The organism is Paractinoplanes polyasparticus, assembly GCF_019710575.1.
Taxonomy (GTDB): domain Bacteria; phylum Actinomycetota; class Actinomycetes; order Mycobacteriales; family Micromonosporaceae; genus Actinoplanes; species Actinoplanes polyasparticus.
This window is the reverse complement of the sequence record NZ_JAHWFK010000044.1, coordinates 55762-107643: the sequence shown is the minus strand read 5'-3', so window position 1 is coordinate 107643 and position 51882 is coordinate 55762. Positions and strand designations below refer to the sequence as shown.

The 51882-nt window shown below is 69.0% G+C and carries 40 protein-coding genes, 2 tRNA genes and 2 pseudogenes (1 of these 44 only partly in view); 29 read left to right on the top strand and 15 right to left on the bottom strand.

Annotated features, from left to right (window positions below):
- Nucleotides 1-3357 precede the first annotated feature (3357 nt).
- The 8 genes from KXC43_RS37365 to rpmH all read right to left on the bottom strand — a co-directional run bounded on the left by KXC43_RS37365 (nt 3358) and on the right by rpmH (nt 9650).
- Nucleotides 3358-4404 (bottom strand): ParB/RepB/Spo0J family partition protein, encoded by a 1047-nt coding sequence (locus tag KXC43_RS37365; RefSeq protein WP_221380945.1) that lies wholly within the window; start codon nt 4402-4404, stop codon nt 3358-3360.
- Nucleotides 4401-5429, bottom strand: a complete 1029-nt coding sequence (locus KXC43_RS37360; protein WP_438870938.1) for a ParA family protein — start codon at nt 5427-5429, stop codon at nt 4401-4403. The genes KXC43_RS37365 and KXC43_RS37360 overlap by 4 nt, the downstream gene beginning before the upstream one ends.
- A gap of 708 nt (nt 5430-6137) precedes the next feature.
- Entirely contained in the window at nt 6138-6836 is a 699-nt protein-coding gene (gene rsmG / locus KXC43_RS37355; protein ID WP_308129427.1) for a 16S rRNA (guanine(527)-N(7))-methyltransferase RsmG, read from the bottom strand.
- A 289-nt stretch (nt 6837-7125) separates the two neighbouring features.
- Entirely contained in the window at nt 7126-7692 is a 567-nt protein-coding gene (locus KXC43_RS37350; protein WP_221380943.1) for a Jag family protein, read from the bottom strand.
- Between the two features lie 139 nt (nt 7693-7831).
- Complete coding sequence (yidC, locus tag KXC43_RS37345; protein ID WP_221380942.1) at nt 7832-8866, bottom strand: membrane protein insertase YidC; 1035 nt, start codon at nt 8864-8866, stop codon at nt 7832-7834.
- The gene (yidD, locus tag KXC43_RS37340; RefSeq protein ID WP_215795203.1) at nt 8867-9124 is read right to left on the bottom strand and encodes a membrane protein insertion efficiency factor YidD; all 258 of its coding nucleotides are present in this window, start codon (nt 9122-9124) and stop codon (nt 8867-8869) included.
- The gene (gene rnpA / locus KXC43_RS37335; RefSeq protein WP_221380941.1) at nt 9121-9477 is read right to left on the bottom strand and encodes a ribonuclease P protein component; all 357 of its coding nucleotides are present in this window, start codon (nt 9475-9477) and stop codon (nt 9121-9123) included. Before rnpA ends, yidD begins: the two co-directional genes overlap by 4 nt.
- A gap of 35 nt (nt 9478-9512) precedes the next feature.
- Nucleotides 9513-9650 carry a 50S ribosomal protein L34 gene (gene rpmH / locus KXC43_RS37330; RefSeq protein ID WP_221380940.1) on the bottom strand — a complete coding sequence of 46 codons (138 nt, stop codon included), beginning with the start codon at nt 9648-9650 and terminating at the stop codon, nt 9513-9515.
- Between the two features lie 593 nt (nt 9651-10243).
- On the opposite strand from rpmH, the gene dnaA reads away from it, so the two are divergent.
- The 5 genes from dnaA to KXC43_RS37305 all read left to right on the top strand — a co-directional run bounded on the left by dnaA (nt 10244) and on the right by KXC43_RS37305 (nt 17734).
- Complete coding sequence (gene dnaA, locus KXC43_RS37325) at nt 10244-11986, top strand: chromosomal replication initiator protein DnaA (protein ID WP_221380939.1); 1743 nt, start codon at nt 10244-10246, stop codon at nt 11984-11986.
- Between the two features lie 1430 nt (nt 11987-13416).
- Nucleotides 13417-14550 carry a DNA polymerase III subunit beta gene (dnaN, locus tag KXC43_RS37320; protein WP_221380938.1) on the top strand — a complete coding sequence of 378 codons (1134 nt, stop codon included), beginning with the start codon at nt 13417-13419 and terminating at the stop codon, nt 14548-14550.
- 71 nt (nt 14551-14621) lie between these two features.
- Nucleotides 14622-15545: a phosphogluconate dehydrogenase (NAD(+)-dependent, decarboxylating) gene (gene gnd, locus KXC43_RS37315; RefSeq protein WP_255645508.1), complete on the top strand. Its 924-nt coding sequence runs from the start codon at nt 14622-14624 to the stop codon at nt 15543-15545.
- A gap of 7 nt (nt 15546-15552) precedes the next feature.
- The gene (gene recF, locus KXC43_RS37310) at nt 15553-16683 is read left to right on the top strand and encodes a DNA replication/repair protein RecF (RefSeq protein ID WP_221380936.1); all 1131 of its coding nucleotides are present in this window, start codon (nt 15553-15555) and stop codon (nt 16681-16683) included.
- 439 nt (nt 16684-17122) lie between these two features.
- Entirely contained in the window at nt 17123-17734 is a 612-nt protein-coding gene (locus tag KXC43_RS37305; RefSeq protein WP_221380953.1) for a DciA family protein, read from the top strand.
- A gap of 163 nt (nt 17735-17897) precedes the next feature.
- On the opposite strand, the gene KXC43_RS37300 is transcribed toward KXC43_RS37305, so the two are convergent.
- Nucleotides 17898-18461 (bottom strand): hypothetical protein, encoded by a 564-nt coding sequence (locus KXC43_RS37300; RefSeq protein WP_221380935.1) that lies wholly within the window; start codon nt 18459-18461, stop codon nt 17898-17900.
- A 554-nt stretch (nt 18462-19015) separates the two neighbouring features.
- Here KXC43_RS37300 and gyrB point away from each other — a divergent pair.
- The 10 genes from gyrB (at nt 19016) to KXC43_RS37250 (ending at nt 28576) form a co-directional block, all read left to right on the top strand.
- Nucleotides 19016-20968, top strand: a complete 1953-nt coding sequence (gene gyrB / locus KXC43_RS37295) for a DNA topoisomerase (ATP-hydrolyzing) subunit B (RefSeq protein WP_308129426.1) — start codon at nt 19016-19018, stop codon at nt 20966-20968.
- A gap of 116 nt (nt 20969-21084) precedes the next feature.
- Nucleotides 21085-23592, top strand: coding sequence for a DNA gyrase subunit A (gene gyrA / locus KXC43_RS37290; protein ID WP_221380933.1), 2508 nt, complete (start codon nt 21085-21087; stop codon nt 23590-23592).
- A 3-nt stretch (nt 23593-23595) separates the two neighbouring features.
- The gene (locus KXC43_RS37285; protein WP_221380932.1) at nt 23596-24459 is read left to right on the top strand and encodes a DUF3566 domain-containing protein; all 864 of its coding nucleotides are present in this window, start codon (nt 23596-23598) and stop codon (nt 24457-24459) included.
- Nucleotides 24460-24540: 81 nt separating this feature from the next.
- A tRNA-Ile gene (locus KXC43_RS37280) sits at nt 24541-24614 on the top strand.
- A 388-nt stretch (nt 24615-25002) separates the two neighbouring features.
- Nucleotides 25003-25131 carry a DLW-39 family protein gene (locus KXC43_RS37275; protein WP_221380931.1) on the top strand — a complete coding sequence of 43 codons (129 nt, stop codon included), beginning with the start codon at nt 25003-25005 and terminating at the stop codon, nt 25129-25131.
- A 12-nt stretch (nt 25132-25143) separates the two neighbouring features.
- Nucleotides 25144-25216, top strand: a tRNA-Ala gene (locus tag KXC43_RS37270).
- Nucleotides 25217-25484: 268 nt separating this feature from the next.
- On the top strand, nt 25485-26045 hold the full coding sequence (locus KXC43_RS37265) for a DUF6461 domain-containing protein (RefSeq protein WP_308129429.1): 561 nt from the start codon (nt 25485-25487) through the stop codon (nt 26043-26045).
- Nucleotides 26046-26103: 58 nt separating this feature from the next.
- Entirely contained in the window at nt 26104-26646 is a 543-nt protein-coding gene (locus KXC43_RS37260) for a helix-turn-helix domain-containing protein (RefSeq protein ID WP_221380929.1), read from the top strand.
- Nucleotides 26647-26754: 108 nt separating this feature from the next.
- Entirely contained in the window at nt 26755-28047 is a 1293-nt protein-coding gene (locus tag KXC43_RS37255; RefSeq protein WP_221380928.1) for a class I SAM-dependent methyltransferase, read from the top strand.
- 130 nt (nt 28048-28177) lie between these two features.
- Nucleotides 28178-28576, top strand: coding sequence for an NUDIX domain-containing protein (locus tag KXC43_RS37250; RefSeq protein WP_221380927.1), 399 nt, complete (start codon nt 28178-28180; stop codon nt 28574-28576).
- Here KXC43_RS37250 and KXC43_RS37245 read toward each other — a convergent pair.
- On the bottom strand, nt 28554-29048 hold the full coding sequence (locus KXC43_RS37245; protein ID WP_221380926.1) for a hypothetical protein: 495 nt from the start codon (nt 29046-29048) through the stop codon (nt 28554-28556). The genes KXC43_RS37250 and KXC43_RS37245 overlap by 23 nt on opposite strands.
- 67 nt (nt 29049-29115) lie before the next feature.
- Between KXC43_RS37245 and KXC43_RS37240 the strand changes: the two genes are divergently transcribed.
- On the top strand, nt 29116-29667 hold the full coding sequence (locus KXC43_RS37240; RefSeq protein ID WP_221380952.1) for a YbaK/EbsC family protein: 552 nt from the start codon (nt 29116-29118) through the stop codon (nt 29665-29667).
- 16 nt (nt 29668-29683) lie between these two features.
- Here the strand turns inward: KXC43_RS37240 and KXC43_RS37235 are convergent.
- The 4 genes and pseudogenes from KXC43_RS37235 to KXC43_RS37220 all read right to left on the bottom strand — a co-directional run bounded on the left by KXC43_RS37235 (nt 29684) and on the right by KXC43_RS37220 (nt 32933).
- A pseudogene (locus KXC43_RS37235) lies at nt 29684-30326 on the bottom strand (DsbA family oxidoreductase).
- A gap of 2 nt (nt 30327-30328) precedes the next feature.
- Nucleotides 30329-30757, bottom strand: coding sequence for a SufE family protein (locus KXC43_RS37230; RefSeq protein WP_221380925.1), 429 nt, complete (start codon nt 30755-30757; stop codon nt 30329-30331).
- A gap of 23 nt (nt 30758-30780) precedes the next feature.
- The gene (locus KXC43_RS37225; RefSeq protein WP_221380924.1) at nt 30781-31173 is read right to left on the bottom strand and encodes a CBS domain-containing protein; all 393 of its coding nucleotides are present in this window, start codon (nt 31171-31173) and stop codon (nt 30781-30783) included.
- A 26-nt stretch (nt 31174-31199) separates the two neighbouring features.
- Nucleotides 31200-32933, bottom strand: a complete 1734-nt coding sequence (locus KXC43_RS37220; protein WP_221380923.1) for a proline--tRNA ligase — start codon at nt 32931-32933, stop codon at nt 31200-31202.
- A gap of 136 nt (nt 32934-33069) precedes the next feature.
- Between KXC43_RS37220 and KXC43_RS37215 the strand changes: the two genes are divergently transcribed.
- The 12 genes and pseudogenes from KXC43_RS37215 (at nt 33070) to KXC43_RS37160 (ending at nt 50859) form a co-directional block, all read left to right on the top strand.
- On the top strand, nt 33070-33837 hold the full coding sequence (locus KXC43_RS37215; protein WP_221380922.1) for an SGNH/GDSL hydrolase family protein: 768 nt from the start codon (nt 33070-33072) through the stop codon (nt 33835-33837).
- A gap of 18 nt (nt 33838-33855) precedes the next feature.
- Complete coding sequence (locus KXC43_RS37210) at nt 33856-34755, top strand: sulfurtransferase (RefSeq protein ID WP_221380921.1); 900 nt, start codon at nt 33856-33858, stop codon at nt 34753-34755.
- 89 nt (nt 34756-34844) lie between these two features.
- A pseudogene (locus tag KXC43_RS37205) lies at nt 34845-36574 on the top strand (HSP90 family protein).
- Complete coding sequence (locus KXC43_RS37200; RefSeq protein WP_221380920.1) at nt 36571-39411, top strand: tetratricopeptide repeat protein; 2841 nt, start codon at nt 36571-36573, stop codon at nt 39409-39411. Before KXC43_RS37205 ends, KXC43_RS37200 begins: the two are co-directional and overlap by 4 nt.
- 44 nt (nt 39412-39455) lie before the next feature.
- Nucleotides 39456-40061 carry a TetR/AcrR family transcriptional regulator gene (locus KXC43_RS37195; protein WP_221380919.1) on the top strand — a complete coding sequence of 202 codons (606 nt, stop codon included), beginning with the start codon at nt 39456-39458 and terminating at the stop codon, nt 40059-40061.
- A 301-nt stretch (nt 40062-40362) separates the two neighbouring features.
- Entirely contained in the window at nt 40363-41697 is a 1335-nt protein-coding gene (locus KXC43_RS37190) for an acetyl-CoA carboxylase biotin carboxylase subunit (protein WP_221380918.1), read from the top strand.
- 7 nt (nt 41698-41704) lie between these two features.
- Nucleotides 41705-42583 (top strand): hydroxymethylglutaryl-CoA lyase, encoded by an 879-nt coding sequence (locus KXC43_RS37185; RefSeq protein WP_221380917.1) that lies wholly within the window; start codon nt 41705-41707, stop codon nt 42581-42583.
- A gap of 147 nt (nt 42584-42730) precedes the next feature.
- On the top strand, nt 42731-43765 hold the full coding sequence (locus tag KXC43_RS37180) for a hypothetical protein (RefSeq protein WP_221380916.1): 1035 nt from the start codon (nt 42731-42733) through the stop codon (nt 43763-43765).
- A gap of 288 nt (nt 43766-44053) precedes the next feature.
- Nucleotides 44054-45391 (top strand): chaplin family protein, encoded by a 1338-nt coding sequence (locus KXC43_RS37175; RefSeq protein ID WP_221380915.1) that lies wholly within the window; start codon nt 44054-44056, stop codon nt 45389-45391.
- Between the two features lie 267 nt (nt 45392-45658).
- Complete coding sequence (locus tag KXC43_RS37170) at nt 45659-47146, top strand: acyl-CoA carboxylase subunit beta (protein ID WP_221380951.1); 1488 nt, start codon at nt 45659-45661, stop codon at nt 47144-47146.
- Between the two features lie 18 nt (nt 47147-47164).
- Nucleotides 47165-48322: an acyl-CoA dehydrogenase family protein gene (locus KXC43_RS37165; RefSeq protein ID WP_221380914.1), complete on the top strand. Its 1158-nt coding sequence runs from the start codon at nt 47165-47167 to the stop codon at nt 48320-48322.
- Nucleotides 48323-48420: 98 nt separating this feature from the next.
- Nucleotides 48421-50859, top strand: coding sequence for an ATP-binding protein (locus KXC43_RS37160; RefSeq protein WP_221380913.1), 2439 nt, complete (start codon nt 48421-48423; stop codon nt 50857-50859).
- Between the two features lie 346 nt (nt 50860-51205).
- Here KXC43_RS37160 and KXC43_RS37155 read toward each other — a convergent pair whose 3' ends face one another.
- Complete coding sequence (locus KXC43_RS37155) at nt 51206-51691, bottom strand: MarR family winged helix-turn-helix transcriptional regulator (RefSeq protein WP_221380912.1); 486 nt, start codon at nt 51689-51691, stop codon at nt 51206-51208.
- Between the two features lie 103 nt (nt 51692-51794).
- Between KXC43_RS37155 and KXC43_RS37150 the strand changes: the two genes are divergently transcribed.
- Nucleotides 51795-51882: the start of a YceI family protein gene (locus KXC43_RS37150; protein ID WP_221380911.1), read on the top strand. 491 nt of this gene lie beyond the right edge of the window; the window shows 88 of its 579 coding nt (coding positions 1-88); it begins with the start codon at nt 51795-51797; the stop codon falls past the right edge of the window.

Genomic DNA, 51882 nt, shown 5'->3' with positions numbered 1-51882 from the left:
CGGCTCCCGGCTCCCGGCTCCCGGCTCCCGGCTCCCGGCTCCCGGCTCCCGGCTCCCGGCTCCCGGCTCCCGGCTCCCGGCTCCCGGCTCCCGGCTCCCGGCTCCCGGCTCCGAAGGATTCTGGACCATGCCCGTTTCACGTGAAACCGGCGCATGACCCAAGGTGCGTTTTAGTTCCCAAGTAGCAGGGGCGGCCGGTCGCACTTCTGGGCGGATCGGCCTGAGTATTCGTGCGCCCTGCGACTCCAAAGATCGTGCTCGGCCGGTTGGTGCCGAGGACAGCGGAGTGACGGCCTGCCTTGCCCTGAACCTACAGAGCCACACGGAATTGGCCGGTCGCTGCCAACGCGTGGCACGGCATCGAGCTGAGCCTGCCTACTTCTCGACGCTGAAGTGCCCGCTCGAACGACGGGCTGGCCCCTCCTCTTGAAATTGGCTACCTGGCGGCTGGAGGTGAGCTTGGACAAGCAGAGGCGGCTGGATACAACTCACAGACAGCCCTAACCGCAATGTTTCACGTGGAACGCGTCGACTGACCCTTGTAGTGGGTTCGAGCCGGCACCTCTCAGCTTGATTGACGATGCCGCGCCGGCCTAGGAAGTCGCGGCTAGCGGGTAGCCCGGACTACCTGGCGGCTTGACGCGGAGAGGCGGGACGCGGAGGCGGGACGCGGAGAGGCGGGACGCGGAGGCGTGGAGCCCTGTCTCTGACGAACAGTTGATCATGGCAACTTTGGATCGTTTTAGGACATCGCCACTTCGGTGGACCACGTTCCGACGGCTCGAGTATCTAGGGATCTGTTGCTTATTAGTACGCTGCGGGACACAGCTTGAGCTCCTTGAGGGTCGCCGTGGCCGTAAGGCGTCACTGGAGTCGAGGAAGCGCGAGTAGTACTTCGCCTGCGCTGGCTACCGTCCTAACCCGCTCCTACTGGCAGGGACCAAATTTCGCATTCCCGTTCCGGAGGGAACCGGACACTTGCTGGGAGCCCTCCGACATTTGAGTGCTTGTGGTTTCACGTGAAACAGAGGCGAGCCGCTGCAGCTACGACCGACCCCGGGTGGCGGGTAGCGTCGCTGCGAGCAGCGCGAGAGTGAAACCCATCGCCCTGTGACTGTGTTTCACAGGCGTTCGAGTCGGCATCGGGTATGAGCTCAGCGGCTCTCCACTCGGATCGGCTCGGTCGCACCGTGATGCAATCGGGAACGGGCTCCGACATCAGCGCGGCCGCGTTGGGCTGGCTCCCGACCAGAAGCGGGATAGCCAGCTCTCCACGAATGCCAAGGCTGAACGGATACCCGGCCTTACAGGATTGCCAGCCCCGGGGGAGCACCAGCTCCACAGGATTGCTGGCCCGGAACGAGCACCAGCTCCACAGGACTACCGGCCCGGAATGAGCACCCAGCCCTCTAGGACTGCCGGCCCGGAGCGAGTATTAGGCCGGTACGAGTGCCAGCCCTAACCGAACTCCGTCCGGCAAGAGACTCTTTCGCTCGACCGCTTGCCTACCATCACTACACGACGCCGCACGACCGAGCCGGGGCATCCCGTCGACTCGAGACGGAAGCGGGGCCGCCTCATACGGCTGTATTCCATCGGTCGTGGCGAGCCGGGAACTGCCTGTTCAACGTCGAAGGCCCTGTGCCGCCATTGCCGAGTCCGGCATGTGGCACCAAGAGGCGAACAGATGCAGACCTACGCTGCGATCGCTGTCAACGCATTTGTGCCGGACGCGCCTGTCGGTCAACCTCTTGTTGCCGGCAATCGGCCCGGCGAAGTCCAATCCGATCGGCCCGGCGAAGTCCAATCCAGGAGATGGCCGGCGTAGGGGTTGATACGTCGAACGCAGTTCGATCGACACCCGAGGCACCCCAGCATGGCTGACGTGTACCAGGCGTCAACTCGCTAGTGCCGCTCGGCTCGGGGCTTCTCGGCGCACCCGAAGGAGCAGAGGCGGCTCTGCCCATGTCTACAACTGAACTCACGTGCTGCGCTCTGAGCCAGCTACCAGGGGAGGCGACTAACCGTGCTTCGCAGCAATGTTTCACGTGAAACAGCTCGGCTGTGCGGAGCACGGGCAGGAATAGACCAGGGGCAGGACCAGGAGCGCGATCTCCATGGCATCAATACTGGGAAAGCGACGCCATCAAGACCAGGCTCGCCGGCGCCGTCTAGTTAAAGCGCAAACCGCGTCGGCGACGGCTGAGCGCGAACGAGTTCAACGCCACGATCATGCGACGGCTCCGGTGGCCCCCGAGCTCTCCCTTCTCAGCTCCTGTCTCGAAAATCCGCCTCCAGCTCGTCGATGAACGCTCGACTCCCGTCTCTCTCGGCAGCGCCTGTACAGGCTCCATCGTCTGCAGGCCGACGGAAAGGCGAGATGCGGGCCCGACCCATGGTCGACATCAGGACGGGATGTCGCGGCAAGAAGGGCACTGCGACGGTGCGGCGGCAACGGCGAGATCTGACAGACGCGACACAAGCGTGGAGCACGAATTCACATCTCAGCTCCGACCGCTGACTGCTCCAAATCAGAGCTTCAAAGTGTCCCTTCTTGTGTCGGCACCGTTGGGCCATGAGAACACGAGGCCACCGCGGGTGGCTCACGCCACGTTGACCTACCAGACGCGGGGGACGTGCATCGGAGTCGCTCGGTTCAACCCGCCAAGGCCGCGCCGACCATCTAGGCCAAGAGGGCGGGCTTGCTCCGGAGATGCGGTCCGCGACAACCGTCGGCCTAGGCATGGTCGACTGCGTACACCCGAGCCCGAAAAGAGAGATCGATAGCACCAGTGTCACGCTTGAATCCTTGTCCCCAGGAGAGCGCCGGGCGAGCACAGCATCGAAAGCCGCTGCCGAGCCTCGCGTCCAGCACCTTCAGGGTCGCGCTCCTGTGGCCACGTCTAGCACTCGGTGGACTTGTCTGCAGAGCCCCAATGACGTCGACTTGCCGAAAGCCGCCATCAACTCAAACTCTGCCGCATCAATCACTCAACACCCCCACAGGACCCGGCAAAATGAGACGTAGGAACATTGAGCTTTAGGGACATTATGTCGCCGTCAAGAGGGCGGAGCTCACCCGACTCGCATCCAGATCATCGGTGCGATCTGGATCTTGCCTGAAAACCGGCGAAAGGGGCGTTGGGTTTGGGCAATCTGCCGGTAAGCCACTGGTCGCAAATCCCAGGAGAATGGCTCTGACAGAACCGGAAAAGCGTCTAACCGGCGGGGCTCCTCCGCATCAATGCGACCACTATCAATGCTTCGCCGACGCTTCAACGAATGGGCCAGGTCGACAGAAACAATCGGGGCACGCGACGAATCGCGTGCCCCGAGAGTGAGTGGTCGGACGGAGGACTACTCGTCGCCGCCGGTGTTGTTGGCGCCTTCTTCTTCTACGCCGATCATGCCTACTATGCGCTCGAGGTCATCGACCGTTGCGAACTCGATCGTGATCTTGCCCTTGTTGCGGCCGATGTCGACCTTCACTCGGGTGTCGAAGCGGTCGGACAGGCGCTCCGCCAGATCGTTGAGCGCGGGAGCATGCACCTTCGGCCGCCGGCTAGGCGCCGCCTTCTTGGCTGGGCCGTCCGCGATGGCCAGCGAGACCAGTTCCTCGGTTGCCCGTACGGAAAGGCCTTCCGCCACGATTCGCAGGGCGAGCTTCTCTTGGGCCTCGCTGTCGTCCAGGCCGAGCAGTGCCCGGGCGTGGCCGGCCGACAGAACACCGGCGGCGACCCGCCGCTGCACCGGCGCCGGCAGGTTCAGCAGACGAATGGTGTTGGAGATCTGCGGGCGGCTGCGGCCGATCCGCTTGGCCAGCTCTTCGTGCGTTGCCCCGAACTCCTCAAGCAGCTGCTGATAGGCGGCCGCCTCTTCGAGCGGGTTGAGGTTCGCACGGTGGATGTTCTCGAGCAGCGCGTCGCGGAGCATCGCGTCGTCGCGGGTTTCCCGCACGATCGCGGGAATCTTGTCGCGACCCACGGCTTGGGCGGCACGCCAGCGACGCTCACCCATGACCAGTTCGTAGCGACCCTCGCCGAGTTCACGGACGACGATCGGCTGGAGGAAGCCGACTTCCTGGATGGACGTCTTGAGTTCGTCGAGCGCTTCCTCGTCGAACACGTGCCGCGGCTGCTTCGAGTTCGGCTCGATCGCGGTGACGTCGATCTCGGCGAACCGGGCTCCCGGGACGGGCGCCAACTCTTCAGCGGGCGGTGCCGCCGGCTCCAGAGATTCGACAGGCGACGGTGCCGATGGAGCCGGCGCGGAAGGGGCAGGCGGGGAAGAGACAGGTGCTGCGGGCGCAGTGGCAGCCGGCGGCGGCGCCTCGGGGGCGGCCGGCGCCGTGGGGATCAAGGCACCGAGCCCACGACCCAGTCCGCCCCGGGGACGGTTCTTCATGCGGTGCCTCCCGTGTTGACCCCACGCATCGCGATCTCCAGGGCGGCCTCGAAGTAGCTGGTCGCGCCCCGTGAACCCGGATCGTAGGTCATCACGGACTGCCCATAGCTAGGAGCCTCCGAAACACGCACGTTTCGGGGGATGACGGCGTTAAGCACCTTGGTCCCGAAGTGGTTGCGCACGTCCTGTTCCACCGCGTCGGCCAGCCGCGTGCGGCGGTCGTACATGGTCAACAGGATCGTCGACACGTCCAGCGTCGGGTTCAGGTGCTGGCGTACGAGGTTGATGTTGTTGATCAGTTGGTTCAGGCCCTCCAGCGCGTAGTACTCGCACTGGATCGGAATCAGCACTTCCTGCGCCGCGCAGAGGGCATTGACCGTCAGCAGGCCGAGCGAGGGCGGACAGTCGATGAACACATAGTCGAACTGCTCGGGGTGAGCCGCGATGGCCCGGGCCAACCGCGACTCGCGGGCAACGACCGACACCAGCTCGATCTCGGCCCCCGCGAGGTCGATCGTCGCCGGCACGCACCAGAGATTCGGGATGCCCTCGACCGGCTGCGCCACCTCGGAGAGGGGAACGTTGTCGATCAAACAGTCGTAGACGTCCGGAACACCGGCGTGGTGAGGCACGTTGAGGCCGGTTGACGCGTTTCCCTGAGGGTCGAGGTCGACCACGAGGACGCGGTTACCGTGCAAGGCCAAGGCCACCGCCAGGTTCACGGTCGTGGTGGTCTTGCCCACGCCGCCCTTCTGATTCGCGACGCAGAGCACCCTCGGGTGGTCCGGACGCGGCATGGTGATCTCGCCGCTCGGGTTGAGGATCTGCACAGCTCGCAACGCTTCCATGGCTAGTGGCGGATCGTCTTCATCCCGTACCGGCGTTTCACGTGAAACATGCTCGTCCGGTCCCACTGGAGCATCAGCGGGGGACACCGGACTACCCGAAACGGGCGACGCGGAGACCGGGGTGGCCGAAACGGGTACGGGTGGCGGCGCCGACCGAGGTGCGGGGGCAGGGCGCACAGATTCTTCCGCACCCGGCTGCGGCGATGGCGATCCGTAGATCTGGCCTCCCGCGGGGTAGCGAGGCGCGGGCACGCCCTGATCACCGGTGTTCAATGCGCCACCAGGGCCACGATCGCGGTCGAGAGATGACTCGGTTTCACGTGAAACACCGTACTCATGCACCGTTTTATCCCTGTTAGTGAGGAACGGGTCGGTCGGCGACACCTGCGTTCCGGCGACAGAGGGCCGGTCCAGACTATCGACGCTCGGCCAGCCTACGGGGGCCGGGCGTGCGTCGCCATGGCCGACCGCCTGATAGGGCGGTTGCATCACAGACAGTTCCGCCTCATCGGCAATCTTGGGTGCCGTCGAGCCTGAATAGCCGTCCGCATCGGCGCACTCCGACGTGGTGGGAGCACCGGGAGACAAGGGGGAAGTACCGGGAGACACAGCGGGAGGCTCGACCAACGCGGCGTTCGTAACGGCGGGAACACCCGAACCAGGGGAGAAGGTAATCGTTACGCCGCCCGCAGCAGCCGGCCATGACGCTGAAGCCGAATCTGACGAAGCGTTCGGCCCTACCGTTGTGCCCACCGCAGACGTACGCAGTTCATCCGCTGACGATCCACTGGCGGGGCGGGACAGATCATGTACTGAGGATGGGGAGTTGCCCGGATCGGGGCGCCTCGCTTTTGCGTTCCGTTTGCGCGCGCCCCGCTTGGACATCTATCCCCTCCGCGAACTCTTCCGACCCGAGGACCGACCGCCGGATTTCCCACCCGCGTCGCGTCCCGGACCCGCCGCCCGGGTGGACGGCTTCGGCCTTGACTGCACGACAACCTCGATCACCGTCGTCGGCGGGTCGATCAGACCCTCCCCGCACAGCCGGATGACCGGTTCGCCGCCACCCAGGGCGGCCACCGCATCGCGGTGCTCCGCAGCCTCCTCGGCAGCCGTGGCGCCCTTGAGCGCCAGCAGCCTTCCACCGACCTTGGCCAGCGGCAGGCACCAACCGGCGAGCCGGTCGAGCGGGGCGACTGCCCGCGCTGTGACGACGTCGGCGCCGGCGGGGGGTCCGTCGACAACGTCCTCGGCGCGGCCGCGGACGACCGTGACGGTCGCATCGAGGCCCAGGGCGGTCACCGCTTCCGACAAGAACGCGGTGCGTCGTGCCAGTGGCTCGACCAAGGTCATTTGCAGATCCGGCCTAGCCACTGCCAGCACGATACCGGGCAAACCGGCACCAGACCCGACGTCAACCACCGAAGCGCCGATAGGGATGATCTCCGACAAAACCGCACAATTCACCAGGTGACGTTCCCAGATGCGGGGAGCCTCCCGCGGACCGATGAGCCCGCGGACGACGCCATCAGTCACTAACAGCCGGGCGTACTCCACGGCGAGCCCCAGCCGATCGCCGAACACCTCGGCCGCGACAGCAGCAATCTCCGAGGGTGGCTCAGCGTGGATGACAGCCGCCGGCTCAGCGCGAACGACAGCCGCCGGCGCATCAGGCCCCGATGCCGCAGCAACCGAGTCCGACGCACCAAGATCGGCCGATGAGGCGGAACGGCCCGACGAAGCGGATCGGCCCGGGAAAGCAATCGGCCGCCGAGCAGGCCGACGGGGGGAAATCCTGGCCGGGAAAGAATCCGGCCCGGGCGAATGCTCACCCGGGCCGGCGTCTCCCGCGCCGAAGCGAGGGTCAGTCATGTCAGTCGGCCACACGCACCACGATGCGGCGGCTGGGCTCCACGCCCTCCGACTCGCTCTGTACGCCGGAGATCGCGTTGACCACGTCGTGCACGCACTTGCGCTCGAACGCCGACATCGGCTCCAGGCGCACGGGGTCACCGTGCTCCTTGACCTTCTCGACCGCGTTACGCGCCACCGCGGCCAGCTCCTTGCGGCGCGACGCCCGGTAGCCACCGATGTCGAGCAGCAGGCGCGAGGGTGATCCGGTCGCCCGGAAGATCGCCAGCCGGGTGAGCTCCTGCAGGGCCTCCAGCGTGGCGCCGCGCTGGCCGACGAGCGGCTGAAGCCGGCCCCCGACCACCTCGACCATCGGCCGGCCCGCCGACACGAGCTCGTCGATGTCGCCGTCGTAGTCGAGGATGTCCAGCAGACCCTCGACGTAGTCGGCGGCGATCTCGCTCTGGCGGAACAGGTCGCCGTCGGAAGCGACGGTCTCCGATGTCTTGGTCTCCTCGGCCGTCACGGTCGAGGCTTCAGCCTCGGACGACGCGGAGACCGACGATTCGGGCGTGCTGGTGTCGGTCACGGTCTCATCTCCGTACTCAATCGGGCCGGACCTGCTCGGTCCGCTGTTCCCGCGGCAGCGCCGGCGGCGAGCCGGGCCGCGGGGAGGTATTCGGCAAGGGGAGCGCCCGGGCGTTCTCAGAAGAACACCCGGGCCGCGATCATCCCTTGGGTTTGCTCGCCGGTCGGGCGCCCTTCTTGGGATTCACCGGTTTGGCACCGGGCTTGGGCGCCAGGGCCTTGGTGTCCACAACGGGCGTCTGGGGCTCGGGCTGCGGCTTCTTGCCGAACAGGCCACCGCTGCGGCCGGGCTGCACCGGGCTCTTCGGCGCGGCGCCACCGGCCGGCTTCTTGACCGGCGGACCGGACGGACGGGCCGGGGCCGAGCCGGGCTTCTTGGCCATGGGCGGCGGCGGGAACTTGCGGAGCACCCACTGCTGCTGGCCCAGAGTGAAGAGGTTGTTCGTGACCCAGTAGATGATGACGCCGATCGGGAACAGCGCGCCGGAGACGAGCAGCGACAGCGGGATGCCGTAGAGCATCAGGCGCTGGATCATCTTCTGCTGCGGGTCCTCGGCCCAACCGGTCTTGAGGATCATCTGACGGCTGGTCAGGTACGTCGTCGACATCATGATCAGAACCAGGATGCCGGCGATGATCTTGACCGTGGTGCCGTTGGCCTGGAGGGCGGTGAGCTCCTCGGCCGTGGAGCCGAACTTGCCGGCCAGCGGCGCCGTGAAGAGTGAGGCGTGGGTCGCGCTCTCGAACTGCTCGACCGTCCAGCCGTACAGGGTCTTGCCCTGGTTGTCGGGGTTGAGCCGGCGAAGAACGTGGAACAGGCCGAGGAAGACGGGGATCTGCAAGAACATCGGAAGGCAGCCCATGAGCGGGTTCGCCTTCTCGGTCTTGTAGAGCTCCATCATTTCCTTCTGGAGCGTCTCCCGGTCACCCTTGTGCTTCTCCTGCAGCTCCTTGACCTTGGGCTGCAGCGCCTGCATGGCCCGCTGGCTCTTGATCTGCTTGACGAAGACGGGGAAGAGGATGACCCGGACGGTCACCACCAGGAACACGATCGCCAGCACCCACGACCAGTTCGAACCGAGGAACCGGCCTTCGGGGACCCCGATGAAGTCCCACAGGGAGTGCCAGCGCAGAAGGATCCACGAAATGGCGTAGTAGATCCAGTCGAGACTCATTCAGGCTCCAGTCACATCGGCAGGACGGTGACGGATCGGGTCAGGTACCGGGTCGTACCCGCCGGGGTGGAAGGGGTGGCAGCGCAGGAGCCGCCAGACCGCCAGACCCGTCCCTTTCACAGCACCGTGACGCGCCAGCGCTTCCTGGGCGTACGCGCTGCACGAGGGATAGAACCGACAGCGGGCCGGTAGCACCGGACTCACATAACGACGGTACGCGACCACCATCGCCGTCAGCACGCGGGCAAGCAGGCTCATCGCGGCCGCCTCGGTTTGCGCGCCGCCGCGAGTGCGGCGCTGAGATCGGTGCCGAGAGTCGCGTACGACGCCGCGGCGGCAGCCGGCAACGCGCGCACGACCAGCGTGGATCCGGCTGGAAGGTCGTCGAGCAGCGGACGCACCAGGTGCCGCAGACGGCGGCGGACCTTGTTACGGATCACCGCGTTGCCGACGGCTTTGGATACGACGAAGCCGGCGCGCGCCGCGTGGGCTTGCGCCGGCTCCTCGATAAGCAGATGTACGACAACCGTGCCCCGGCCGACGCGGCGACCACCGCGGATCGCTGCGGCGAAGTCGGCGCTACGCCGCAGTCGCTGCGTCGCGGCCAGCACGACTACCTGGGCATTCCGGCCCGACAGCCGTCGGCTCAGGCCGACAGCTTGTCGCGGCCCTTGGTGCGGCGCGAAGCGAGGATGGCACGCCCGGCCCGGGTGCGCATGCGCAGCCGGAAGCCGTGGGTCTTGGCACGCCGGCGGTTGTTCGGCTGGTAGGTGCGCTTGCTCACGTCAGAACTCCGTCTTCATACAACATCCAGGGGGCATCAAAGCTGCAAGACGCCACTTTAGCAGAGCGCGGCGGAGCAACCGCTCGACCCTACGCAGGGCGACCACGCCGGTCAACCATAGCCTGCTCCGGCACGCCGTCGCCCTTTCACCCGTATGGTGACCGGCTTGGTCTTTGTACACAGGTAGTGAATCTTTTCCCGCGGCCGGGCCCTTGCCGCCCGCGGGCAGAGTTGATGGTTCGTCGAGATCGCTGTTAGCGTGCCCGTTTGCTGGTCAGCGGCGACGCTGTCCGCGTACCACGACGAGTCGGCCAGAACCAGACAAGCAGGTGAATCGTTCGCCACGATGAGCCTGCCGCACCGCGCCGTACCAGGCTCCGGAAGTCTGCCGACCATCCGGCCGGGGAGCGTCCGCCGGGCGTGCACAGGTTGTGGATAACCTGTGGATAGCCGGTGGCGCCGAACGTCTTCAGCACGTTAAATGTGGTGCTGGGTCAGGGGGAACCGTCGAGCGCCCCGAAGGGCGCCGGCGGGCAAGGCGGTAGCCGGATTGATGTCCACCGGGGGTCGGTGGCGATGGGGGTGGCGCGGCGGTGGCCGATCAGGTCGACCTGAGCGGTGTGTGGAAGGCAACGCTGGATGAACTGGCCGACGAGATCTCGTCGCGTCAGCAGCGTGCCTATCTGCAGCTGACTCAGCTACGCGCCATAGTCGAGGACACTGCGCTGCTCGCTGTCCCCGACGCCTTCACCCGCGACGTCATCGAGTCCCGCCTGCGCCCCGCGATCACCGAGGCCCTGAGCCGCCGGTTGAACCGCCCGATCCAGGTCGCGGTCACGGTCAAGCCGTCCGAGGACGGTTCGGGCCTGCCCGGCACGGTCTATGGCACCCCGGTCGAGCCGGGCGCCGATCAGCCTGGCGAGCCGCAGCCGCGGCACTATGCCGATCCGCCGCGTCAAGCCGAGGCGCCGGCCTACGACGGCTATCCGACAGGGTCGGCCCAGCAGCCGTCCTATCCCCGTGGGGTCCCGACAGCTCGCGGCGGTCAAGAGGCGCTTTTCGGTGACCCGATGCCCGCGCAGCCGGCTCCGGTGGCGCGGATGGGCAATCCGGTGACGCACGTCACCGAAAATTCGATGACTGATTCTCCCCAGCTGCGGGACAACCAGCGCCGGCCGGACGACCGCTCGCCGATGATGGGCGGCAACGACCCTCGCGACGACACTGTGCAGATGCGCGGCGACAACGGTCCCGGCCGCTCGCCGCTCGACATCCGGCCGAGCAGCAACCCGCGGGGCACCAACGACGGCAATCGGCTCAACCCGAAGTACATGTTCGAGACCTTCGTCATCGGTTCGTCCAACCGCTTCGCGCACGCGGCCGCCGTCGCCGTCGCCGAGTCACCCGCCAAGGCGTACAACCCGCTGTTCATCTACGGCAGTTCCGGTCTGGGCAAGACCCATCTGCTACACGCGATCGGTCACTACGCGACCACTCTCGGCCATGCGCGAAGTGTCCGCTACGTCTCCACCGAGGAATTCACCAACGACTTCATCAACAGCCTGCGCGACGACAAGACGCAGGCTTTCCAGCGGCGCTACCGCGACGTCGACATCCTGCTGATCGACGACATCCAGTTCCTGGAGAACCGCGAGCGTACGCAGGAGGAGTTCTTCCACACCTTCAATACCCTGCACAACGCCAACAAGCAGATCGTCATCAGCTCCGACCGTTCGCCGCGCCAGCTGGCCACGCTGGAAGACCGCATGCGCACGCGTTTCGAGTGGGGCCTGCTCGCCGACATCCAGCCGCCCGACCTCGAGACGCGCATCGCGATCCTCCAGAAGAAGGCCGCGCAGGAAAGGATGTACGCGCCCGCCGACGTGCTCGAGTTCATCGCGTCGCGCGTCTCCAACTCGATCCGCGAGCTCGAGGGCGCTCTCATCCGGGTGACGGCGTTCGCCAGCCTGACCCGTTCCCCGGTGCAGCTCTCGCTGGCCGAAGAGGTGCTGCGCGACTTCATGCCCGACGGCGCCGGCCCCGAGATCACCGCCGACCAGATCATGGTGTCGACGGCCGACTACTTCGGTGTGTCGCTCGAGGACCTGCGTGGCCACTCCCGCTCCCGTGTTCTGGTCAACGCCCGTCAGGTCGCCATGTATCTGTGCCGCGAGCTGACCGAGCTCTCCCTCCCTCGCATCGGCCAGGCCTTCGGCGGACGCGACCACACCACGGTCATGCACGCCGACCGCAAGATCCGTCAGCACATGGCCGAGCGCCGGTCGCTCTACAACCAGATCGCCGAGCTGACCAACCGCATCAAACAGAACACCTGACCGGGACGTTTCTCGTTGCTGCTGCCGGCCCAAGCACGAGACGGCCGTCGGTAGCAGCTGGACCTGCCCAGCAGCGGGCCGGCGAACTGACCACCGCATCAAACCGAAGACCGAAGGCCATTTCCAGTACGCGGCTGTGAGGTCTTCGGTCGTGCCGGGTTCCCACACCCCGGGCCACCCGCCCCTCCAAGCCGCGGAGTGCGGGCGAGCAGCCTGACCCACCCTGTGGACAACCGTCGGCCATTCGCTGCCACCCCGGCCTCTCACAGTCATTTCCGCAGGTAGCTGAGGGTCGCCAGCCTGTTGTCCACAGGCTGCCCAGTACTCGACGGCAGCGGTAACCGGGTTCCTCCACAAGCCCGTCCCGCGACGACGCTCAGACCGGGGCGAGAAAGACGCGTCGCGCATCCACACCGCCGAAGTCCCCGGCTCTCGATCCCAATCCACACGGACCGGCGTCCCTCCGATGGGCGAATTCTCGGCATTCCTCCGTATTTGTCCACAGGTTGTGCACAGCACGGAGCGCTCCGGCCCTCGAGTTATCCACAGGACCGCGACTCGCATGACCCATGACACGGCATGAAGGACCCCACCGACGATCGCGGACGCCGCCCATCCCCACACGAGGTTGTCAACGCCGGGACGAAACCGTTTCGTGCCAACGTTGTCCACACTAATCCACAGCAATTCACAGGCCCTGTCCCCAGCGGTGGATAACTTCCGCCGGCCCGCTCCACAGATGTGGACGAGCCCTGGGGAAATCGATGTGGACAGACACGGAGAGTCACCCGGCTTTCCACCGCCTGTGGAAGCGTGTGGATTTCCTGTTGAAGAAACTGGGGACGACGGGCCGGAAGCGTCCCGACGTCGTCCACAGGTCGGGGGATAAAACCCGTGGATATCCGGTGGATAGCCGGTGGACAACGGTGGACAACCCTCGCCCGGCCCGGCGGCTGTGGACGCAGACCAGGGTTTGTACCCTGGTTTCCCACATGTGAATCACCGGTGGATAACCCGCTGGCCTGCGCAAACGTGAGTTCTCCACAGTGTGCACAGGACCGATGAAGACGACTAGTTATCTCTTCTATAGAGAACAAAAAGCAATCAACGGCGTTGTGGATGGTGTGGATCGGTCGCTGACGGCTCGCCGGCAGTCCCGCTCCACGAGAGCAAGAGCAAGACCGCACCGAGATCAGAAGCGGAGCCCGGACCCGACGGCAGGAACTCGGACGGTCGGAACCCCGGTGAGGTGTCGGCCGCACCGACGTACGAAAACTGGATCACCGGAGTCGGCACACCGAGGGGCAGCGAGGGCGGCTCGTCAGCCGTCACGATGGTGGACCACACTGATTAGGCCACTCTCGGCCCGACGAATAAGGTTCGTGGGGGTCGACGACGCCCCGACACGAGAAAGCGACGCGGAGGACAGCATGAAGTTCCGGGTGGAGCGAGACGCACTCGCCGACGCCGTGGCCTGGACGGCGAAGAGCCTGCCCAGCCGGCCGTCGGTTCCGGTTCTCGCCGGCGTCATGCTGCGCGTCACCGACAGCCGGCTGCAGGTCTCCGGCTTCGACTACGAGGTCTCGAGCCAGGTCACCGTCGAGGTGCAGGCCGACGCCGACGGCGCCGCCCTCGTCTCCGGCCGCCTGCTCGCCGAGATCACCAAGGCGCTGCCGGCCAAGCCGGTCGACATCGCCGCCGTCGGCGCCCACCTCGAACTGGTCTGCGGCAGCGCGCGGTTCACCCTGCCGACCATGCCGGTCGAGGACTACCCGAGCCTGCCCGAGATGCCGTCGAGCGCCGGCACGGTCGACGCGGCCGCCTTCGCCGCCGCCGTGGCCCAGGTGGCCATCGCCGCCGGTCGCGACGAGACCCTGCCGATGATGACCGGCGTGCGTATCGAGCTCAACGGCACGAGCATGGCCATGCTGGCCACCGACCGCTACCGCCTGGCCATGCGCGAGATGGAGTGGAACCCGGACGACCCCGAGATCAGCCTCAACGCGCTGGTGCCGGCCAAGACGCTGAACGACACCGCCAAGACCCTGGGCCCGCTCGGCGGCTCGGTGGTGCTCGCCCTGGCCCAGGGCAACGCGGGCGAGGGCATGATCGGTTTTGCCGGCGGCACCCGCCGCACGACCAGCCGCCTGCTCGATGGGGCCAACTACCCGCCGGTCCGGTCGCTCTTCCCGGCCAGCAGCAACGCGCAGGCCCAGATCGTCGTGTCCGCCCTCGTCGAGGTCGTCCGCCGCGTCGCCCTGGTCGCCGAGCGCACCACCCCGGTGCTGCTGAGCTTCAGTGAGGACGGTCTGGTGGTCGAGGCCGGTGGGACCGAGGAGGCGCGCGCCAGCGAGGCGATGGAGGCGTCGTTCACCGGGGAACCGCTGACGATCGGCTTCAACCCGCAGTACCTCATCGACGGTCTGCAGAACCTGGGCGCTCCGAACGCGATCTTCTCGTTCGTGGACGCATTCAAGCCCGCTGTGATCTCCCCCGCATCCGAAACCGGCGAAATCGTGCCCGGTTACCGCTATCTGATCATGCCGATCCGGGTAACCCGCTGATACTGAAGGTTATTCAGGGCCTGTCTTGACCGGCGGATCTGCCGCAGGTCGCCGCATAGGCCTCCAGCGCCCTGAATAATCTTCACCGGGCAGGAAAGCAACGCTCATCTAGGGGGAACACCATGCAGCTCGGCCTCATCGGTCTCGGCCGAATGGGTGGGAACATGCGCGACCGGATCCGCGCAGCCGGACACGAGGTGGTCGGCTACGACCACCACCCGGAGAACAGCGACGTCGCCAACCTGGCCGAAATGGTCTCGAAGCTCGCCGCTCCACGGGTCGTCTGGACCATGGTCCCGGCCGGCAAGATCACCGAGGACGCCATCAACGAGCTCGCCGGGCTGCTCGAGCCGGGCGACGTCATCATCGACGGCGGCAACTCGAAGTTCACCGACGACGGCCCGCGGGCCGAGCGTCTCAAGCCCAAGGGCATCAAGTACCTCGACGTCGGCGTGTCGGGTGGCATCTGGGGCAAGGAGAACGGGTACGCCCTGATGGTCGGCGGCGACGCGGAGGACGTGGCCAAGGCCCAGCCGATTTTCGACGCCCTCAAGCCGGCCGGCGAGTTCGGCTTCGCACACGCCGGCACGCACGGCGCCGGGCACTACGCCAAGATGATCCACAACGGCATCGAGTACGGCATGATGCAGGCGTACGGCGAGGGCTACGAGATCCTCATCGCCTCCGAGCTCGTCCACAACGTGCCGGCCGTCATCAAGAGCTGGCGCGAGGGCAGCGTCGTCAAGTCGTGGCTGCTCGACCTGCTCGACCGGGCGCTCGACGAGGACCCGACGCTCTCCGGCCTCAAGGGTTACGTCGACGACACCGGTGAGGGCCGCTGGACGGTCGACGAGGCCATCCGGCTCGCCGTGCCCGCCCACGTGCTGGCCGCCTCGATCTTCAACCGCTTCGAGTCACGCCAGGACGACTCGCCGGCGATGAAGGCGGTGGCGGCGCTCCGTCAGCAATTCGGCGGCCACGCCGTCAAGCGCTGAGGCACACGTGTACGTACGCCGGGTCGAGCTGACCGACTTCCGTTCCTACGAGCGAGTGGCGGTTGATCTCGATCCCGGCGTGTCCGTGCTGGTCGGCCAGAACGGCATGGGCAAGACCAACCTGATCGAGGCGCTGGGTTACGTGGCCACTCTGGACAGTCACCGGGTGGCCACCGACGCCCCACTGGTCCGGGCCGGCGCCGCCTCGGCGGTGATCCGCTGCGCGATCGTCCACGAGGGACGGGAGCTGCTGGTCGAACTCGAGATCGTGCCCGGCAAGGCCAACCGGGCGCGGCTCAACCGGTCGCCGGTGCGCCGGCCCCGTGAGGTGCTGGGCGCGCTGCGCATGGTGTTGTTCGCCCCCGAGGATCTCGAACTGGTCCGCGGTGACCCGTCGGAACGCCGTCGCTACCTCGACGATCTGCTCGTCGCCCGCCAGCCTCGTTTCGCCGGGGTGCGCTCCGACTACGACCGGGTCGTCAAGCAGCGCAACGCTCTGCTGCGGACGGCGTACCTGACCCGCAAGGTCGGCGGCACCCGCGGCCAGGATCTGTCCACTCTCGCCGTCTGGGATCAGCACCTCGCGCATCACGGCGCCGAGCTGCTCGCCGGCCGGCTGGAACTCACCGCTGCTCTCGGGCCGCATCTGACCAAGGCCTACGACGCGGTGGCGGCCGGTAGGACGTCGGCTTCGATCGCGTACGCGGCCAAGCTCGGCGACGGCCTCGTGCCGGACCGCCCGGCGCTCGAGCAGGCCCTGCTCGCTTCGCTGCAGGAGCGCCGGCCGGCCGAGATCGAGCGGGGCACCACCCTGGTCGGTCCGCACCGCGACGACCTGACGCTGGCGCTGGGCGACCTGCCGGCGAAGGGCTACGCGAGTCACGGCGAGTCGTGGTCGTTCGCGCTGGCCCTGCGCCTGGCCGCCTACGACCTGCTGCGCTCGGACGGGATCGAGCCGGTGCTCGTGCTCGACGACGTCTTCGCCGAACTGGACGGCGGTCGCCGCGAAAGGCTCGCGGCCCTGGTCTCCGACGCGGCGCAGCTGCTGGTGACGTGCGCCGTCCCCGAGGACGTGCCGGCTGCCCTGCGCGGGGTCCGGTTCGACGTTTCCACAGGTACGGTGACCCGTGCCGTCTGACGAGCAGCAGCCCCGCCCCGCCCCCGGCCGCGACCGCCGCGAGCTGCACGACGAGCTCGTCCGGGAACGCCACGAGGGCCTGGCCCGGGAGCGCCGCGCCGACCTGTTCCGCGGCGAACGCGACGACCTGGTCCGGGAACACCGCCCGCCGTCCACCGCCGAGCGCTTCTATCCACAGGCCGATCCACAGGGACTGGCCCGCCAGGAACTGGGCGACGTCGACGACGGCTGGTACTCCGCCGAGCCGCCGCTCTTCGAAGATCAAGCACCCGCCCGGCCGCGCTCCCAGTCCCGCGACGGCCGCCCAGCGGGTGCACGAGATCGCGGTGAGAGCCGCTCTGCGGACGCGTCGACTGTCGATCGTGGTCCTACCCCCGGAAGCGGCGATTCAGGGCCGCAGAGACGCGCTGAGGGCGATTCCGGCCCGCGGGAAAGTTCCGTGGCCGCCTCCGATTCGCGACGGGGCGTTCAAGGCGACGCCGAGGAGGCAGCCGGCACTCAGGGCAGCGCCGGGAGTGGCGCCGAGGCCGGGCCGGCCGACGAAGCGTCCGGGCCGGAACTCGCCCGCGCGGTTCTCGACGCGGCGCTGGCCAAGCGCCGTGACGCCGCGGCGAGATCTCCACGGCGGCGCCCCGGCGGTTCGGGCGAGGGCAGTGGCCGCCGCCCGCGGGGCTATTCGGGGCCCGGCCCCGACCCGCGCGACCCGCAGCTCTTCGGCGACATGCTGCAACGCTTGATGAAGGCCCGTGGCTGGGAACGCCCTAAGGCCGAGGCCACCGTGTTCGGGGCCTGGGAGAAGGTCGTCGGCCCGGAGATCGCCCAGCACTGTCGCCCGGTCAAGCTGGACGCCGGCGTCCTGACGGTCGAGGCGGAATCCACCGCGTGGGCGACCCAGCTGCGCATGCTCAACGCCAAGCTGCTCCGCAACATCGCCGGCGAGGTCGGCCACAACGTCGTCACGAAGATGAACATCCACGGCCCGGCCGCCCCGTCCTGGAACAAGGGCCCGCGCCGGGTGCAGGGCCGAGGACCGCGCGACACCTACGGCTGAGGGTCTGTGGAGCGCAAGCACTCACGCACGTCGCCTGGGTGGGGCGAGCGCCCTGGACGCGCCAGCGGCCAGCTCGCACCGGCCAGGCCCTCGGCGTGAGCAGCGGTCTGCACCACCGCCCCGCCACGACATCCAGATCTTGACGTTCCGCGTCTCGACAACGTCAGTAATCCGCAAAAACCGCAAACCCTCGTTCCGCGCAGCGGCGGTAGAAGCCCGCCAGCACCGCCAGTTCAGACCGCGCGAAGCTCCAGTGCGGCGGGTTTCCGGCTTCGTCCCGAAGAGCGGCCAACCGCTGATCGAGCCAGCGGAGTTGCTGCTCAGCGAGCCTCCCGGCGGCGATGGCATTCCGCATCACCTGCGCCACCGAATCGAAAGTGACCAGATCGCCACCCTCGTGCCCCTCGACGAAGCGCTCGAGGCCGCCGGCGATCCACGCGCAGCCGTCGGGGTCGATCACCGGGTCCTCGTCCTCGGCCGCCGCGTCGGTGGCGTAGAGCACGCCTTCCAGACCCAGCAGCAGATCGACGAGTTCCGTGTACGCCGTCGCCCGCACCGTGCCTGTCTTGGCGATGTGCAGCGCCAAGGCCCCGGTGGGCGCGGCGATCTCGGGCGCGTCGGCGATCGCCCCGAAGTCGACGAACTCGGCGGGAGCCACCGGGTCGTAGTACTGATTCGTCCGCGGCCAGTGCACCGCGACGTTGTCCAGCCCCTTGTCATGCGCCATGTGGGGGCCACCCCTCCTCGACCTGCGTCGCGGCCGTCCGGCCCTCACCGGCCCGCGCGGGCAGAGGTTACGACACGAACCTCTGTCGACGGGAGGCAGTGTCGCAGTGCGTGGCGATGACCGCCGGCAGGCGCGCGGCGGCAGGCGGCCGCCGAATCACTTGCCGTTGCGCGGGGCCCCCGCTCCGTGTAGGGGGAGACTTGGGAGCGGCCTCCGATCCGGCTACGGCAATCTGAGGTACCCGGAAGGGGTGCCGGACCCTCGCCAACTCGCTTCAGCGGAGTAGAATCGATGAAGACCGGGAAAACCTCTGCGCAACGGTTGCGGTTTGGCGTCCTCGTGGACGAAACGGACTGCTGTCGTCACGCTACGCGGTTTTTCCAGCCGATCACGATCCGCGGGCCTGCCGCGGCGACCGGCGAGCACGGTTCCACCGGTGGTCCGCTCCTTCCTCGCGGGTTGTCATCTGTGGCTCACCCTGCCTTCCGACCGCCGGCATGCCCGCCGTCCCCGTGCAGGGCCCTCCGGGGCCTGGCGCGAGAAAGTGGCCGAGGGTGGCAGAGAACAAGCAGGAGTACGGCGCCGAGTCGATTACCGTCCTGGAGGGGCTCGAGGCTGTCCGTAAGCGCCCGGGCATGTACATCGGCTCCACCGGCGAGCGGGGTCTGCACCACCTGGTCTGGGAGGTCGTCGACAACGCAGTCGACGAGGCCCTCGCCGGCTACTGCGACACGATCGACGTGGTGCTGCTGGCCGACGGCGGCGTGTCGGTCACCGACAACGGCCGTGGTTTCCCGGTCGACCTGCACCCCAAGCTCAAGAAGCCGGGCGTCGAGGTCGCGCTGACCGTGCTGCACGCGGGCGGCAAGTTCGACAACAAGGCGTACGCGGTCTCCGGTGGTCTGCACGGCGTCGGCGTGTCGGTCGTGAACGCGCTCTCCAGCAAGATGTTCGTGGAGATCAACAAGTCCGGCAACGTGTGGCGGCAGCACTACACCGCCTCCAAGCCGGGTCCGCTCGAGAAGGGCGAGACCACCGACAAGACCGGCTCCATGGTGCAGTTCTGGCCCGACCCGACGGTCTTCGAGACGGTCGAGTTCGACTGGCAGACGATCTACCGCCGCCTGCAGGAAATGGCCTTCCTCAACCGGGGTCTCACCATCAAGCTCACCGATCTGCGGGTCGAGCACGCCGACGAGAACGGCGAGCCGCGCACGGTCACCTTCATGTACGAGAACGGCATCGCCGACTTCGTGCGCCACCTCAACGCCACCAAGAATCCGATCCACAAGACGGTGGTCGAGTTCCAGGCCGAGGACAACGAGGCCCGCATGGCGGTCGAGATCGCCATGCAGTGGAACGAGTCGTACGGCGAGTCGGTCTACACCTTCGCCAACCGCATCAACACCCACGAGGGTGGCACCCACGAAGAGGGCTTCCGGGCTGCGCTGACCGGTGTCGTCAACCGCTACGGCAAAGACAAGAAGCTGCTCAAGGGCGATCAGAACCTCTCCGGTGAGGACATCCGCGAGGGTCTGGCCGCGATCATCTCGGTGACCCTGGCCAACCCGCAGTTCGAGGGCCAGACCAAGACGAAGCTCGGCAACACCGACATGAAGAGCTTCGTGCAGCGGGTCGCCAACGAGCAGTTGGCCGACTGGTTCGACCGCAACCCGGCCGAGGCCAAGCAGATCATCACCAAGGCCGACCAGGCCGCCCGGGCCCGCATCGCCGCGCAGCAGGCGCGCAAGCTGGCCCGGCGCAAGTCGCTGCTCGAGTCGGGCTCGATGCCGGGCAAGCTGGCCGACTGCCAGTCGACCGACCCGCGCGAGTCCGAGCTGTTCATCGTCGAGGGTGACTCCGCCGGCGGCTCGGCCAAGCAGGGTCGCAACAGCCGCATCCAGGCCATCCTGCCGATCCGCGGCAAGATCTTGAACGTCGAGAAGGCCCGGATCGACCGGGTGCTGAAGAACAACGAGGTCCAGGCGCTGATCACCGCGCTCGGCACCGGCATCCACGAGGACTTCGACGTGGCCAAGCTGCGCTATCACAAGATCGTGCTGATGGCCGACGCCGACGTCGACGGCCAGCACATCCAGACGCTGCTGCTCACCCTGCTGTTCCGCTTCATGCGGCCGCTGGTCGAGATGGGTCACGTCTACCTGGCCGCACCGCCGCTCTACAAGATCAAGTGGAACAAGCGGGGCGACGACGCGCAGTACGCCTACTCCGACCGGGAGCGGGACGGCCTGATCGCGCTGCGCCAGCAGAAGAAGGCGAACGCCAAGCCGGACGACATCCAGCGGTTCAAGGGTCTCGGCGAGATGAACTTCCAGGAACTGTGGGACACGACGATGGACCCGGCCACCCGGACGCTACGCCAGGTGACGCTCGACGACGCTGCCGTGGCCGACGAGCTCTTCAGCGTGCTGATGGGTGAGGACGTCGAGGCGCGGCGCTCGTTCATCCAGCGCAACGCCAAGGACGTGCGGTTCCTCGACATCTAGATGGCCGCCCGGGGGAGCTGTATCCACAGCGTCTCCGGGCTTTCCACAACGTTATCCACAGCAGGATGCGTATTTTCGCCGTACATGTCTGGTTTCACCTTGAGTAAGGGTTAACAGTGACTGACACTCCCGAGACGCCCGACGGCGACGAGGCTCCGGACACCGGCAGCGTGGCCCAGCGGGTCGAGCCCGTCGGCCTCGAGGTCGAGATGCAGCGCTCCTACCTCGACTACGCGATGAGCGTGATCGTGGGCCGTGCGCTGCCCGACGTCCGCGACGGCCTCAAGCCGGTGCACCGCAAGATCCTCTACGCGATGTACGACTCCGGCTTCCGTCCGGACCGCGGCTACGTCAAGTGCGCGCGCGTCGTCGGCGACGTGATGGGCAACTACCACCCGCACGGCGACTCGTCGATCTACGACGCCCTGGTGCGCATGGGCCAGCCGTGGTCGTTGCGCTACCGGCTCATCGACGGCAACGGCAACTTCGGCTCGCCCGGTAACGACCCGCCGGCCGCCATGCGGTACACCGAGTCGAAGCTCTCGCCTCTCGCCATGGAGATGCTGCGGGACATCGACGAGGACACCGTCGACATGCAGGACAACTACGACGGCCGTACCCAGGAGCCGACGATCCTGCCCGCCCGGTTCCCCAACCTGCTGGTCAACGGCTCCGAGGGCATCGCCGTCGGCATGGCCACCAAGATCCCGCCGCACAACCTGCGGGAGATCGCCGCCGCCGTGCAGTGGGTGCTCGACCACCCGGAGGCCGACGAGGCCACCGCCCTCGAGGCGCTGCTCGAGATCGTCAAGGGCCCGGATTTCCCGACCTACGGCCTGATCGTCGGTCAGCAGGCGATCCAGGACGCGTACCGCACGGGCCGGGGCTCGATCCGGATGCGGGCCGTGGTCGAGGTCGAGGAGGACGCTCGTGGGCGCCCCTGCCTCGTCGTCACCGAGCTGCCGTACCAGGTCAACCCGGACAACCTCGCCGAGCGGGTGGCCGAGCTGGTCAAGGAGGGCAAGCTCACCGGGATCGCCGACATCCGTGACGAGTCCTCCGGTCGTACCGGCATGCGGTTGATCCTCGTCCTCAAGCGGGACGCGGTCGCCAAGGTCGTGCTGAACAACCTCTACAAGCACACCCAGCTGCAGGAGACGTTCGGCGCCAACATGCTGGCGTTGGTCGACGGCGTGCCCCGCACGCTCAACCTGGCCCAGTTCATCCTCTACTACGTCGAGCACCAGATCGAGGTCATCCGCCGGCGGACCGCGTACCGCCTGCGCAAGGCTGAGGAGCGCGCGCACATCCTGCGCGGTCTGGTCAAGGCGCTCGACGCCCTCGACGAGGTCATCGCCCTGATCCGGCGCTCGCCCACGGTGGAGGACGCCCGCTCGGGCCTGATCCAGCTCCTCGACATCGACGAGGTGCAGGCCGGCGCGATCCTCGACATGCAGCTCCGTCGTCTGGCCGCCCTGGAACGGCAGAAGATCGTCGACGAGCTGGCGAAGATCGAGATTGAGATCGCCGACCTGAAGGACATCCTGGCCAAGCCGGAGCGGCAGCGGGCGATTGTCTCCGAGGAACTCGGCGAGATCGTGCAGAAGTTCGGCGACGACCGGCGCACCCAAATCATCCCGTTCGATGGCGAGGTCTCCATGGAGGACCTCATCACGCGCGAGGACGTTGTGGTGACGATCACACGAACTGGTTACGCGAAGCGCACCAAGGTCGATCTGTACCGCTCACAGCGGCGCGGCGGCAAGGGCGTCAGCGGCGCTACGCTGCGGCAGGACGACATCGTGTCGCACTTCTTCGTGATCTCCACCCATGACTGGATGCTGTTCTTCACCAACAAGGGCCGGGTCTACCGGGCCAAGGCGTACGAGCTGCCGGAAGCGGCCCGCGTGGCCAAGGGTCAGCACGTCGCGAACCTGCTGGCGTTCCAGCCCGACGAGCACATCGCCCAGGTCATCCAGATCCCGAATTACCAGGTCGCGCCGTACCTTGTGCTCGCCACCAAGAATGGTCTCGTGAAGAAGACCCGGCTCGAGGAATTTGACTCCAACCGCAGCGGTGGCATCATCGCCATCAACCTGCGGGAGGACGACGAGTTGGTGGGCGCTGCCCTGGTGGCACCGGAGAACGATCTTCTGATGGTCTCCAAGCACGCCCAGGCGATCCGATTCAACGCAACCGATGATGCGCTGCGTCCTATGGGTAGGGCCACCTCGGGCGTCATCGGCATGCGCTTCACCGGCGAAGACGAGCTCCTGGCCATGGAAGTGGTTCGGGAGGGTCTGGATGTGTTGGTCGCCACCAACGGCGGGTATGCGAAGCGGACGCCGATCGAGGAGTATCCCGTGCAGGGCCGGGGCGGCAAGGGCGTCCTCACCGCGAAGATCACGGAACGCCGTGGTGGACTGGTGGGGGCTCTCGTGATCGACCCGGAGGATGAACTATTTGCCATCACCAGCAATGGTGGTGTCATCCGGACTCCCGTGAAGCCTGTACGGCGCACACGGGATCGGAACACAATGGGGGTCAAGCTGATGGACCTCCCAGAAGGTGTAACCATCGTGGCGCTTGCTCGCAATGCCGACGAGCCTGACGAACAGGACTAGTTGATGCCGGAGACACAGGCGAAGTCGGGGGCCACGGGGAGCTCGTCGACTCCGAACGAGGCGGGCAAGAAAGACGGCGCCGCCCCGAACGGACGCGACGCAGCGGCCCGTGGTGCCGCCTCCGCCGAATCGCCGACCGGGCCCAAGTTCACCCGGGCGCCGGGCATGGCCCCGCCGCCCGGTGAGCCGGCCGCCGACCAGGACGGCGCCGACAAGCGCCCCGGCCCGGCGGTGAAGGGCTCGGCCAGCGTGCCGACCGTCACCAAGGGCAAGGGCGCCGCCCCCGGCAGCAGCTCGGGCCGGGTCAGCGTGCCACCGGCCGGCGGCAAGCCCGGCACCGGACCGCAGCAGCGGCCCGGCGGCACGCCCGGCGGCAGCGGCAACGCGAAGGGCGCAGCCCCGGCCAGCGGCTCGGCCGCGGTCGGCGCGGCCCGGGTGACCGAGGTCGTCCGCTCGGCGCGCTCCACGGTGTCGTCGGCGGCCGCCCGCGGCCCGCGGCGTGCCCGGCTCAACCTCAAGCGGATCGATCCCTGGTCCGTGATGAAGTTCTCGTTCGCTGTGTCTGTGGTGCTGTTCATCGTTGTGGTCGTGGCCACCTCGGTGCTCTACCTAGCCCTCGACGCCATGGGTGTCTGGGGCGAGGTCAACACCAGCCTCAAGGAGCTCGTGACCGCCACCGGCAACGAGAGCACGGGCTCCAGCGGTGGATTCCAGATCACCGCCTGGGGCGTCATCGGCACGTCGATGCTGATCGGCGCCGTCAACGTCGTGCTGTTCACCGCATTGGCCACGCTGGGCGCTTTCATCTACAACGTGTGCGCCGACCTGGTGGGCGGGGTCGAGCTGACCCTCGCCGAGCGGGACTGAGCAAGGAAGTAGGGGCGAAGGGAGCCACCCCCGTTTTGGTGGCTCCCAACCCGGTGCGGTAACCTTCGGTGTCGCACTTGAGGGGCTATAGCTCAGTCGGTTAGAGCGCAGAGCTGATAACTCTGAGGTCGCTGGTTCGATTCCAGCTAGCCCCACGGGAAACGGGGAACCCTGTCCGCAGAAAGCGCGGACCTTGGTTCCCCGTTATGCCTTCTCAGGGGGCCGAGCCCCCTGAAACCCCACGGTGCGGTGGGTGCGATTAGTGCCTGGTTGCGGTGGGGATGTACTACGCAGGGGTTAGCCCCTGAAACCCCATGGTGCGGTGGGTGCGATTAGTGCCTGGTTACTGTGGGGATGTACTACGCAGGGGGTTAGCCCCTGGACCTTGCGGTGCGGTGGGCGCTATCGGCGCTCCGGTTGCGGTGGGGATGTGTCACATAGGGGGTGAGCCCCCGAAACCCCGCGGTGCGGTGGGCACGCCGGCGTGGGCGGTCGGGCTCAGCGGTTGCGGTGGGGGCCGAACCGGGAAGCTTGGGGGTTGGCGTGATTAAGAAGCTTTTGGTTGTGGCTGCTGTTGTTGGCGCGGCTACTCTGGTGTTCAAGAAGGTCAAGGCCTCCAGCGATGAGCGGGCGCTTTGGCACGAGGCGACCACGGCGCCTGACCTTCGCTGAGGGTGGGTGTTGGGGGCCCTAGCTCAACTGGCAGAGCACCGCCTTTGCAAGGCGGGGGTTAGGGGTTCAAGTCCCCTGGGCTCCACAGCGAAAAATGAATCCCTCCGGCCGGAGCCGGGGGGATTTTTTGTGTTTCGGACGGGGCGTTTGATCTACTGGGCGCCGTGCGGCGTCGGGGGATGTTTGGGCTGGTGGTTGCGGGGCTCCTCGCGGGCTGTTCGCGGGCGGGGGAGCCTGCGGGTTCTGGGTTGCCGTCTGCATCGTCCGGTGCCTCTGCGCCGTTGGGTACGTCTTCGTCGTCGGGTGCGTCTGCTTCCAGCGGATCCTCGTTGGGTGCTGGTGGGCGTTTGGCTGTGGCGGGGGACTACGGCTGGTTTCGTTCCGTCGGTGACCTGGCCAAGGGGTTCTGTTTCGTCTGGGTGCGGGGGGTGCGGCCGGCTCAGGTTCTGAAGCGCATGGGGGCCGACGAGCTCGAGCGCATCGGGTGGCAGCAGATGGTGGGGGCGGGGAACGGCGAGCGCGTCAGCAGCGGGAAGCGGTACTTCGGGGTGTCTCGGCTCGATGACTCGTGGTCGTTGGTTGTCGAGGACAACGGGCAGCTGGGGACCGCGGACGAGTTGCTGCGGGCGTTGTCGGCGGGGACGACGGTGGTCTGCCTGTATCGGGCGGCCGACGGCAGCGGGCGGTTCCTCCTGCTGGATGACGAGGCCGTCCAACTCGAATTCGACCCGATGTCGGACGCGCCCGCGTCGGGCCGGCGAGCCGCTGAGCTGGCACCGCTGATCACGGCCGTCGGTGGTGGCGGCGTCGAGGCGGGGTTTGCGCTGGCTGAGCGGCTTACCGGGGTTCCGCTGGATCTGGCCGGGCTGCAGAAGCGCACCTATCTGTTCAGCACGGCGCCAACCGGTCAGTGAAAGAGTCAATGGCCGTTCGGTTGTTGCATGGCGCGGCGGGGCGGGCCAGCATCCACGTGTGACGATCCGCACGACCGATTTGCTCACCATCGGTGAGGCCGCGATCCTGCTCCGGTTCCCCCGGCGCCGGGTGCTCGATCTCTGTGCGCGCGGGCTTCTGCCGTACGTCAGCGTCGGCTCGCATCGGCGGGTGCGACGCGCTGATGTCGAGGCGCTGATCCACCCAGTGCTGACCCGGGCCGAGTTGGAGCAGTTGTGGCTGCACCAAGCGATCGCCGCCCGCTACACGGCCCAGCCGTCGGCGGTGCTGGCCATAGCCGAGATCAATCTGCGCCGGCTGCGCCGCCTCCACCCGGGCGGCGCGGAGTGGGAATGGCTGGAGCGGTGGGAGGTTCTGCTGGCCGGGGAGCCCGCAGCTGTGGTCGAGGCGCTGACGTCGCCCGCCCGATACGCGGTGCGACTGCGTTCCGCTTCGCCGTTCGCGGGCGTACTGTCCGAAAGGGAGCGCCGGGCTGTACTCGACGACTTCGCGGAAAGCCGTCGTGACCAGGCTCGACCCCTGCGTCTGACCAGTCTCGAGCGGGTCATGCGCGCAGTGTGAGTCCTCGATCACAAAACTATAAAATGGTCTTATGTAACTGGCCGCGTCGGGCGGATAGTGAATCGGTTCCATGATTCGGTTGCGCGATGCTGCGCCCGGGAGGTACCGATGCCGACCACCATCCCTCACCAGACCACCGCTTCGAAGCTTCAGAGCGTTCTCGAAGCACTCCTGCAGACCCCACTGCCCGTACGCATCCGGGCGTGGGACGGCTCGTCGGCCGGTCCGGCCGACGCGCCGGTGCTGGTCATCCGGCACCGCCGCGCCCTGCGCCGGCTGATGTGGCAGCCCAACCAGCTGGGCCTGGCCCGGGCGTACATCGCCGGCGAGGTCGACGTCGAGGGTGACCTCTACGACGCCCTCAACCGCCTGGCCGCGCTGCTCTGGCGGGCGCCTGACATCAGGGACGTCCCGATTCGGCACGTGGCGGGCGACCTCGTGCGCCTCGGCGTGCTGGGCACCCAGCCCAAGCCCCCACCGGAGGAGATGGTCGTCGCCGGCGCCCGGCACAGCAGGCGCCGTGACCGGCAGGCGATCAGCCACCACTACGACGTCGGCAACGATTTCTACCGTCTTGTTCTCGGCCCGAGCATGGTCTATTCGTGCGCCTACTGGCTGTCCGACGCTCCCGGCTACGGGCTGGCTGACGCTCAGCGCGACAAGCTCGACCTGATCTGCCGCAAGCTGGGTCTGAAGGCCGGCCAGCGGTTGCTCGACGTCGGCTGCGGCTGGGGCAGCCTGGCCATCCACGCCGCCCGCGAATACGGCGTTCAGGTCGTGGGCATCACCCTCTCGACCGAACAGGCCGAGTTCGCCCGCAAGCAGGTCGCCGAGGCGGGGCTCACCGGCCAGGTGGAGATCCGGGTCGAGGACTACCGCGACCTCGACGACGGCCCGTACGACGCCATCTCGAGTGTCGGCATGGCCGAGCATGTCGGCACGGAGCCCTACGCGGAGTACGCCGCGATCCTGTACGCCCAGCTCAAGCCGGGCGGTCGGCTGCTCAACCACCAGATCTCGCGCCTGCACCTGCCGCCGAAGCAGCCGCATCAGGCGCGCAGCTTCATCGACGCGTACGTCTTCCCGGACGGCGAACTGGCTCCGGCCGGCACGACGGTGACGCTGCTCGAGCAGGCCGGTTTCGAAGTGCGTGACGTCCACATGCTGCGCGAGCACTACGGTCGCACCCTGCGGGCCTGGGTCACGAACCTGGAAGCGAACTGGCCGGCGGCGGTGGAGCTGACGAGCCCGGGCCGGGCGCGGGTGTGGCGGCTCTACATGGCGGCGTCGGCCCTTGCGTTCGAACAGGCCCGCATCGGGGTCAATCAGATTCTTGCCGTGAAGGATCACCGTGACGGTGTGGCGAACATGCCGCCCACGCGTAGTGACTACGCCGTCTGATCGGTTTCGGTCATCGATTTGTCCTCATTGGTCAGTCCGGGAGCCCTTGCGAGGGCACGAATGCGGACGTTATCCACAGTGCCGGAAGGTGGCATGCGGAACCGGCGGGGAGCCGGTTAGCCTGCGTCACGTGAGCGAACGAAAACGGGCCGCCGCCGTGATCGTGCGGGACGGGCGTGTACTGATGGTGCATGAGCGCAGCCGACGGTCCGGTGGCGGTGAGTGGTGGACCTTGCCGGGCGGCGGCCTGCAACCCGGCGAGACCGCTGAGGAAGCCGTACGGCGGGAGGTGTTCGAAGAGACAGGCCTGGTGGTCAGCGACGCCCGCTACGTGCTCGAGATGCCGTACCCGTCCGGCATGACTTCGGTGTTCTCGGTGACCGTGGCCGACGGCGAGCCGCGCATCGGCCTCGACGACGGTTCCGGGCCTGAGATGCTGGGCCTCGACTGGCTGCCGGCGCCCGAGTTGCCGACCGAGACCAACGGTGGCGTCCCGGTGCCGCCGATCATCGTGGTCCTGCCGACCTGATCTCGTCCGTGGCCGCCAGCGGGGCCGATTCCACATGGCCGGGGTGGCGGTGGTGCGGCACAACGCCATCCGGTGAAGAAGCCTCAGCGGCCACCGTGGCAATCGCCCGGCGGCGCTCGGTGACGAAGTAGCCGCAGGCAGCCGCGTACGACGCGGCCAAGGCAAGGCCGACAGCGCGCGTGGGCACAGTGTCGAGCAGCAGGATGCTCACCGCCAGCGCCGACTCGGTCCAGAGGCCGAGAAGAACGGCGTTGGTCGTGTCCTTCCGGGTCCAGCCGGCTGAGGCGCGGCGGGCCTGACGCTTGATCTCCTCGATCAGGGAGTGGCCGAGAACCAGGGCAAGGACGCCCAGCAGCAGCGTCGCGGACAGCGACTGGTGTTCGCCGCCGACCGATGCCGCCATGGCCGTCCCGCCGGCCAGCAGCGCCAGCCCACTGACGGTCCCGACCCGTCCATCGCGTCTCTCCCTCACACCCTCTGACGGTCGGCAGCCGCGCCCGATTTCTGAGGAAGATGGACGTGACAGGATGGCGGGCGTGATGGGAAGTCTGAAACTTGAGCCCGCCCAGTCCCGCTCCGATCTGCTGGCCGACCCGGTGGCGAAGGCCCTCGCCGTCTGGCCCGAGGACGCGCCGATCGACGCCGACCAGGTTCTCGTGGCCCCGATCGACCCGGGGCTGGCCGACACGGCGGCGTTCTGCGAGGCGTACGACGTGGGCCTGGACGTCTCGGCCAACTGCGTGATCGTCGCCGGTAAACGGGGCGACGTCGTTCGGTACGCGGCCTGCATCGTGCTCGCCACGACCCGGGCCGACGTGAACGGCGTGGTCCGCAAGCGCCTGGACGTGCGCAAGTGCAGCTTCGCCCCGATTGACGAGGCGGTCCGCCTGACCGGCATGGAGTACGGCGGGATCACCCCGATCGGCCTGCCCGCCGATTGGCCGATCCTCGTCGATGCGCGAGTGGCGGCCACGCCCCACGTGATCGTCGGCTCGGGCGTGCGACACAGCAAGATCGCCATCGCCGGCCCAGCCCTGGGTGCGCTGCCGGGCGCCGAGGTGATCGAAGATCTGGCCCGGCTCGTCGATTGACGTTTCACGTGAAACGTCATAGACCGACGTCGACAGCCTCCCGCCGCGCGATCTCTTCGAAAGCCTCGACCAGAGTCGCGGCCTCCTGAGCGCCCTGAAGCGCGTACTTCCCGTCGGCCAGGAAGAACGGGACGCTGGAGATGCCCAGCTCGCGAGCCTCGGCCAGATCGGCCTCGACCGCGGTCGTGCCCGCCTCGGACCGCAGGTACGCCGCCGCCGCTGTCGCGTTCAGGCCGATCGCACCGGCCACCGACACGAGCACCGCGGGGGACCCGACGTCGAGGCCGTCGGTGAAGTGGGCCCGTTGAAGGGCGTCCAGCATCTCGGCCTGACGACCCTGGCCGGCGGCCCACGCGATCAACCGGTGACTGTCGAAGGTGTTCGCGGCGATCGCCCGGTCGTAGTCGAGACGCAGGCCCTCGCCGGCGGCGAGGGCGGTGACGTGCGCGAGCATCTGGTCGGTCCGGGCCGGATCGCCGAACTTGGCGGCCATCGCCTGCTTGATCGGCAGGCCGGGCGGCACGGGCGAAGGGTCGAGCTGGAAGGCCCGGTATGTCACGGTGACCTCGCCGGAGTACCGGGCGAGCGCCGCGTCGAGCCGTCGCCGGGCCGAGATAGCACCACGGGCAGACGACATCCGACCACACCTGAAGGTCCATGATCATGCCACCTGGGCCGCGACCTGGCGCTTCAGTCGCGCGAGGATCGCGGAGCCGCCGCGGATGCGCAGCGGGCTGATCGTCTGGGCCAGGCCCATCCGGGCGTAGAGATCGTCGGGCACGGCCAGGATCTCGGCGGTGGAGGCGCCCTCGAGGCCCTCAGCCAGGATGCCGGCGAAGGCTCGTGTCGTCGGCGCCTCGGGCGGGCAGTCGAAAAAAGTCTCGACCGTGTCGTCCGGTCGCACCACGGCCTTAAGGAAGAACTGCGTCTGACATTCCGGCACCTGCTCCATGCCGTCGTGCGCGGCCAGGTCGGCCGGGAGTGGCGGCATGGAGTCGGCGAACTCGAGCAGCATCTCGAGCACCAGCTCGCGCGGCGCCGAGGCGAACTCATCGACGATCTCGGCGAGATTCGGGGGCATGTCGGTCACGCCACCGACCCTAACGCGCGCGGTCAGGCGGCTGTGGACGTCGGCCGGAGCGCCACGTCGCTGAGGCTCAGGATGCCGACGACCTTGCGATCGGCATCACAGACCAGCAGCCGGCGGACACCCCGCTCGCGCATGGCCTGCACGGCCTCGTCGATGGTGGCCGACTGCTCCACCATGATGAGCTCGTGCGAGGTGATGTCGCCCAGGCTGGTCGAGGTCGGCGGCAGGTTCTCGGCGATGGCCCGGACCACGATGTCCCGGTCGGTGATCACCCCGACCATGGTCGGGCCCCGGGTCACCACGACGTCGCCGATGCCGCGGTCACGCATCACCTGCGCGGCCTCGTCGAGCATCGTCGCCTCGGGCAGGTAAACCACCTGCCGGGTCATCACCTCGGCGACTGCCGACCTGGACATGCGCTCACCTCCCGTTGGTACTGGCGTTACCCGAGTGAAGCAGTGATTACACCTGGTATGTCCGTGACGGGTACGTCGTTCCGTTCCCCGGTGCGGCGGTCGCGAATTTCGGCATATCCCTCGTTCAGCCGGCGCCCGAGGACGACGGACCGAGCGATGCCGATCAACTCGGCGTCGGTGAACTTGACGCCGGCCGAGACGTTCGGGCGGTCGTCGACGAGCACGCGCAGCCCGGCCGCGACCAGCTCGCCCGCGAGCACGAGGGCGGCCTCGACCTGACCGTCCTTGCCGGCCGCGACGATGTGCACGTCGGCCGGCGCCACCTCGTCCGGCCAGAGCAGGCCGCGCTCATCGTTGTGCTGTTCGGCGATCGCGGCCACTGCCCGGGACACCCCGATCCCGTACGAACCCATGGTCGGCCGTACCGGCTTGCCGTCCGCTCCCAGCACGTCGACCTTGAACGCGTCGGTGTAGCGGCGGCCCAACTGGAAGATGTGCCCGATCTCGATGCCCCGCCGCATGGTCAGCGTGCCGGCGCCGCAGGCCGGGCACGGATCGCCGGCCAGCACAACCGCTGCCTCGATCGTGCCGTCGGGCGTGAAGTCGCGACCGGCCACGACGTTGACCGCGTGCCGCCCCGGCTCGTTGGCGCCGGTCAGCCAGGACGTGCCGGGCGCGACCCGCGGGTCGGCCAGGTAGCGGGCCTTGCTGCCCTGCGGGCCGATGTAGCCCTTGACCAGATCGGGACGCCCGGCGAAGTCGTCGAAGAGGGTGGCCGTGGCCGGGGCCAAGGCGGCGTCGAGCCGCTTGAGGTCGACCTCGCGGTCGCCGGGCACGCCGATCACCAGCACCTCGTGGCCGGCGCCGGGGTGGTGCACGGTGACCACCACGTTCTTGAGCGTGTCGGCAGCCGTCCAGTCGGTGCGGCCACCGAGTGCGCGGGCGTTGGCCAGCTCGACCAGCGACGCGATGGTCGGGGTGTCGGGGGTGTCGTGCACCTCGAGCGGCGGCGCGGCGGTGGTCGTGGCCGGCGGGGCCGGCGTGACCACGGCCTCGGTGTTGGCGGCGTAGTCGCAGGACGTGCAGCCGACGAATGTGTCCTCGCCCACCTCGGCTGTGGCGAGGAACTCCTCGGACGCCGAACCGCCCATCGCGCCCGACATCGCCGAGACGATCGTGTGCGACAGCCCCAGCCGGGCGAAGGTGCGCTGGTAGGCGGCGCGGATCGACTCGTACGAGGCCACCAGCCCTTCGTCGGTCAGTGTGAACGAGTACGCGTCCTTCATCAGGAACTCGCGGCCGCGCAGCAGCCCGCCCCGCGGCCGGGCCTCGTCGCGGTACTTCGTCTGCACCTGGAACAGCACCAGCGGGAAGTCGCGGTACGAGGTGGTCATCTCCTGCACCAGCAGGGTGAACATCTCCTCGTGGGTGGGCGCGAGCAGGTAGTCGGAGCCGCGCCTGTCCTTGAGCGTGAAGATGTCGTCGCCGTACTCGGTCCAGCGGTTGCTGACGTCGTAGGGCTCCCGCGGCAGCAGCGCCGGGAACGACACCTCCTGCCCGCCGACGGCGAGCATCTCCGCCCGCACGATCGCGGTGACCCGGTCGAGGACGAGCTTGCCGAGCGGGAGCCACGTGTAGCCACCCGGTGCGGCGCGGCGGACATAACCGGCGCGCAGCAGCAGCCGATGGCTCGGCACCTCAGCGTCCGCCGGCTCCTCGCGCAGTGTCCGGAGCAGCAAGGTGGACATTCGCAGCAGCATGCGAAGCAGCGTAGGGAGGATCACTGCCGAAAGCAGTCCATTAACGGGGTGTCGCCATCATCACGCTACCGGTGACTTCCATTCGGTGCTTATGTGTCTTCACGAGCAAACTTGATCGCACGTTAAGGGGGCGACGATGGCTTGGCGCAGCTTCGTTGCTATGGGGGACAGCTTCACCGAGGGCCTGAACGACGCCTACCCGGACGGAACGTTCCGGGGCTGGGCCGATCTGGTCGCCACCCGGCTGGCCGTCGATTCGGGGCCGGATTTCGGGTACGCCAACCTGGCCGTCCGGGGCAAGGTGATGCACCAGATCGTGGACGAACAGTTGTCGCCGACGCTGGCCATGCGGCCCGACCTGGTCAGCATCGCCGCCGGGGGGAACGACGCCCTGCGCGTACGGGTGGACCCGCACGCCCTCGTCCGGGGGCTTGACGCAGTGGTGCGACGAGTGCGCGACACCGGCGCCGACGTGCTCCTCTTCCGGTTCGCCGACGTGACCGTGAACCTGCCGGCCATCCTCGGGCGGCGTGCGGCCGTGCTCAACGACGGCGCCCGCTCCATCGCCCGGCGCCACGGCTGCCACCTCGTCGACCTGTTCGCCGACGATGCCTTCCGCCACCCGCACATGTGGTCGGCCGACCGGCTGCATCTCTCGCCCGCGGGGCACCGCCGGGTCGCCGGCCAGGTGCTGAACGTGCTCGGCGTCGGCGTGACCGAGGACTGGATGCTGGTGCCGCCCGCGCCCGAGCCCACCCCGTGGTTGCTGGCCCGCAGCGCCGACCTGCGCTGGGCCCGCGAGCACCTGGCGCCCTGGGTGGGCCGTCATCTGCTGGGCCACTCGTCCGGCGAACTGGTGACCCCGAAGCGACCCGAGCTCATGCCGATCGGGATGACCGAATAAAGGGTTAGCGTGGCAGACATGTCTGTTGAGAATGATCCGGCGCCCGCACTGCAGGCGTACGCCCACCCCGACAAGCTCGTCACCACCGAGTGGCTCGCCGCCCATCTCGACACCCCGGGCCTGGTCGTGGTCGAGTCGGACGAGGACGTGCTTCTCTACGACACCGGGCACATCCCCGGCGCGGTCAAGGTCGACTGGCACCTCGAGCTCAACGACCAGCTCACCCGCGACTATCTCGACCCGACCGCCTTCGCCGCGTTGTGCGAGGCCAAGGGCATCGGCCGCGACGACACGATCGTCTTCTACGGCGACAATTTCAACTGGTGGGCCTCGTACGCCCTCTGGGTCTTCAGCCTCTTCGGCCACCGTGACGTGCGCCTGCTCGACGGCGGGCGGCAGAAGTGGGCGGCCGAGGGGCGGACGCTGACCCGCGAGCGCACCGAGCGGCCGGCCGCGAAATACCCCGTTCCGGTACGCAACGACGCCGAGATCCGGGCCTTCCGCGATCAGGTCATGGGGCACATCAGCAGTGGCCGCCCGCTGGTCGACGTCCGCTCCCCGCAGGAATACACGGGCGAGCTGACCCACATGGAGGCCTATCCCCAGGAGGGCGCGCTGCGTGGCGGTCACATCCCGGGCGCGGTCAGCAAGCCGTGGAAGTCGGCGGCCAACGAGGACGGCACGTTCAAGCCGGCCGACGAACTCGTCAAGATCTACCGCGACGAGCTGGGGCTGGAGTCGGGCGACGACATCATCGCCTACTGCCGGATCGGGGAGCGGTCGAGCCACACCTGGTTCGTGCTGCACCATTTGATGGGTTATCCCCAGGTGCGCAACTACGACGGCTCGTGGACGGAGTGGGGCAACCTCGTCCGGGCCCCGATCGCGAAGGGCTCCGAGCCCGGCGGCCTGAGCTGACGTAGCCCGAGCGAAGCGGGGCGGGTCTGATCCGGTGAAGATCAAGACCGGCCCCGTTTTTGTCGGTCGTTCGCGGTACCTTCTCCGCCGTGAGCAACACGTTCCAGGTCGATCTCCGTGGCATCGTCGATCTCCTGAGCCACCACCTCTACGCGAGCCCGCGGGTCTATGTCCGCGAGCTGCTGCAGAACGCGGTCGACGCGATCACCGCGGCCGAGGTGCGCGGCCTGGTCTCGATCACCACCGGCCCCGGCCGGCTGCGCGTCAGCGACAACGGCATCGGCCTGACCGAGGCGCAGGTGCACGAGCTGCTCGCCACCATCGGCCGCAGCTCCAAGCGCGACGAGCTGGGCTTCGCCCGCCACGAGTTCCTCGGCCAGTTCGGCATCGGCCTGCTCTCCTGCTTCCTGGTGGCTGACGAGATCCGGGTGCACACCCGCCGGGCCGGCGCCGAGCCCGTGCTGTGGCAGGGCTTCTCCGACGGCCGCTATTCGGTCGCCCCCGGCGACGATCGTGAGCCCGGCACGACGGTCACGCTGGTGGCGCGCCGCGGCGCCGAAGGTCTTCTGTCCGGCCCCACGGTGCGCGAGCTGGCCGAGCTGTACGGCTCGCTGCTTCCGGTGCGGGTCGAGGTCGACGACGTCGCCGTCACCACGGGTTCGTTGCCGTGGCCGGGTGGCGACCTCACGGCGTACGCGCAAGAGAGGTTTTCGGTTTCCGCCCGCTCGACGTGGTGCCGCTGGACGTGCCCGAGGCCGGCCTCACCGGGGTCGCGTTCGTGCTGCCGACGCCCGTCAACCCGGCCGCCCGCGGCGGTCACCGCGTCTATCTCAAGAGGATGCTGCTCGCTCAGAGCATCGAGGGTCTGCTGCCCGAGTGGGCGTTCTTCGCCCGCTGCGTGGTCGACAGCACCGAGCTGCGGCCGACCGCGAGTCGTGAGGCGCTCTACGACGACGGCCTGCTCGCCGACACCCGCGAGGCGATCGCCGATCAGCTGCGCGGCTGGCTGGTCCGGCTGGCCTCGACCGACCCGCGCCGCCTGGCCGAGTTCCTCTCCATCCACCATCTCGGCGTCAAGGCGCTGGCTCTGCACGACGACGAGATGCTGCGCCTGGTCGAGCAATGGGTGCCGCTCGAGACCAATCTGGGCCATCTCACCCTGGCCGAGTTCCGGGAAAGACACGGTGTTCTGCGCTACGCGGCCGGCGACGACGAGTTCCGCCAGCTGGCCTCGGTCGCTGCCGCCCAAGACCTCGGCGTGATCAACGGCGGCATCGTCTACAACGCCGATCTCGTCGAGCGGCTGGCCACAGTGGATTCCGAGGTGCGGGCCGAGCGGCTCGAGCCGGCCGACGTGGCGGCTCGCTTCTCGGCCGTCGACGCCGAGGCCGAGCTGCGGCTGCGCCCGTTCCTGGCCGTGGCCCAACGCCGCCTCGACCGGCTCGGCTGCGAGGTCGTGGTGCGCGGCTTCGACCCGGCGACCGTTCCGGCGCTCTATCTGGTGAGCCGCGCCGCCGCCTTCAACGAGCAGTTCACGGCCAGCCGCGACGCCGCCGACGACCTGTGGGGCGGCGTGCTCGACGCGCTGTCGCGCACGGTGCCGACCGACCGCCCGCAGCTGGTGCTCAACCACCGCAACGCCCTGGTCCGCCGGGTCACCGCGATCGCCGATCCCGATCTGGCCGGCCTGGCCGTCGAATCGCTCTACGGCCAGGCCCTCATGCTCGGCGGGCATCCGATCCGCCCGGCCGACGCCGCCCTGCTCACCAGCTCGTTCATGGGCCTGCTCGACCGGGCCGTCCCGGGGGAGGACAAATGAGAACCGCCGACGAGCTGTGGGAACTCTGCGAGCAGGCCCGCACGATGCCGCACGGCGCGGCCCAGATCGCTCTGGTCGAAGAGGTGATGCGGCACGCCGACACGGTCAACGACCCCCATCTCGCGTTCACGGTGCGGCTGCTGGCGACCAACGCCTACACCTACGGCGGCGAGCCGGCCAAGGCGTTCGTCACCTTCGCCTGGACCCTCAACGACTTCGACCGCAACCCCGGCCGGCATCACGAGCACGGCAAGCACACGCTGCTCTGGCACTTCAAGACCATGGTCAACGCGATGCTCAACTTCCCCGAGATCGCGCTCGACCGCACCCACGCCGTGCTCGACGACATGGAGCGGCGCTACCGGGAGGACGGCCACAGCCTGCAGGCCGTCTACAAGCACCGCTACCTGGTCGCCGACCACGTCGGTGACACCGCCGGGGCCGACGAGTGGTTCGCCCGCTGGCAGGCCGCGCCGCGCGACGACCTCTCCGACTGCATCGGCTGTGACCCGTCGTCGGTCGCCGCCTACTACAACGAGCGCGGCCGATGGTCCGACGTCGTGGCCACCGCCGAGCCCGTGCTGGCCGGCGAGCTGAGCTGCAGCGAGCAGCCGCAGGGCATCCTGCGCGAGCTGATGGTGGCCTACCTGCGCACCGGCCGGCCCGACGAGGCGGCCGACGCGCACCGCCGTTCCTACCGTCTCGAGCGGGGCAACCTGGCCGACCTGTGGAACCTCGGCACCCACCTGGCGTTCTGCGCGCGCACCGGCAACGAGCATCGCGGCCTCGAGATCCTCCAGCGCCACATCGACTGGCTCGACAAGGCGCCCTCCCCGGCCGCCGAGATGCATTTTTCGTCCGACGCCGCCATGCTGCTGCGCCGGCTCACCGAGCGGGGGCGCGGCGAATCGGTGATCCACCGCCGTGAGCACGGCGACATCGCCGCCGTCGAACTAGCCACCGAGCTGTCGGCCCGGGCCACCGAGCTGGCCCGGCGGTTCGACCAGCGCAACGGCAACGACCACCAGAGCCGGTCGATCGCGGCCAAGCTGAACGCCCAGCCGTACGAAACCGCCCTGACGCTCTCGCCGAGCGCACGTCGTCCGGCTCCGGCCTACGTGCCGGTTCCCGCGGCCGTTCCGGCGCCGCCCTCTGAGGTGCCGGCCGAGGCCGACGCCGCCCAGCTCCTCGATCTCGCCCAGCAGTACGACCGCGCCGACGACGACCCAGGATTGAACGCCGTCCTCGAGGCGCTGGACGTCCGCTTTCCCGAGCTGGCTAAACCGCAGCTGGCCGACCCGCAGCCGGCCGACGCGCAGCGTCATGGCCGGCGGCATTCTGATCCGCTGCTTGCGGCCCGGCGGGAACTGCTGCTCGGCAATCGGCTGCGGTCGGCCGGCGGCGAGAACGACCACTGGCCGCGGGCGCTCGAACTGTTCGCCCGGGCCGGCGCCGACGGCGAGGCCAGTGCCCTGCGCGCCCGCATGGCGATGGCGGCGGGCTACGTGGGCGGTGAGGTCGACGAAGAGCCGATCCGCGCCGACGTCACCTGGCAGCAGCAGCACGGCGGACCGCGCGAGCAGGCCTACGCCTGGGCCCGGCTGTCGATCCTGCACCTGATGAAAGACCGTCCGGACGAGGCGAACGAGGCGGGTGACCGCGGCGACGAGTGCGCTGTTCAGACCGGCGACGCCCGCCTGGTCGCCCTGCATGCGATGCTGCGCGCCCGCAGCCGCATGGCCTCGCACCGCCACGACGAGGCCTTGGCCGCTGCCCGCGAGGCCTGGCAGTTCTACCGTGCGAACGGCCCGGCCCGGCGCCTGGCCGAGGCGGGCATGATCTACGGCCACACCGTCGACGATCCGGCGGAGCAGGTCGAGGCGTTCAGCGCCGTGCTCGCCGACGGCGACGCCGACCGGTCGCTGCCGGCCCGGGTCGGGCGCGGCAACGCGCTGCTGCAGCTGGGCCGGCCCGGCGAGGCGATCACCGACCTGGCCGAGGCGGTGGCCCTCTGTGCCGAGGCGGGCAACGAAGCCGGCGGCGCCTACGCGCGCAGCGACCTCGCCAATGCCTACCGCCTGGCCGAGCGCCCGGTCGAGGGAGCCGAGGTCGCCGAGGAGGCGTTGGCCCTCTTCGAGAAGTCCGGCGACGACGACGCGGCCGACAACACCCGCTACCTGCTGGCCGGGCTCTACCAGGCGATCGGCGACAAGAACGGCGCCCTTGCGCTCTACCGCACTCTCGTCGAGCGGCTGGCCGACAATCCGGCGGGCCGGGGCCAGATCGCCGAGGAAGCTGCCGGCCTGCTCTTCGACCTGGACCGCGACGCCGAGGCGGCCGACACGTTCCGCGCCGCCGCCTCCGCCCTGCACGAGGCCGGTGACCTGATCGGTGAGCTGCGGGCCCTGCGCCGGGGCGTGGCCGCACTGCACTTCTCCGATCAGCCCGAGCGGGGTGAAGAGGCGCTGCGGCTGATCGCTGAGAGGTTCGACACGTTGCCCGCCGAACTGGCGGCCGAGCCCAACGCGATCTTCCAACGTTCGATGACCGCGTTCGAGGCCGGTAACCTGTTCATGTCCCGGGGCTGCTATGCCGAGGCGTTGCCACATCTGCGCGGCGCTCCCGAGCGGCTGCGGGCGATCGGCGCCACCGATCAGGCCGACCGCATCGAGGGCATGCTGGGCGAGGCGCTGTTCCGGGCCGGTCACGAGGCCGAGGCCGAGGCGTTGCTGCGGGCGCTGATCGAGCGCATGCCCGCCGATGCGCCGAGCCGCGAGGTCGCGGTCCGGGTTCACGACGAGGCGCGAGCCGCCCTGGAGGGTCGTTCCACATCCTGAACGCCCGTTAAGGCGAAGGCTTGACAGCGGGTTAGAGTGACGTCGTGACAACGGTTGATCAGCAGCATCGTCCGGGCCCGCCCGCGCCCCGGCGGCGGTCGCGTCGTGACGAGATTCTCGAGATCGCGGTGGGCCTGTTCGCGGCCCGTGGCTACCACGGCGTGTCGATGGACGACATCGGCTCGGCCGCGGGGGTGACCGGCCCGGCGCTCTATCACCACTTCGCCGGCAAAGAGGCGATGCTGGTGGCCGCCCTGATCCCGGTGAGCGAGAGCCTGCTGCACGGCGGTAAGACGCGCGTCGGTCAGCATCCGGCCGACGCGAGCGCCGCGCTGGCCGACCTGATCGACTTCCATGTCGAGTTCGCCCTGGCCAACCCGGCCGTCATCGCCCTGCATCTGCACGAACTCGACCGCCTGCCGGAAGAGCCGCGCCGCCAGATCCGCCGCCTCCAGCGCCTCTATGTCGAGGAATGGGTGGGGGTGCTGGCCACGCTGCGCCCCGAGCTCGACGCGGCCGAGGCGCGGGTGCTCGCCCACTCGGCGTTCGGCCTGATGAACTCCACTCCGTTCCTCGGTGGCGAGGTCGACCGCCGCCGCCGGGCCGCGCTGCTGCGCGAGGCCACCATGCACGCCCTCACCGGCCGCTGACCTTCCCGTCGGCCGCGGGCCAACCGGGACCCCGCCGCATCGCCTACGCCGCACGACCCGCCCCTTCCAGGCGGCGCACTACCTGCCCGTTTGGGGCGGCGCACCACCTGCCCCTTGCGGGCGGCGCACTACCTGCCCTTTGCGGGCGGCGCACTACCTGCCCTTTGCGGGCGGCGCACTACCTGCCCGTTTGGGGCGGCGTAACACCCCGCCCACACCCCCGGGCGAACGCCACAAACGCCCCATCGGGCTGACATTCACGACGCGCCCTACCGGGCGACGGAAGAAGAGAAGGTCAACGATGATCGACTCGCTGCTCATCGCCAACCGGGGTGAGATCGCCCGCCGGATCATCCGTACCGCCAAGCGGCTCGGCATCCGGACGGTCGCGGTGCACTCCGAGGCCGACGAGGGTATGCCCTTCGTTCTCGAAGCCGACGAAGCGGTCTGCGTCGGCCCGGCCAACCCGGCCGAGAGCTACCGCAACGCGGAAGCGATCCTGGCTGCCGCCAAGAACACCGGCGCCCAGGCCATCCACCCCGGCTACGGATTCCTGAGCGAGAACGCCGACTTCGCACGGATGGTCGAGGCCAATGGCCTGATCTGGGTCGGCCCCGGCGCCGACGCCATCGCCGCGATGGGCGACAAGATCAAGGCGCGCAATCTGATGGCCGCGGCCGGCGTTCCGGTCGCGCCCGGCACACAAGATCCGGTCGGCTCGGCGGACGAGGCGGTCGCGGCCGCTGCGACCATCGGCTACCCGGTGATGGTCAAGGCCGCGGCCGGCGGTGGCGGCATGGGCATGGCCGTCGCCGGCGACGAAGCCGCGCTGCGCACCGAGCTGGCCAAGGTGCGCGCATTCGCGGAACGGATGTTCGGCAGCGGCGACGTCCTGCTGGAGCGGTACTTCCCGCGCGTGCGCCACGTCGAGGTGCAGATCCTCGGCCTCGCCGACGGCCGGGTGATCGCCCTGTCCGAGCGTGAGTGCTCGGTCCAGCGGCGCAACCAGAAGCTGGTCGAGGAGGCGCCGAGCCCCGCCGTCGATCCCGAGCTGCGCGAACGCCTGCTGGCGGCTGCGGTCAAAGCCGGCGAGGCGGTCGGCTATCGCAACGCCGGCACCGTCGAGTGCCTGCTCGACCCGGCCACCGGCGACTTCTTCTTCCTCGAGATGAACACCCGTCTGCAGGTCGAGCACCCGATCACCGAGCTGATCCACGGCATCGACCTGGTCGAGGAGCAGTTGCGCATCGCCTCGGGCGAGGCGCCCACGTTCACCGGCGTACCGGAAACCAGTGGCCACGCCATCGAGCTGCGAATCAACGCCGAGGATCCGAAACGTTTCCTGCCGGGCCCGGGCAAGGTGACCACCTGGGTCGAGCCCGACGGCGAGGGCGTGCGGGTCGATTCCGGCTATGCCGAGGGCACCACGGTCGGCATGTCCTACGACTCCCTGATGGCCAAGCTGATCGTCGTCGGCGCCGACCGCGACGAGGCGGTGGCCCGGGCCCGCTCGGCCGTCGCCGGGTTCGCGATCGCCGGTCCCAAGAACAACCTGCCGTTCTTCGCCGAACTGCTCGACAACGCCGAGTTCCTGTCCGGCGATTACGACACCGCCATCGTCGCCCGGATGAGGTGACGGGCCGATGACAACCGTCAGCATCCGTGAGGTCGCCCCCCGCGACGGCCTGCAGAACGAGGAACCGATCCCGACCGACGCCAAGGTCCGCCTGATCGACGCGTTGAGCGGAACCGGCGTGCGGCGCATCGAGGCGGTCTCCTTCGTCCACCCGAGGGCGATCCCGCAGATGGCGGACGCCGACGAGGTGTGGGCGCGGGTCGACCGCCATCCCGAGATCCGGTATTCCGCGCTGATTCCCAACACCCGGGGCGCGCAACGGGCCCTGGCCGCGGGCTTTCGCGAGATCGAGGTCGTGGTGTCCGCTTCGGACACTCACAACCGGCGCAACCTGAATCGCTCGACCGACGAGTCGCTCGACGACATCGCCTCGCTCATCCCGCTCATCCACGACGCCGGCGCGACGGTCGAGGTGATCGTCGCGACCAGTTTCGGCTGCCCGTTCGAGGGCGACATCGACCCTGACCGGGTGGCGGCGATCGTCGCTCGGGTCCGGGCCGACGGAGCCGACCGGATCGCGTTCGGCGACACGACCGGGATGGCGACGCCTCGCCGGGTGCGGGATCTGCTGTCGGCCGTACGCCCCGACCTGCTCCACTTCCACAACACCAGGGGGACGGGGCTGGCCAACATCCTCACCGCGCTCGAACTCGGGATCACCGAGTTCGACGCGAGCGTCGGCGGGATCGGCGGCTGCCCCTACGCGCCGGGCGCCTCGGGCAACGTGGCGACCGAAGAGGTCGTCCACATGCTGCACGACATGGGCCTCGACACCGGAATCGACCTGGATCGCCTGATCAGCACGGCCGAAACGGCCGAGAAGCTGCTCGGCCGCACGCTCCCGTCGGGTGTCCTTCGAGCCGGACCGCGCACCAGATTGGTGTGATTTCGCCCGCCGAACCCGCGATCATTTTTCCCATTTGTCCGCGTGACCGGTCTCCGGTCGTGTCGTTACCAATATCGAGTGGCCGATATCGCCGGATCGAAAAGGCGGATCCGTCACCGGTTCAGCCGACACGACGAGGGGCGGATCATGACGGGATCGGGGGTCGAGCGCACGCTGCGCGCGGCGTACCGGTTGCCGGTGCCGCCCACCGGTGTCTCCACGCCCTTGCCGCCTCCCATCCAGGGGGCGGAGCGGCGCTCGGGGAACCGCGCGCGACGCACCGGACTCCGGTGGGGTCTGCGCGTACTCGCCGTCAGCGGCCTGGCTGGTGCGGCCTGGCTGCTCACCGGCTCCGCCGCCCAGGCAGCGGACCGGGCCGACGGGCCTGACGGCTCGTTGCTCGGCTCCCTCGTGGGCGCCGACGCCACCTCGCCGGTCACCGGCCTCCTGCAGGCGGCCGTCCAGCCGCTGGAGCGCACCGAACCGGCACACCACGAACAGCACCTTGTGTCCGACATCCTCGACGTGCCGCGGCAGGTTCTGACCCGCCCGGTGACCGACGACGACGTCGTACCCGAACCGTCCGCGGCCATTGTGGACGTCTTCGACGTCGACAAGGACCGGGACGAGGTCGCCGCACCACTCCGCCTCACCGGCGAAGCGGCGCCCGACCAGCGGCTCACCCTGGCGACCGACCCGGTCGCCGACGTCGAGCTCCCGGCTGAGCAGGAAGAACTCCCCGGAGAACTTCAGCCGGCTCCTCTCCCCCAGGAGGCGGAGCAGACGGCCGAGCCGAGCCGCAAGCCGCTCCAACAGGTCCTGCCCGCCCCGGTCGCCGGCCGTCCGGCCGCCGCTCCGGTCAAGCACGGCAAGGCCTCCTCCGTACCGTCCGCCCACCGGCAGCACCACCACACCGCTCACGCGGTGACGGCGCAGCCGGCGACGGAGCCGGAGGACAACACTCCCGGCGGTGACGCACCGGCCGCTCCGCTGCGGCTGCACCTCGGGGAAGTCAGCGGCATCCCGGCCAGCGGGCCGGGAGTTCCGACGGAAGGTGGCTCCGCGGCCTTCCTGCCGGCGGCGATCGCGAACAGCACGACGGCTCGTCACGTGCCCGCGATCGCGCCCGATGTCGAGGTCCGGCGGTACGACGCCGAGGCACCGACCGTCTCACCTGACTGAGTGATGGCGCCCGGCGGTCCGCCCGACCGCCGGTGAACCGGCCGGTACGCCTCTTCGGTGTCCGTGTTCCGGTCGATTCCCGAACCGCTTGCGAACGAGCGGCGAATCATCCGACGCCTGAATCACACGCACCGCACCGAAGCGCCACCGGGCGCACGTCGACAAGCGGGGTCAGGGCAGAAAGAAATGCGCCAGGGCACCGCTGCGCCCGAATGCAGTTCCGGAAGATCCCCCAATTGAATACGCAACACCTTTGCCGAAACATTCTTGAAAGGCATTTCTTTTCTCATGAAGACTTGGGTTCGTAAGACTCTGAGCGTCGGTGTCCTGGCCGCCGGCGCCCTGCTGTTCGCCCCGGGCGCCGCCAACGCCGACTCCCGTCAGGTCACCGGCAGCAACGTCGGCATCCTGAACGGCACCCAGATCGCCGTTCCGGTGCAGGTGCCGGTCAACGTCGTCGGCAACTCGCTGGGCATCCTCGGCGTCGCCGACGCTCGTGGCGTCGGCGTCAACAACCTGGAGAGCGGCCGTCGTGGCGACCGTGGCCGGGGCGCCGTCCAGGCCACCGGCAGCAACTTCGGCATCCTGAACGGCACCCAGGCCTACCTGCCGGTCACCGTTCCGGTCAACGTGGTCGGCAACGCCGCCGCGGTGGGCGGCTTCGCCAGCGCGCAGGGCGCCGGCGTCAACCGCACCGAGAGCACGAACCGCCGGGACGACCGTCGCTGGGACAGCCCGACGCAGGTCACCGGGTCGAACTTCGGCATCGGCAACGGCACCCAGATCTACGCGCCGGTCGACGTTCCGATCAACATCTGCGGCAACTCGCTCGCGATCCTCGGCTTCGCGCAGTCCAGCGCGGTCTGCGCGAACGACCTCTCGGGTCGGGGTGGCCGGAACTTCGGCTTCGGGCGCAAGGAGAGCGCGCAGGGCGGCCACGGGGTGACCCAGGCCACCGGCCAGAACGTCGGCATCGCGAACGGCACCCAGCTGCTCGCGCCGATCAGCCTGCCGGTGAACCTGGCCGGTAACTCGGCCGCGGTGCTCGGCGCGTCCAGCAGCCGCGCGGTCGCCGTGAACGAGTCGGCCCACGGGCACGACGACGACATCACGCAGTTCACCGGCTCGAACTTCGGCATCCTGAACGGCACCCAGGTCGCCGTGCCGATCAACGTTCCGATCAACGCCTGCGGCAACGCACTCGGTGTTCTCGGTGCGGCGCAGTCGTCGGCTGCCTGCGTCAACGACCGGGGCGGTCGCGGCTTCCGCGGCTTCGGCGACGACGACTGGGACGGCGACCGGGGTCACGGCCGTCCGGGTCACGGTCACGGCGACCACGACTGGGACGACAACGACGGCGACGGTGGCGTCAAGGACGACGACAACGACGACGACTACAAGGGTGACGGCGGCGTCCGGGGCGACCAGAAGGACTACAGCGACGACGTTGCGGAAGAGCCCGCTGCTGACGACGCGGGCGAGGAGCCGGCGGCCAACGACGACGGCTACACCAAGCCGGCCGCCACGGGTTCGAAGACCAACGCCACCGGTGGCCGCGAGTCGGCTCCGCTCTCCGCGGTGACCGGCACGGTCGGTGGCCTGGGCCTGCTCAACACCCTGCGCTGAAACGCGCTCTCCCACGGGGGATAGCGGAAGACCGGGTCGTGCCGGTCCCGGGCACGATCCGAACGACGCCAGGAGGCGTCGGGTAACAGCCGGTGCCCCTCCACGGCATCGGCGGCAGTAAAACGGACGGGAGTCTCCGCAACCAGCGGAGGCTCCCGTCCGTCGTTGCCGCGCAAGGTCGGATCGGCTACCCTAACGCTCGTTAAGCTTTAACGACCGTTCAGGAGGATCGGCGTGGGCGACGAACTCGCACAGGCACGCAAGCGGATGCTGGCCGGCGGGGCCGAGCGTTACCACACCGCCAACGCCGCGAAGGGCAAGCTCTTCGCCCGCGAGCGGATCGCTCTGCTGGTCGACGAGGGCACCTTCGTCGAGGACGGGCTCTATGCCAACAGCCTGGCCGACGGATTGCCGGCCGACGGCGTGATCACCGGAATCGCCCGGGTCGACGGCCGCGAGGTCTGCCTCATGGCCAACGACTCCACGGTCAAGGCCGGCTCCTGGGGCGCGCGCACGGTTGAAAAGATCATCCGCATCATCGAGCGGGCCGTGCAGTACGGCGTGCCGATGATCTACCTGGTCGACTCGGCCGGCGCCCGCATCACCGACCAGGTCGACCTCTTCCCGGGGCGTCGCGGCGCCGGCAAGATCTTCCATACGCAGGTCAAGGCGTCCGGCGCGATCCCGCAGGCCTGCGCGCTGTTCGGCCCCTCGGCGGCCGGTGGCGCCTACATCCCCGCCTTCTGCGACATCGTCGCCATGGTCGACGGCAACGCCAGCATGTACCTGGGCTCCGACCGGATGGTCGAGATGGTCACCGGCGAGAAGACGACGCTCGAGGCGATGGGCGGCGCCCGGGTGCACTGCTCCGAGTCCGGCGTCGGCCACTTCCTCTGCAAGACCGAGCAGGACGCGCTCGACACCGTGCGGTCGTACCTCAGTTATCTGCCGTCCAATTGGGAGGGCCGGCCGCCCACGACCGAGGCGAAGGACTCGACCGGCGCCGATCTCGGCGCGCTGGTGCCGGCCAGCGAGCGCCAGGCCTTCGACATGCGGCGCTACATCAAGGGCCTGGTCGACGAGGGGTCGTTCTTCGAGATCCAGGCGTTGTGGGCCAAGGAGCTGACGATCGGGTTCGCCCGCCTGAACGGCGAGGTGATCGGCCTCGTCGCCAACAACTCGATGTTCAAGGGCGGCGTGCTCTTCCCCGATTCGGCCGACAAGGCCTCGCGCTTCGTCCAGCTCTGCGACGCCTTCAACGTCCCCCTGCTGTTCCTGTGTGACGTGCCCGGCTTCATGGTCGGCTCGGCGGTCGAGAAGCAGGGGATCATCCGGCACGGCGCCAAGATGATCACCGCGATCTCCGAGGCCACGGTGCCCAAGATCTGTGTGGTCGTGCGCAAGGCGTACGGCGCCGGCCTCTACGCCATGGCCGGGCCCGGCTTCGAGCCCGACGCCACGATCGCCCTGCCCACCGCCAAGATCGCGGTGATGGGAGCCGAGGCGGCGGTGAACGCGGTCTATGCCAACAAGATTGCCGCCCTGGCGACCGACGAGGAGCGCGCCGCCTTCGTCGCCGAGCGCCGCGCCGAGTACGAGCAGGACATCGACATCATGCGACTGGCCAGCGAGCTGGTCGTCGACACCGTCGTCGAGCCGGGCGACCTGCGCGACGAACTCATCCGCCGCTACCGCGCCGCCCACGGCAAGGAACGCGGTTTCGCCCGGCGCCGCCACGGCGTCACGCCCGTCTGATCCGACAGGAGCACAGCCATGGTCGACTTCCGGCTCGACGACGAGCAGGAGGCGCTGCGCGTCACCGTCCGCGATTTCGCGCGCGAGCAGGTCGCGCCCGTGATCGCCGAACACTACGAGCACAAGACCTTCCCGTACGAGGTCATCCGCCAGATGGGAAAGATGGGTCTGTTCGGCCTGCCGTTCCCCGAAGAGGTCGGCGGCATGGGCGGCGACTACTTCGCGTTGTGCATCGCGCTCGAGGAACTGGCCAGAGTGGACAGCTCGGTGGCGGTGACGCTCGAGGCCGCGGTCTCGCTGGGCGCCATGCCGATCTACCGGTTCGGCACGACCGAGCAGAAGGAGCGCTGGCTGCCCCGGCTCACCACCGGCGAGGCGCTGGCCGGCTTCGGCCTCACCGAGCCCGGCACCGGCTCGGACGCCGGCGGCACGACGACCCGCGCGGTCTACGACGACGCCACCGACGAGTGGGTGATCAACGGGACCAAGGCGTTCATCACGAACTCCGGCACCGACATCACCTGCCTGGTCACCGTCATGGCGGTCACCGGGATCAACCCCGACGGGTCCAAGGAACTGTCCACGATCATCGTGCCGTCGGGCACGCCGGGCTTCACCGTCGCGCCGGGCTACTCCAAGGTCGGCTGGTGCGCCTCGGACACCCACGAGCTCTCGTTCGACGACGTCCGGGTGCCCGCGGCCAACCTGCTCGGCGCCCGGGGCCGGGGCTTCGCCCAGTTCCTGCGCATCCTCGACGAGGGTCGCATCGCGATCGCGGCGCTCTCGGTGGGGCTCGCCCAGGGCTGCGTCGACGAGTCGGTCCGGTACGCCCGGCAGCGCGAGGCGTTCGGCCGCCCGATCGGCGACTACCAGGCGATGCAATTCATGATCGCCGACATGGAGATGCGCGCGCACATCGCGCGGGTCGGCTACTACGACGCGGCGGCGCGTATGCTGGCCGGCGAGGACTTCAAGCGGTACGCGGCGGTGGCCAAGCTGAACGCCAGCAACGCCGCGATGGAGAACAGCCGGTGGGCGACGCAAATCCACGGGGGGTACGGCTTCATGAACGAGTCCGCCGTGGGCCGCTTCTACCGTGATGCCAAGATTCTCGAGGTCGGCGAGGGCACGTCCGAGGTGCAGCGCATGCTGATCGCCCGCGGTCTGGGGCTTTAGACCCTTCGCGGCTTTTGGACGCGTAGTGATCGGTCCGCAATCCGACACGGGCGGATCTCTGCTCGCCGGGCGGGTTAACCCACCTTAAGTTCGGTGTCATGGGGGCAGATACCGCACCGGACCAGGGCGGATCCGGGTTCGACGCCGTACTGCGCCGTGCGCGCCTGCGGGCCAAGCTGACCCAGGAAGAGCTGGCCGTCCGTGCCGGCGTCGGCGTGCGCACGGTTCGTGACCTGGAACGGGGCCGCTCGTCCCGTCCGCAGCGCACCACGGTCGGCCTGCTCGCCGACGCGCTCGGACTGGACGACGGCGACCGCGAGTCCTTCCTGGCCGCGGCGCGTGGCCAGGCCACCGAGGAGCCGCTGCCGCCCACCGGCTTCCAGCGGGTGCCGCCGCCCGGCGAGTTGATCGGCCGCGGTGACGACCTGGCCGAGATCACCACCCAGCTGTCCGGGCCGGACGGCCCCCGCGGTCTCACCCTGGTCGGCCTGGCCGGGGTGGGCAAGACCAGCCTCGCCTTCGCGGCCGCGCACCGGGTGGCCGCGGCCTATCCGGGCGGGGTGGCCGGCATCGTGGTCACCGATGGCTGCACAGCGGGCGAGATGCTCGGCAGCATCGCCGCCGAGTTCGGCGTCGGGCGGCCCGACGACCTGCCCGCGCGTTTCGGGGGCCGGGCCGCCATGGTCTTCGTCGACGCCGTCGAGCGGTCGCCCGACGCGACCGCCGAGATGCTGGCCCACCTGCTCGAGCGGTTGCCGACGCTGCGGTTCCTGGCCACCGGCCGGCACCCGGTCGGGCTGAGCACGGAGCGGGTCTGGCCGTTGGCCCCGCTGACGGCGCCGCCGCCCGAGGCCGCCGGAAGCCTGAGCGACCTGCTGGCGTACCCGGCCGTGGCCCTGTTCCTGGAACGACTGGCCCAGGTGCGCCGGGCCGATCCCGAGCCCGACGAGGTCGTGGCGGTCGCGGCGCTGGTCCGTCGACTGGGCGGGTTGCCGCTGGCCATCGAGCTGGCCGCCGCCCGCGGCCGGGTGCTGACCGTGCCCGAGATCCTCGACCGCTACGGCGACCGGGTGCTCGACCTCGACCGGCCGGGGTCGGTGTCGCTGCGCGACGCGGTGGCGACCAGCTACCGGCTGCTCAACCCGCAGGAACAACGCGCGCTGCGGCGGCTGGCGATGTTCCGCTACCGCTGGTCGATCGGCCTGGCCGAGCAGCTGGTCGACGAGCCTCGTACGGACGTCGTCCACCTGCTCGACCGGCTGCTCGAACTGGGCCTGCTCAGCGTGCGCGGCAGTCGGACGTTCCGGTTCCGCCTGCTCGACGTGGTGCGCGACTACGCCGCCGAGCGCGCAGCCGCCGAGGGGGAACTGGCCGAGGCCCGCCGGCGCCACGCGCGGGTGATGGCCGACCTGGCCGAGCAGATCTGGCCCGACCTGACCGGCACCCGGTTGCCCGAGGCGGCCGGACGCCTCGACGACGTGGCCGGCGACTTCGGCACCGCCCTGGCCCACGCGGCCGGTGACGATCCGCACACGGCCCTGCGCCTCGCCGCGGCGCTGCCACGCTGGTGGCGGTTCCGGGGGCGCGACGTGACCGGCCGCCAGTGGCTGCGACGGTTGCTCGACGACCCGCGGACCGCGGACGCCGACCCGGCCACCCGCGCGTGGGCCCGCATCGGCCTGGCCCAGCTGGCCCGTGAGCACGGTGCCGGTGCGGAAGAGCTCGAATCGGCGCGCGAGGCTCTGGCCGACTTCGAACGGCTGGACGACTTTGCCGGTCAGCTCACCGCGCACGCCCAGCTGGCCGCGCTGTGGATGAGCACCGGCGCCTACGACGAGGCCCGCGGACACGCCGAGGCCGCCCTCGAACTGGCCCGGCACGGCGGCAACGACCGCGACCTGGCCGTGGCCGAGAACAACCTGGTCTGGCACGAGATCCGTCGCGGTGACCTGGCCGCGGCCCGATCCCGGCTGGCCGCGGTCGATCGGCTGGCCGGGCGGTGCGGCGAGCAGCGGTTGCGCATTCTGGCCCAGGCCAACCTGGCCGAGGTGGCCCGCCTGGACGGGCAGCTGGAGGAGGCCGAGCGACTGGGCCGCAGCGCGATGATCGGGCTGGCCGGACTGGGCGACCCCGGTCACCGGCGGCGGCTGCTCGCGACCATCGGTCTGGCTCTGGCCGACTCGGGCCGGGTGGGCGAGGCGACCTCCGTGCTCGAGCAGCTCGGCCCGGGTGACGAGGACGGCGCCCAGGACGGTCCGGCGGCGGTGGTGGCGGCGGCGATCGCGCTGCGCCGGGGCGAGCCGAAGCGGGCGGCCGAGAACTTCGCGCGCGCGGCCGAGGCGTACGACGGGACCCATGATCCTCGCGACGTGGTGGCGGCCCTGGTCGGGCTGATCATCAGCACGCCCGATCCGGATCAGCGGGCCGCGGCCGTCAGCCGGCTGGGCAAGATGTGCCGATCCGGCGGGATCGTGCTGCTGGCCCGGGAACGCGAGCGGCTCGGGCCGCAGACTACTAGGGCCCTGCTCGAAGACTGACGGGCTCGAAGACCGACAAACTCGGGGTTTTACAGGGCTGGCCGGGCGTGGACGGTCGGCATGGCGTGCCCCCCACGCGCCGACCGTCGCAACGCCCGCCAGTTACGCGGCGAGAACGAAGCTCCCCCGTCAAGCCCCGCCGTCGCCTCGGTCGCGCCGCATCCCCCTGCGTGGATCACAGTAGCCGCGCGGGTCACAGGAACACGGCAGATTTGTCCGTTTAGACCGCCGAGTCGCCCGGTTCTGCCGGTAGTTCTGCCGGTTTCCCTCAGAACTTCCGGCGCGACCGTCACGGACCGTTTTGTGACGACCTCGTCGAGTGTCCTCATTGATCAAGGAACCGTGCTCAGGCGGCCGGGCGTTCCTCGGTGGTGCCGGCCGTCGCGCACGGGTTGACCGCGTCACGGATGGTGCGCAACGACTCAAGCATGCCGTCGAGCTGGCCCGGGGTGAGCTGGCCGATGAACCACTGCTGGAGCAGTTCGAGGTGGCCGGGAAGGACCTCGTCGAGGCGGCTCACGCCGGCCTCGGTGATCACGGCGAACGAGCTGCGCCGGTCGCTCGGGCAGGCCTCGCGGCGTACCAGCCCGTCACGGTCCATGCGGTCGACGACGCGGGTCACTCCGCTGGTGGACAAGGAGGTCTGACCGGCGAGGTCCGTCATCCGTAGGCGCCGGCCCGGCGAGCGGGCCAGACGCATCAACACCTCGAACTCGACGGGCGAGAGGCGGTGCTCCTCGAACTGGGCGGCGAAGCGATTGGTCAGCCCCGTGAACGCCTCGGCGAACAGGCCGAACGCGGTGAAGCGGGGGTCATCCAGATCCGTACTCACGTACCCATCCTACACCGGACCTTGACACGCGGAATATTGCTTGGCATATTATTGCTCCGTCACACAAACACCGACCACCGCTCTTCGAGAGAAGGAACCAGTCATGACCGAGTCCGTCGCCACCACCCGTGCGTACGAGGGTCTGCAGATCCCGGCCGCCGGCACGTACGACCTGGACGCCGCGCACAAGC

What these genes read in the sequence shown, in the direction of transcription:
- KXC43_RS37200 (WP_221380920.1), top strand. Translation starts at nt 36,571, where the DNA reads ATGAGAACCGCCGACGAGCTGTGGGAACTCTGCGAGCAGGCCCGCACG.
- yidC (WP_221380942.1), bottom strand. Translation starts at nt 8,866, where the DNA reads ATGAGTCTCGACTGGATCTACTACGCCATTTCGTGGATCCTTCTGCGC.
- KXC43_RS37215 (WP_221380922.1), top strand. Translation starts at nt 33,070, where the DNA reads ATGGCTTGGCGCAGCTTCGTTGCTATGGGGGACAGCTTCACCGAGGGC.
- KXC43_RS37240 (WP_221380952.1), top strand. Translation starts at nt 29,116, where the DNA reads ATGGGAAGTCTGAAACTTGAGCCCGCCCAGTCCCGCTCCGATCTGCTG.
- KXC43_RS37225 (WP_221380924.1), bottom strand. Translation starts at nt 31,173, where the DNA reads ATGTCCAGGTCGGCAGTCGCCGAGGTGATGACCCGGCAGGTGGTTTAC.
- KXC43_RS37180 (WP_221380916.1), top strand. Translation starts at nt 42,731, where the DNA reads ATGACGGGATCGGGGGTCGAGCGCACGCTGCGCGCGGCGTACCGGTTG.
- KXC43_RS37285 (WP_221380932.1), top strand. Translation starts at nt 23,596, where the DNA reads ATGCCGGAGACACAGGCGAAGTCGGGGGCCACGGGGAGCTCGTCGACT.
- KXC43_RS37185 (WP_221380917.1), top strand. Translation starts at nt 41,705, where the DNA reads ATGACAACCGTCAGCATCCGTGAGGTCGCCCCCCGCGACGGCCTGCAG.
- KXC43_RS37190 (WP_221380918.1), top strand. Translation starts at nt 40,363, where the DNA reads ATGATCGACTCGCTGCTCATCGCCAACCGGGGTGAGATCGCCCGCCGG.
- KXC43_RS37175 (WP_221380915.1), top strand. Translation starts at nt 44,054, where the DNA reads ATGAAGACTTGGGTTCGTAAGACTCTGAGCGTCGGTGTCCTGGCCGCC.
- dnaN (WP_221380938.1), top strand. Translation starts at nt 13,417, where the DNA reads ATGAAGTTCCGGGTGGAGCGAGACGCACTCGCCGACGCCGTGGCCTGG.
- KXC43_RS37300 (WP_221380935.1), bottom strand. Translation starts at nt 18,461, where the DNA reads ATGGCGCATGACAAGGGGCTGGACAACGTCGCGGTGCACTGGCCGCGG.
- KXC43_RS37160 (WP_221380913.1), top strand. Translation starts at nt 48,421, where the DNA reads ATGGGGGCAGATACCGCACCGGACCAGGGCGGATCCGGGTTCGACGCC.
- KXC43_RS37210 (WP_221380921.1), top strand. Translation starts at nt 33,856, where the DNA reads ATGTCTGTTGAGAATGATCCGGCGCCCGCACTGCAGGCGTACGCCCAC.
- yidD (WP_215795203.1), bottom strand. Translation starts at nt 9,124, where the DNA reads ATGAGCCTGCTTGCCCGCGTGCTGACGGCGATGGTGGTCGCGTACCGT.
- KXC43_RS37165 (WP_221380914.1), top strand. Translation starts at nt 47,165, where the DNA reads ATGGTCGACTTCCGGCTCGACGACGAGCAGGAGGCGCTGCGCGTCACC.
- KXC43_RS37365 (WP_221380945.1), bottom strand. Translation starts at nt 4,404, where the DNA reads ATGAAGAACCGTCCCCGGGGCGGACTGGGTCGTGGGCTCGGTGCCTTG.
- KXC43_RS37255 (WP_221380928.1), top strand. Translation starts at nt 26,755, where the DNA reads ATGCCGACCACCATCCCTCACCAGACCACCGCTTCGAAGCTTCAGAGC.
- KXC43_RS37220 (WP_221380923.1), bottom strand. Translation starts at nt 32,933, where the DNA reads ATGCTGCTGCGAATGTCCACCTTGCTGCTCCGGACACTGCGCGAGGAG.
- KXC43_RS37170 (WP_221380951.1), top strand. Translation starts at nt 45,659, where the DNA reads ATGCTGGCCGGCGGGGCCGAGCGTTACCACACCGCCAACGCCGCGAAG.